Here is a 56,315-nt window from a genome sequence, read left to right on the forward strand (position 1 = left end):
CAGGTATACGCGCGGACGCTAGCTACCCCCGTCCAGCGCGGGCCACCATACTGATCCTCAAGAGGGAATGCACGCGTCGTCATGAGCCGCCTCGTGATGAAATTCGGCGGCACGTCCGTCGCAAATATCGAACGTATCCGCAACGTCGCACGCCATGTGAAGCGTGAGGTCGACGCCGGGCACGAGGTTGCCGTGGTGGTCTCGGCCATGTCGGGCAAGACCAACGAGCTGGTCGCCTGGTGCACCGATGCTTCCCCCATGCACGACGCGCGCGAATACGACGCCGTGGTCGCTTCCGGCGAGCAGGTGACGTCGGGATTGCTGGCCATCGTGCTCCAGAGCATGGGCATCCAGGCACGCTCCTGGCAGGGCTGGCAGATCCCGATCAAGACCAGCGACGCCCACGCCTCGGCCCGCATCGAGGACATCGACGGCACCGAGATCATCAACCGCTTCAAGGAGCGCAAGGAGGTCGCGGTCATCGCCGGCTTCCAGGGCATCAATCCCGAGACCGGCCGAATCACCACGCTCGGCCGCGGCGGCTCCGACACGTCGGCAGTCGCGATCGCCGCCGCCGTCAAGGCGGATCGCTGCGACATCTACACGGACGTCGATGGCGTCTACACCACCGACCCGCGCATCGTGCCGAAGGCGCGCCGGCTCGACAAGATCGCGTTCGAGGACATGCTGGAACTGGCGTCGCAGGGCGCCAAGGTGCTTCAGGTCCGCTCGGTGGAACTGGGCATGGTCCACAACATGCCGATCTTCGTCCGCTCGAGCTTCGACAAGCCCGAGGACATCGACCCGCATGCCAACCAGCCGCCCGGCACGCTGATCTGCAGCGAGGAGGAGATCATGGAAAACCACGTCGTCACCGGCATCGCCTTCTCCAAGGACGAGGCCCAGATCTCGGTGCGCCAGATCGAAGACAAGCCGGGTGTCGCCGCCTCGATCTTCGGCCCGCTTGCCGATGCCAACATCAACGTCGACATGATCGTGCAGAACGTCTCCGAGGACGGCAAGACCACCGACCTGACGTTCACGGTGCCGGCGACCGACTACGCCCGCGCCAGGGACACGATCGCCGCCGCCAAGGCCAAGATCGGCTACGCGCGGCTCGACAGCGCCACCGACGTTGCCAAAATCTCCGTGATCGGCAGCGGCATGCGCAGCCATGCGGGCGTCGCCGCCCAGGCGTTCTCGGCGCTGGCGGCCCGGAATATCAACATCCGCGCCATCACAACCTCCGAGATCAAATTCTCGGTTTTGATCGACACCGCCTATACTGAGCTTGCGGTGCGGACGCTGCACACGCTCTACGGTCTCGATCAGGTTTAGACGAATTTTCTGTTAGCGGTCGCAGCAAACGCGAAGGTGTACACACCTTCGCGTTTGGCAGGCGTTTTGCTTGGCAAAACAAGCCTCAATTCGCTATACGGCGAACAGGGTGGGCTGCCGCTGACTGTGCCCCAGTTAGGGCGGCGCCGATTCGGTGCAAGCGCTAAATCTGGGAAGATTTGGGTTCGTGCCGACGCCGGACGAGCAAATTTGTTGTTTTTCTGGAGTTTTGGGCCAGCCGCCGGCTACCCCGCCGGGTCAGGCAGATGGAGGAGATTGACGGCACATGCGGAGCGCGTCGGGAGGTCCCCGCGTCTTGTTGAGACGGCTCCGCGAAACCATGGCGGAGCAGGTCTCGGCCCAGGAGCGGCTGGACAAGATCGTGGTGCTGATCGCCGCCAACATGGTGGCCGAGGTGTGCTCGGTCTATGTGCTGCGCGTCGACAACACCCTCGAGCTCTACGCCACCGAAGGCCTCAACCGCGAAGCGGTGCACCATACCGTGCTGAGCGCCCATGAAGGTCTGGTCGGTCTCGTCGCCAGCGAGGCCACTCCGCTCAACCTCAGCGACGCCCAGAGCCATCCGGCCTTCTCGTTCCGTCCCGAGACCGGCGAAGAAATCTACCACTCCTTCCTCGGCGTGCCGATCCTGCGCGCCGGCAACACGCTCGGCGTGCTGGTGGTGCAGAACCGCGCCAAGCGCAATTATGTCGAGGAGGAGCTGGAGGCGCTCCAGACCACCGCCATGGTGCTGGCGGAGCTGATCGCCTCGGGCGAATTGTCCGCGCTGGCCCAGCCCGGCCTCGAGCCGGCCGCACGCCATTCCGCGCAGAAAGTCGGTGCGATCCTCTCCGAAGGCATCGCGCTCGGCCATGTCGTGCTGCACGAGCCGCGCGTCGTCATCAAGGACTACATCGCCGAGGACCTGCCGAAGGAAATCAAGCGGCTCGATACCGCGCTCGCCAAGCTGCGCTCCGACCTCGACCGCATGCTGGAGCGCGGCGACGTTGCCGAGGGCGGCGAGCACCGCGACGTGCTGGAAGCCTACCGCATGTTCGCCAACGACCAGGGCTGGTCGCACAAGCTGCACGAAGCGGTGGCGACCGGTCTCACCGCGGAAGCCGCGGTCGAGCGCGTGCAGTCCGACACCCGCGCGCGCATGCTGCGCTCCACCGATCCCTATTTGCGCGACCGCCTCCACGATCTGGAAGACCTCGGCTACCGCCTGATGCGGCAGCTCGTCGGCCAGGATCACGCGCCGTCACGCGAGCAACTGCCCGACAACGCCATCGTCATTGCGCGCGCGATGGGCCCGGCGGCGCTGCTCGACTACGACCGCAAGCGGCTGCGCGGCATCGTGCTGGAGGAAGGCACCGCCAACTCGCACGTCTCGATCGTCGCGCGCGCGCTCGGCATCCCCGCGGTCGGCGAGGTGCCGAACGCGCCGGGTATCGCCGATCCTGGCGACGCCATCATCGTCGACGGCACCTCCGGCTCGATCTATGTGCGGCCCTCGCAGGAGATCGAGGCGGCCTATGCGGAGCGCGTGCGTTTTCGTGCGCGGCGCCAAGCGCAGTATCTGGCACTGCGCGACCGCCCCTGCGTCACCAAGGACGGCGAGGCGGTCGAGCTTATGATCAACGCGGGTCTTGCGATCGACCTGCCGCATATCGACGACACCGGCAGCGCCGGCATCGGCCTGTTCCGCACCGAGCTGCAATTCATGGTCGGCCAGAGCCTGCCGCGCACCAGCGACCAGCTCGCGCTCTACCGCACCGTGCTCGACGCCGCCGGCACCAAGCCGGTCACCTTCCGCACCCTCGACATCGGCGGCGACAAGGCGCTGCCCTATATGGAGGCCGTGATCGAGGAAAATCCCGCGCTGGGCTGGCGTGCGATCCGGCTCGGCCTGGACCGCCCCGGCCTGCTGCGCGGCCAGATCCGCGCCCTCTTGCGCGCCGGCGGCGGCCGCGCGATCCGCGTGATGTTCCCGATGATCTCGGAGGTCGGCGAATTCGATTCGGCAAAGGCGTTGGTCGAGCGCGAGCTGACATATCTGCGCCAGCACGGCCACACGCTGCCGGAGCGCATCGACATCGGCACCATGGTCGAGGTGCCGGCGCTGCTCTACCAGCTCGACGAGCTCCTGAAGAAGGTCGACTTCATCTCGGTCGGCTCCAACGATCTGTTCCAGTTCCTGTTCGCGGTCGATCGCGGCAACGCCAAGGTCTCCGAGCGCTTCGACACCATGTCGGCGCCGATTCTGCGCGTGCTGCGCGAGATCGTGCGCAAGTCCAAGGCGGCGCAGAAATCCGTCTCGCTGTGCGGCGAGATGGCATCCAAGCCGATCGGCGCGCTGGCGCTGATCGCGATGGGCTACCGCTCGCTGTCACTGTCGGCGACCGCGCTCGGGCCGGTGAAGGCGATGATCCTCGAGCTCGATGCCAAGAAGGCCGCCGCGATGCTCGATCCGCTGCTGGACGCGCCGGCCGGCACCGTCTCGATCCGGCAGAAGCTGACGCAATTTGCCGAGGCCGAAGGGCTGTCATTGTAGCGGGCCGGTCCGAAGCCGCCCGCCTCGCCCCTTCCTGCACCTGAGACTTGATCGATGTCGTCACTCCCCGAAGCCAAACTGGACGTCCTCCTTGCGCATCACGCCTCGCTCGAGGCCGAGTCGCTCGGCCAGCTGTCCTCCGAGCGCTATGTCCAGGTCACGCGCGAGCTCGCCGAGATCAACCCGCTGATCGACGCGGTGAAGAGCTATCGGTCCGCGGTGAAGGAGCTCGCCGACACCGAGGCGCTGATCGCCGATCCCGCGACAGATGCAGAGATGCGCGACATGGCGGAAGCGGAGCGCGACGAGCTTTTGCCCAGGATCGAGGATCTCGTGCAGAAGATCCGCGTCGCGCTGTTGCCCAAGGACGCCATGGACGACCGCAACGTGATGCTGGAAATCCGCGCCGGCACGGGCGGCGACGAGGCCTCGCTGTTCGCCGGCGACCTGTTCCGGATGTACGAGCGCTTTGCCGGCTTGCAGGGCTGGAAGGTCGAGGTGATCTCGGCGAGCGAGGGCACCGTCGGCGGCTACAAGGAAATCATCGCCGAGGTGCAGGGCCGCGGCGCATTCTCCAAGCTGAAGTTCGAATCCGGCGTGCACCGCGTGCAGCGCGTACCCGATACCGAGACGCAAGGCCGCATCCATACCTCCGCCGCGACGGTCGCCGTGCTGCCGGAAGTCGAGGATGTCGACGTCGACATCAAGAACGAGGATCTGCGCATCGAGACCATGCGCGCGCAGGGAGCCGGCGGCCAGCACGTCAACAAGACGGAATCGGCGATCCGCATCACCCACATTCCGACCGGCATCGTCGTGATGATGCAGGACAGCCGCTCGCAGCACAAGAACCGCGCCTCGGCGATGAACATCCTGCGTTCGCGCATTTACGACGCCGAACGCCAGCGCGTCGAAGCGGCGCGCTCGGCCGACCGCAAGGAGAAGGTCGGCTCCGGCGATCGCAGCGAGCGCATCCGCACTTACAACTTTCCGCAAGGACGCGTCACCGACCACCGTATCAATCTGACGCTTTACAAGCTGCCGCAGGTGATCGCGGGCGAAGCGCTCGGCGAGCTGATCGACGCGCTGACCACCGAGCACCAGGCCGCCCAGCTCGCGGCGCAAGGTGCCGCGGCCTAAAGCCTCTTCGTGCGGAACGATCGCAGGATCTTGCTCAAGGCCGGGCTTGCCGCACGCAGCTCTTCGAGATGGATTTTTGAGAGCGCCCGCAGCTTCTGCTCGCCCTTGGCCGTCAGCTTGAGCCGGACCTTCCTGGCGTCCTGCGGATCGGCGCTCCGGCTGACGAGCTTCAGCTTCGTCATCCGGTCCATCAGCTCGACCGCGGTATGATGCCGGATCAGCAGGAAGCGCGCGATATCGCCGATGCTTGCGGCGTCGGGTCCGGCGAAGCCCTTGATCGCGAGCAGTGCCTGATGCTGTTGGGGCGTCAGCCCGGCGCGCTGGGCTGCAGCCTCGCTGAAGGCCAGGAAGGTTCGCACCTGGTAGCGGAATTGCGCCAATGCCTGATAATCGGCCTCGCGCATCGCCGCGCTCTCGCGTGGCGCCGGCGTCGTCTGCTTCGGTTGAACCATGCCGTGCCGCCCGCCTCGATCTCGCGATCCGCCGACAGGGGCGGATGGCTCGAAGCTAGCAAGCGGCCGGCCCCGGACCAACCGGCAGGGATCGCGGATGCACAGCTATCCGCCGGACTATTCGAAGTTGGAGAAGTTCGAGAGCAGGATCTTCACCAGGATGATCTGGAACGCGATCGGGATGCGCACGCTCCTTCGCCGGATCGACCGCTGCAATGCGCCCGCAATCTCGGTGCTGGTGAGAGCGCCGGAGGCGGCGTTGGCGATCAGCCGCGTCCACATCTCCGACAGTGATCCGCCGGGCCGGATCGTCGGCTTGATCGTGACGCCGCAGCCCTGCGCCCAGGCGATGATCTCGCGCGTCGTGTGCGGACCGCAATTGCGCGCGGTGGCAAGACGCTCGGCGGTCAGCGCAAGCAGCAGCTCGCGTGACGGCGACCAGTTGCCCTTCGGCGGCTGCTCACCGGTCAGCTCGACCGCAAGCTCCTTGAGCACGTTCTGGGCGCGCACGCTCAGCGTCTTCATCGGGCCGGGCGCCGGGTTCGACTGACCGGCAGACGAACTCCGCCAGCTGTCCGACCGGTTGCGCGTCTCCTGCGCCATGATCCGCTGGCTCTCGCCATCGGCCGCAGTCCGGCCGGACTCCCGCGGCCAGGATCGCCGCTTCCTGACCCTCGCCGTTCTCGTTTGCCGCGTCATCTCGCCTGCCGAACCCATCGCTCACGTACTCATAAAGACTAATATATATCGTTATGCGATATGTTTTTGCGAGATAATTTTCGTCGCCCTACGAAAGGCGAAATTGACAGCGCGCCATCACAAGCAATGCTTGCGGCAAGAGTTACACGGGGATGTGACACGACGCGTTTGGCCGGCGACACCGGGCGAGCGCGACAAAGGGTCGCGTCTTTCAAACAAGCATGCTTGGGAGGAACTTGATCATGACGGACAGCTTCATCGGCCGCGGGCTGCATTCCAGACTTTCACGCCGCCGCTTGTTGCAGGGCAGCGCCGGCATCATCGGCGGCTCGCTGCTGCCGGCGATGCCCGCTTTTGCCGACGACAAGCCCGCGCTCGGCACCTATCCGGCCGGCGCTTCGGGATCATCGGTCTTTATCGGCATCTCCGTGCCGCGCACCGGCACCTATGCGGTGCAGGGCGAGGACGAGCTCAAGGGCTATCAGCTCGCGATCGAGCACATCAACAGCGGACACGATCTGATCAAGAAGATCTCGCCCAAGACCAGCAAGGGCGTGCTGGGCAAGGAGCTGAAATTCGGCGTCGCGGATTCCGCCGCCAAGCCCAACGAGGCGGTGCAGGCACAGCAGCGCTTCATCAGCGAGAACAAGGCGATCATGATCACCGGCGGCACGTCGAGCGCGGTCGCGGTCGCGCTGAACAAGCTCGCGCAGCGCGAGAGGGTGATCTTCGTGTGCGGCATCTCCGGCTCCAACGATACCACCGGCAAGGATTGCGTCCGCTACGGCTTCCGCCAGGACTTCTTCGGCCAGACCGCGGCGGCCGCCATCGGGCCGGTGATGGTCAGGGAGTTCGGCAAGAACAAGAAGGCGGCCTATCTCACGCCCGACTATACCTATGGGCACACCGTGACCAAGTCGATGCAGGACTTCCTCGCGACCGCGGGCTGGACCACCGCGACGAACCAGGTCGCGCCGCTCGGTGCGCCCGACTATTCCTCATATCTGCTCAACGTCGCGAACTCCGGCGCCGACGTGCTCATCAACGTCAACTGGGGGCACGACGCCGTGCTGTCGACCCAGCAGGCCAAGCAGTTTGGCGTGCTCGACAAGATGAAGCTCGTGATTCCCTATCAGGTGCCCTTCATCGCGCGCGAGACCGGCGGATTGATGCAGGGCGTCTACGCAGCAACCGACTATTGGTGGACCATCGAGGACAAGTTCCCGCTCGCCAAGATGTTCAATGACGCCTTCGCGGCGAAGTACGGCTACAAGCCGGAATGGGGCGCCGAGAATGCCTATGTCAGCTTCGCGCATTGGGCCCGCATGTGCGAGGAAGCCGGCAGCTTCTATCCGCCTGACGTCATCAAGGCCTATGAGAAGGGCGAGACCATTCCCTCCTTCGTCGGCGACGTCCACTACCGCGCGGAAGATCATCAGTGCGTCCGTCCTGTCATCATCGTCAAGGGCAAGATGGAAAAGGACATGAAGAACAAGGAGGACTATTACGACGTCGTCGAGATCGTCCCCGGTGAGGAGTTGATGCAGAAGCCGGACGCGTTCGGCTGCCATCTCGGCGAATACACATGAACCTGGGTTGACCCCTGTGACGCCGCAGGCAACTGCCAGGCCTGCGGCGTCAGCCTTTTGCGGATCGGCGTGTCGATCCGCGCGTGCCGGAATCAAGACGCATTCATGATCAGTTGGCCCAATCTCATCTCCCAGCTCTTCAACGGGCTCGCGCTCGGCGCGCTGCTCGCGCTGATCAGCTCGGGTCTGACCATCATCTACGGCACGCTCGGCGTGCTGAACCTCGCGCATGGCGCGATGTTCATGATCGGGGGCTACGCCGGCTTCGTCGCCTTTGAATATACCCACTCGTTCATCCTGGCGGTGATCGCGGGCTCGCTGTTCGTGATGCTGCTCGGCGTCGCGATGGAGCGGGTGATCATCCGCCACTTCTACCAGCGTCCGCATGAAGACCAGCTTCTCGTCACCTTCGGCCTCGGCATCTGCTTCGTCGAGATCGTGCGGCTGATCTTTTCCAGCCAGTCGCAGATCGTGCCGCCCCCGCCGCTGTTCCAGGGCATCACCAATCTCGGCTTCATGTTCTATCCGACCTATCGCCTCGCCGTAGTCGGCATCGTCGCGATCGCGCTCGGCGCGCTGTTCCTCGTGCTCTACCGGACCCGCCTCGGCATGATCGTGCGCGCCGGCATCGAGGATTCCGTGATGGTGGATTCGCTCGGCATCGACGTCTACCGCGTCTTCATGGTCGTATTCGGCATCGGCGCGATGGCCGCCGGGTTTGCCGGCATCGTCAACGCACCGGTGGTGTCGCTGACGCCGGGCGTCGGCGACGACATTCTGGTCGAGACCTTCGTGGTGGTGGTGATCGGCGGCGTCGGCTCGTTCCCGGGCGCCATTCTGGGCGGCCTGATCGCCGGCGAGATCATCAGCGTCACCTCCATGTTCAACCCCGGCTATGCCTATGTGATGCTGTTTGCTGCGATGACGCTCGTGCTGGTGGTGCGACCGCATGGCTTGCTCGGCGTGCAGGGGCGCGAATGAGTAACGCTTCGATGCCCAAGCAAGCGAAGTCCAGGCAGCTTCCTCATCTGATCGAGATCCTGACGGCGGCCGGCCTGATCGCCGCGCCGTTCGTGCTGCCCCATCTCGGCTTTGCGCCGAACACGGTGAACCGGATCCTGGTCTGGGGCCTGTTCGGCCTCGGCTTCGACATCCTGTTCGGCTTCACCGGGCTGCTGTCGTTCGGCCAATCCGCCTTCTACGGCACCGGCGGCTTCGTCGCCGCCTGGCTCCTGACGCGCGCCGGCTTCGGCAACGTGCTGGGCGCGCTGATCATCGGCATGATCGCTGCGGCTGCGACCGGCTATTTGATCGGATTGATCGCCCTGCGGCGCACCGGCATCTACTTCGCCATGATCACGGTGGCGATCGCGGAAGTGTTCTACTTCGTCGAGTTCAATCCGCTCGCCGACTTCACCGGCGGCGAGAACGGCCTGCCGGGCGTGCCGACACCGAGCTTCGATATCGGCTTCACGACCCTTCACTTCTCCGACGGATGGTCGCTCTACCAGTTCATCGCGCTCTGCTATTTCATCGGCATCGTGATCGCGCTCAGGATCGTGCGCTCGCCGGTCGGCGCGGTCTTCAGCGCGATCCGCGACAATCCGCTGCGCGCAGCCGCGGTCGGTCACAACATCCACGGCTACAAGCTGACCGCCTTCGTGATCGCAGCCGCCTATGCCGGCTTTGCCGGTGGCCTGCTCGGCGTGCTGCAAGCTTTCATGCCGCCGGACGCCTTCACCTTCGATACCTCCGGCCAGCTCGTGATGCAGACTGCGATCGGCGGCAGGGGTACGCTGTTCGGCCCACTGGTCGGCGCCGCCGTCTGGCTGTTCCTGCAGGATTTCTTGCAGGCTGCGATGGGATTGGGCGCCGCCTGGAAGCTCGTGCTCGGCGTCGTCTTCGTGGCTTTGGTCTGCTTCCTGCGCGGCGGTATCGTCGGCGGCATCATCAATCTCTACGGCGTTGTCACGGGCAAGCGGGCCGCGGCTCCGGCCGAGGAAGCGCCGGCTCTGACAGACCGGCAGGCCGCGGAGGCCGAAACAGCGGAACGAGCGCCTCTCGTCCCTGCACCGGCGGACACCAGACGCGACCACCGCCCGGGTCCGATCCTGCAAGCCACCGGCCTGACCAAGCGCTATGGCGGCCTCGTCGCCAACAGCGACATCGATTTCACTGTCAATCATGGCGAGCTGCGCGGGATCATCGGTCCCAACGGGGCCGGCAAGTCGACCTTCTTCAAGATGCTGACCTGCGAGGTCGCGCCGACCTCGGGGCGTATCGTCTTCGAGGGCCGCGACATCACGGGACAGCGCGTCACCGATGTCTGCCAGCTCGGACTGACCAAGAGCTATCAGGTCAACCAGCTCTTCGCCGGCCTGACGGTGCGGCAGAACCTGACGATCGCTGCGCTCGCCAAATTGCGCGGCAAGTTCCGCCTCGATCTGTTCCGCAAGCTCTCCGGCGTGAAGGGCCTTCCGCAGCAGGTGGAGCATACGCTTCATCTCGTCAACCTGGCCGCACGGGCCGACACGCCGGTCGCCGAGCTTGCCTATGGCGAGAAGCGCCGGCTGGAGATCGGGCTCGCGCTCGCCACCTCGCCTCGCCTCTTGCTGCTCGACGAGCCGCTCGCCGGCATGAGTCCGCGCGAGAGGGTCGAGACCGTCCGCCTGCTCAAGGCCATCGCGCGCGATCGCACCATGATCATCATCGACCACGACATGGATTCGCTGTTCGAACTGGTCGAGCGCGTCACGGTGCTCCAGGAGGGCCGCGTGCTGCTCGAGGGCACACCGGAGGAAATCAGGACCAACGCCGCGGTGCAGGAAGCCTATCTCGGCGGCGTGCACGGAGAGATCGCCGCATGAGCCTGATCGAGGTCAACGGCCTGAACAGCTATTACGGGGACTCCCACATCCTGTTCGACGTCGCCATGCGCGTCGAGCGGCACGAGGTGGTGGCGCTGCTCGGCCGCAACGGCGCCGGCAAGAGCACGACGCTCAAGAGCCTGATGGGCGTGGTGACGCCACGCAGCGGCACCGTGATCTTCGACGGCACCGACATCGCCGGGCGTCGCAGCCACAGAATCGCGCGGGCCGGCATGCAGCTCGTCCACGAGGAACGCCGCATCTTCGGCAGTCTCAGCGTCGAGGAAAACATCGTCATTGCTGGCTTCACCGCCGAGAATCGCTGGCCGCTCGATCGCATCTACGAGATGTTCCCGCGGCTGAAGGAGCGGCGCGGCAATCGCGGCAACGAGCTCTCCGGCGGCGAGCAGCAGATGCTGGCAATCGCGCGCGCGCTGGTGCGCGATCCCAAGATCATCCTGCTGGACGAACCGTTCGAAGGGCTTGCCCCCGTGATCGTCCGCGATCTCGTCAGGGCATGCGGCGATCTCGCCGCGGCGGGCCAGACCATCGTGCTGGTCGAGCAGAATCTGGCTGCGACGCTGGCGCTGGCAAAACGCATCTACATCATCAACAACGGCCATATCGTGCACGAGGGCCCGGCGCAGGAGCTGAAGGCGCAGCCACAGCTCCTGCAGCGCTGGCTCGGCGTTTGATCCGCCGGATCATGCGCCGAGCGCGGCAATCAACCGCCTGGCGTGATCGGCGAGCACTGCGGGATCTTCCCGTCGCGTCTGCGGTGGCAGCAATTCAACGCCCGCTCTGACGGGCATGACATGCATGTGCAGGTGCATGACTACCTGCCCACTCGCGGGCTCGCTGAATTGCTGGATGATGATGCCCTCGGCGCCGAACGCCTTCATCGCTGCAACAGCGATCCGTTTGGCCGCACGTGCCACCGCGGCAAGATCGTCCTCGGAGACATCCAGGATGCCGCGCGCGGGCGCCTTGGGAATCACCAGGGTATGGCCGGGCGAGCGCGGCATGAGGTCGAGAAAGGCCAGCACACGCTCGTTCTCGTAGACCTTGAGGCAGGGGATTTCGTCGCGCAAAATCTTTGCGAAGACATTCTGATCGTCATAGGTCGTCATGGCTGTCACCGTGCATTTTCGCCGATCAAACGCGCCCCCTTCCGTTGACGCAAGCATGGGCATCGTCCTATCCACGTGGCCAGGCAGGATGGATCCAGCGGTGGCAGATTTCGTTCCCGGAGACAGCATCGAGAGCACGCGGCGCATTCTGGCGGCGCGGCTGAGATCGGCCGCGATCGACGAGGCCGAAATCGAGGCGCGTCTGCTCGTCGGAGCTGTGCTGGACCTCGACCTCACCGGGCTGATCACGCAGGCGAGCCGGCCGCTCACGGCGACCGAGACCTCGCAGCTCGAACGATACGCGCGGCGGCGCCTCGTGGGCGAACCGGTCGCGCGTATTCTCGGCACCAGGGAATTTTGGGGCCTTCCCTTTCAGCTCTCGGACGCAACACTGGTGCCGCGGCCCGACACCGAGACCGTCGTCGAGCTGGCGCTGGAGATTTTTCGTGAAGGTCCCGCCTCCGGCAGGCCGCCGCGGATCGCCGATATCGGCGTGGGTTCGGGCGCGATCCTGCTGGCGCTGTTGCATGAGATTCCGGAAGCGTTCGGTGTCGGGACCGATGTCAGCCTGACCGCGCTCGGCACCGCGAAGAGTAACGCCGCAGCGCTTGGCCTTGCCGACCGTTCCGCCTTCATCGCCTGCTACTACGCGGCCGCGCTCGCGGGTCCCTTCGACGTGATCGTGTCGAACCCTCCCTACATTCCCTCGGGCGACATCGCGAATTTAAGCGTCGAGGTCCGCGATTATGATCCGCGGCTTGCGCTCGACGGCGGCAATGACGGCTTCGACGCCTACCGCGCCCTGATCCCGCAGGCGGCCCAGCTTCTGGCTCCCGGTGGATCCCTGGTGGTGGAGGCCGGACAAGGTCAGGCGCGTGGCATTGAAACCTTGATGGCGGCTGCGGCGTTAGAGGTGGAGAGGCCACCCAAGGCTGATCTGGCGGGCGTGTTGAGGGCCGTGTCGGCCCGAAAAATGCCCCCATAAAAGCCCGATTGGGTTGCAAAAACCTCTTGGAATATCCCGTGGGAACGACTACGTTCCGGTCAAACATCGGTGCCGGCCCCGTAGACCTACGGGCGAAAGCCGGGCTCTCGAGGCGAGAGCTGCACTGGATTGAAGGTTCCAAGCCGCAGGTCCTGTTAAGCGCGATGGCCCGTGGAGCTGCGCTGCTTTCCGACCGCAAAGTGAACGAAAGCCTGATATTGCGCTTGAAGATTTACGCAAGAAACCAGGGCTTGTTTCGGCAGGCAAAATGAATGGGTTCGCCGGCGATAGGCGCTGGCGATGGGGAACGCGTGTTGGTTGAACGCGACGGTCAACGACATCGGCAGGGACCTTGGTCGGGATTTGGGCAGGGATTCGAGCTGCGCGCGGCGCGCGCGCCAAACCTGCGCCGCAGCAATTTAGGTCACTCTCAACAGCACTAACGCGTACGAACTTTTCAAGGGCTGGAATTAAAGGCAGGACATGAGAAACGGTCAGAACAAGCAGCGGATGCGCAACCGGAATAACAACAACAATAACCGGCGCGGCCAAAACCCGATGACCCGGGTTTACGAGTCCAACGGACCCGACATCAAGATCCGCGGCACCGCCTCGCACATCGCCGAGAAATATCTCCAGCTCGCGCGCGACGCGCGTTCCTCCGGCGACCCGGTCGCGGCCGAGAACTACTACCAGCACGCCGAACATTATTTCCGGCTGATTGCCGCGGCCCAGGAACAGTTCCGCCAGAACCAGCAGCAGCCGCGCGGCGGTGAAGAAGTCGTCGTCAGCAGCGACGACAGCGAAGACGACGGCGAGAGCTTTTCGAACTTCGGCCAGGAGCCGGGGTTCGTCCCGCAGCCTCAGCAGCAACCCTATATGCGCGAGCGCGATCATCAGCGCGACCACCAGCAGCGTGGCGAGGGCCAGCCCTATCAGCGCGACCAGCAGCAGCCGCGCGAACATCGCGAGCGCGACCACCGTCCGCAGCCGCAATATCAGGCCCAGCCGCAACCGCAGAACCAGCCGCAGCCGGTGATTGCGGATGCCGGCAGCGTCGATCGCCTGCCCTCCTTCATCACCGGCGCGCAGCCGCAGGCCAATGGCGGCCAGGGCGGCTTCGAAGGCGGCGGTGGCGGCGAGCGCTATCCGCGGCGGCGCCGCCGGCCGCATGGCCCGCGCCCCGACCGCGAGGCAGCACCGGCCGCCTCGAGCGACGATCTTGCGCCCGGCGAGTAAGCCGCAAAACCTGCTTCGATTTATCCGATACGAAAAAACGCTCCGGCTCGCCGGGGCGTTTTGCTGTCAGCCATTTTGCCGTCAGTTTCACGTCACCGTCGTCGAGGACGGCACCAGCACGGGCTTCAGCGAAGGAATCAGCCGCGCGCGTTCGCGCTTCGCCGGGATCACGCGGTAGACCTGCTTGGTCGCTTCCACGATGTGCACGCCGGCGAACGGCAGCGATAACGCGGCGCCCGCACGCTCCCACATCAGCGCCGACTTCAGCAGCCAGCGGCCGGCATAAGGCGGCATGAACAGCGCCTCGCCCCAGGCGGTCGGCGTGAACCAGGTCTGGCGCAACAGATCGGTGATCTGTGCGCGCGAATAAGGCCGGCCATGGCCGAACGGCGTGTTCTCGGTGCGCGTCCACACCCCTCGCCGATTCGGAATCACGGCAATGACGCGGCCCGAGGGCGCCAGCACCCGCCACACCTCGCGCAGCAGCGCCGCCGGGTCGTCGCAGATCTCCAGCGCGTGGACCAGGAGGATGCGGTCGACCGCAGCATCCGGCAGCGGCAGCGAGAACTCATCCACCAGCGAGGCGAGCGCAGGCCGGCCCGTCGGCCATTTCAACACGCCCTGGGCCGCGGGCATGAAGGCGATGCAGCGCTCGGCGTCCTCGCGGAACAGGCCGAGATAGGGGGTGGGATAGCCGATGCCGAGCACCCGCTGCCCCTCGGCACCCGGCCAGCGCTCCCTGATCCCGCGATTGATCAATTGCCGCGCCACGATCCCCAGGCGGCGCGAGTAGAAGTCACGCAGATCAATGACATCGATGCTCATGGGCGCAATGTAACATGCGCCCGGCGGGCTGGGCGCGCGGAATATTGCATTGCCTGCGCAACGTTAACGCCATATCTGTTTGCCGGGGCTGAGCGCGATGGAGATATCATGGCCGCCGAAATTCGTACTTTCACCTGTTTAAACGACAATTTCGGTTATCTGATCCACGATACGGAAACCAAGGCCACCGCCTCGATCGATGCGCCGGAAGCCGGGCCGATCCTGCAGGCGCTGGAGCACGAGGGCTGGACGCTCACCGACATCCTGATCACCCATCACCATGGCGATCATGTCGGCGGCGTCGCCGAGCTCAAGCAGAAATACAATTGCCGCGTCGTCGCGCCGCACGACAAGACGACGAAAATCGCCGATGTCGATCTGCGTGTCGTCAATGCCGACGTCATCAAGGTCGGCAGCCTGCTCGCGCGCGTGCTGGAAACGCCCGGTCATACGCTCGACCATATCTCCTACGTGTTCGACGCAGAGAAGGTGGTGTTCGCCGCCGACACGCTGTTCTCGATCGGCTGCGGCCGGGTGTTCGAGGGCAACTATCCGATGATGTGGGATTCGCTCCTGAAGCTGCGGGCGCTGCCCGACGACTTCAAGCTCTATTGCGGCCACGAATACACCGCCTCCAACGTCAAGTTCGCACTCACCATCGAGCCCGACAATCCGGCGCTGCAGGCCCGCGCGGCGGAGGTGACCAGGCTCCGCGCGGAGAACAAGCCCACGATCCCCTCACTGCTTGGTGATGAGAAGCGAGCAAATGTGTTCCTGCGCGCCGATGACCCGTCGGTTGCAGCCAAGCTACACATGAAGGGTGCCGACGGCGCCATCGTGTTCGGCGAATTGCGCGAACGCAAGAACAAGTCCTGACGGGGGAGTAATGTCGACCGCTGCCGAGATCATCGCGCGTCTTGAACTGCGACCCCATCCCGAAGGCGGACATTATCGCGAGACGTTTCGCGACCAGAGCACGGACTCCAACGGGCGGTCGCGCTCGACCTTGATCTATTTCCTGCTCGCACGCGGCGAACGCTCGCACTGGCATCGCATCGATGCGGTCGAGACCTGGCACTACTATGCCGGAAGTCCGTTGACGCTGCGCATCGCGCATGAGGGCTGCACGCAGCACGAGGTGCGTCTCGGCACGGATCTCCTGGGCGGTGAACGACCGCAGGCGATCGTACCGGCGCATGCCTGGCAGATGGCCGAGACATCGGGCGAATGGACCCTGGTCGGCTGCACCGTGGCGCCGGCCTTCGAGTTCGCAAAGTTCGAGCTCGCGCCGAAGGGCTGGGAGCCCTGACTCGTTGTCAATCCGGGCGATGCGCAGCATCGAACCCGGCATCTCGCGCAGCATTCGCTCATCGCTGGCTTCCGCGTTCGCGCTTCGCGCGCCGGGGAATGACGTCACCGCTTCAACAACAGTAGGTCCCTCGCCGCGATCAGGCCGCCGCCGGCGATCAGGACCGCGGCGATCGCGATGTTGGCGCTGACCTTCGCAAAGCCGGCCGCGATGAGGAAGGCCGTCGAGAGCAGTGGCGTCGCGTAGGACGCCGCGCCAAGCACGCGGATGTCGCCGCGCTTCATGCCGACGTCCCAGGCGTAGAACGCCGCACCCACAGGGCCGACGCCGAGGCCGATCACCGAGAGCCATTGCAGCGTCGTCTCCGGCCACACCGTGGTCTCGAGTGCCGCATGCATCACTGCAGCGAGCAACGCGGTGGCAAGGCAGAAACCGGCGACCGCGTCGGTCGGCACCGCTTTCAACCGGCGCGACAGCACCGAATAGCTGGCCCAGACGAACGCCGCGATGAAGGCAGCGATCAGCCCCGGCAACTGGCCTTGCGCAAAACCAGACGAGTTGCCGGCGAACAGCAACACGGTGCCGACGAGACCGAGCACGGCGCCGACGACATGATGCACGGCGAGACGCTCGCCCGGCAGGAAGGACGAGAACAGCACGATCAGCAGGGGCCAGAGATAATTGAGCAGGCCCGCTTCTGCCGGTGGCGCGAATCGCAGCGCGAGAAAGTAGAGCGCGTGATAGCCGAACAGCCCGCCGACGCCGACGGCCCACACGATGGGCGGCTGGCGCAAGCTTGCTGCCACTCCACTGCGGCCGATCCAGGTCAGGAGACCGACCAAACCGCCAATCGCGAACGTCATCGCAGCGAGTTGGAAGGCGGGAATCTTGCCGGTCGCGACGGTCATCACTGCAAGCAGGGACCACATCAGGATTGCGGTCAATCCGATCAGCGTCGCGGTGCGGGGAGTCATCAGAGAGGATACCTCGTCATTCCGGGTTCGGCTCTGAGCCTGTCATCGGGCCGGCCAAAGGCCGGACCCGTTGGAGTCCCCCGGAATGACAGTGCATGCGCCGATGCCCGGGACAAGCCCGGGCATGCCGACTTTACTGATATCGGCGCGCGTGATGCTTGCGCATCACACCATGTACTGGCCGCCATTGACCGAGAGCGTCGAGCCGGTGATCGCGCCGGCCTCGTCCGCCGCGAGGAACACGACCGCGCGGGCGATCTCCTCGGGCTCGCCGAGGCGGCCGATCGGAATCAGCGGCAGGATCGCTTTCTCCAGCACGTCCTTCGGCACCGCCTGCACCATCTCGGTGTTGATGTAGCCCGGGCAGATCGCATTCACGGTTACGCCGCCCTTGGCATTCTCCAGCGCGAGCGCCTTGGTGAAGCCGATCTCGCCGGCCTTTGCGGCGGAATAGTTCACCTGGCCGAACTGGCCCTTCTGGCCGTTGATGGAGGAAATGTTGATGATGCGGCCGAACTTGCGCGCGCGCATGCCCTCGATCACCTGGCGCGACATGTTGAACAGCGAGCCGAGATTGGTGCCGATCACGGCATTCCATTGCTCGAGGCTCATCTTGTGGAAGGCGCCGTCCTTGGTGATGCCGGCATTGTTGACGAGCACGTCGACCGGGCCGACCTCGGCCTCGACCTTCTTCACGCCCTCGGCGCAGCCGTCGAAGGAACTGACGTCCCATTTGTAGACGTTGATGCCGGTCTCGGCCTTGAACTTCTCCGCCGCTGCGTCATTGCCGGCATAGCTCGCCGCGACCTTGTAGCCGGCCGCCTTCAGCGCCTTGCTGATCGCGGCACCGATGCCTCGCGTACCACCCGTGACCAATGCAACACGTGCCATATTGTATTCCTTCCCTCGACGTTTCCTTGGGGCGCTTCTAGAGATTTGAGTGATCGTTTTTACCGACGGATTATGCGGGTGGATTGACGGACATCAAGAACAAAACGCCCGGCGGTGTGCCGGGCGCTTGTCTTTAATCGAGGCTTACGCGGTTGCGAAGAATATTTGAGTTGCAACCGCCGCCTTTTTTAGTCGCGTGCGACGCACCCGTTCTCAGTCACGTGCTACGCACATGGCGATGCCCATGCCGCCGCCGATGCACAGGGTTGCAAGGCCCTTCTTGGCGTCGCGCTTCTGCATCTCGTGCAGCAGCGTCACCAGCACGCGCGCGCCGGAGGCGCCGACCGGATGGCCGATCGCGATCGCGCCGCCGTTGACGTTGACCTTCGAGGTATCCCAGCCGAGATCCTTGTTGACGGCGCAGGCCTGCGCCGCGAAGGCCTCGTTGGCCTCGATCAGGTCGAGATCGCCGATGTTCCAGCCGGCCTTCTTCAGCGCGGCGCGCGAAGCCGGGATCGGGCCCGAGCCCATGATCTTCGGATCGACGCCGGCCTGTGCCCAGGACACGATGCGCGCGAGCGGCTTCTTGCCTTCCTTGGCCGCCTGCTTCGCGGTCATCAGCACGACGGCCGCGGCGCCGTCATTGATGCCGGAGGCCGAGCCTGCGGTGACCGTGCCTTCCTTCTCGAAGGCCGGACGAAGCTTCGCCATCGCTTCGATCGTTGCGCCATGGCGCGGATATTCGTCGGCGCTGACGACCACGTCACCCTTGCGGGTCTTGATGGTGACCGGAACGATCTCGTCGTTGAACTTGCCGGCCTTCTGGGCGGCTTCCGCCTTCTGCTGGGAGGCGACTGCGAACTCGTCCTGTTGCGCACGGGTGATCTGCCACTGCCGCGCGACGTTCTCGGCGGTGTTGCCCATGTGGTAGCCGTTGAAGGCATCCCACAGGCCGTCCTTGATCATCGTGTCGACGAATTCGAGCGCGCCCATCTTGACGCCGCCGCGAAGGTACTGGGCATGCGGGGCCATGCTCATGGATTCCTGGCCGCCGGCGACGACGATCTCGGAGTCGCCGTTGAGCAGCGCCTGATAGCCGAGCGCGACGGTACGCAGACCCGAGCCGCAAAGCTGGTTGACGCCCCAGGCCGGGCTCTCGACCGGAATACCGGCAGCGATCGAGGCCTGGCGAGCCGGGTTCTGACCCTGCGCTGCGGTCAGGATCTGGCCCATGATGACTTCGGAGACCCGGCCGGGCTCGATGCCACCGCGCTCCAGCGCGGCCTTGATGGCAATGGCGCCGAGGTCGTGGGCGGGAAGGGTTGCGAAGGCTCCGTTGAAGCTTCCAACCGGGGTGCGGGCGGCGCTGACGATGACGACATCGTCTGACATGGGCATCTCCTGGGGCTTGAGGTTCTTTGAATTGGGGGCAGGCGGGCGATCAGAAACGGCTCACCAGTCTCACCCGGCATCCTGTTAACGTCGTTGCGACATGTCAATCGGCTGGGGGGCAGATTCATACCGCAGCGCACTCACAATAGCGCATCTGTCGCTTTCGCAAGCAAGTTTTTGCTCTGCGATTAACCGTGGCGCACAAAACGGTAGCGTGAGCCCTTTGAAAATGCTTATTTTGTTGCGTTGCGTACTCTTCCCGCCCTGCGGCATGGCCCGGAGGGTTCCCGTTCTCAGCGTTTGCAAGTGAGAGCCCATGGCGAAATCAGACCAACCCACCACAATCAAAAAATACGCGAACCGCCGGCTCTACAATACCGGAACAAGCACCTATGTGACGCTGGAAGACCTCGCCGCCATGGTGAAGGAAGGCGAGGATTTCCTGGTCTATGATGCCAAGACCGGCGACGACATCACCCGCTCGGTGCTCGCCCAGATCATCTTCGAGCAGGAGAACAAGGCCGGCCAGAACCTCCTCCCCACCACCTTCCTGCGCCAGCTGATCCGCTTCTACGGCGACAGCATGCAGATGGTGGTGCCGAAATATCTGGAGCAGTCGCTGGCGACGCTGACCCAGGAGCAGGAGAAATTCCGCAAACAGCTCGCGAACACCCTGTCCGGCACGCCCTTCGCGCCGCTGGAGGAGCAGGTCCGCCGCAACATGGAGCTGTTCCAGCAGACCTTCTCGATGTTCAAGCCGTTCGCGACCCCGCAGCGCTCGGCAACGCCGGAGCCCGAGCCCGACGCCAACAGCGAAGCGCCGAAGAGCGACAACATTGACGAGCTCCGCCAGCAGATGAAGGACATGCAGGAGCGCCTCGAGCGGATGTCGAAGAAGGAGGAGTAGGCTCCTCCTCGCCTGCCAGCGCATGGGCTGGCCCTGCGCCTTTACTGTATCGAACATTTCAACACACACCGCCGTCATGCCCCGCGAAGGCGGGGCTGCCGGCACGCCGCGGCTTGTCCGTATTCCGCGCCGCTTCTGGGAATACTGGATCGCCCGCTCCAGTGCGCAATTGCGCACAAGGCGGGCGATCACGCCGCGTATGTGGCTACGTCTCGATCTCGTCATGGCGAGCCACAGGGCATAGCCACCCCGTCCCAACTCAAGTTTGAAAACGCGCCCCTGTCTCCGGCACCCCGCCGTTGGCGCGCAGTCATTTACCCGACGATCCGTTGCAGCTTCTTCCCGAACGGTCACGGTCCGTAAACTAAGGCGTTTAAGACAATATTCCCGGATGGCGGCTTAGGCTCCGGGTCCCGATTACGCCCGTTCATTGTCCCGCTCCCGACGAAGCGCCCTTGCCGATGACGACGCCCAGCACGACAGAGCCGCGCACGAGCGTCCAGCACGGGCCCGAAGCCTTGCTCGCACTGAGCCAGCTTGCGCTCGACCGCATGGAGCAGGGTGTCTGCGTCTACGATTCCGACAACCGGATCGTGCTGTTCAACCGCCGCTATCTCGATCTCTTCAATCTGTCGCCCGACGTCGTGCGGGTCGGCGCAAGCTATCGCGAGGTGCTCGCACACAGCGCCTGGCTCGGCAATTTCCCGACCAGTGAGGTCGACAGTCTCTACAACGAACGCATCTCCCGGATCGAGGCTGGCCAGGCCTTCAGCACGGAGCAGCGGCTCTCCAACGGCCTCGTCCTGGCGCTCGATCTGAAGCCGCTCCCCGAGGGCGGCTGGATGACGATCTGCGACGACGTCACCCGCCTCGACCGGCTCGAGGCGGAGCTGCGTGTGCAGACGGAGCGCAGCCAGCATGCGCTCACCAACATGTCGCACGGACTCATCATGTACGACGCGCAAGGCAGCGTCGTCGTCTGCAATGAGCGGTTTCTGCGCCTCTACGACCTCGATGCCGATGTCGTGAAGCCCGGCGCGTCGCACAGCGCCGTGATCGCGCACTGGGTCTCGCGCGGCAATCTGCCCGGAATGTCCGCGGAGGAATTCCACGACAGGCGAATGAATGATGTGCGCACCAGGACCTCGGACGCCGTGCTCGTGATGCGCGACGACGGTCGAATGGTGCAGGCGATATCGCGCTTCCTGCCCGACGGCGGCTGGGTGACCGTGCATGAAGACGTCACCGAGCGGCTGCGATACGAGGAGGCGTTGAAGCAGCAGAACCTCATGCTCGACGCGGCGCTCGAGAACATGGCGCATGGGCTCGCCTTCTATGACGGCGACATGCGGCTCAAGGTCTGCAACAACCGCTACCGCGAAATCTACCGGCTGTCGGCCGAGGAAGCGCGGCCAGGCACGCATCTCGCCGAGCTGATCGAACGGTCGATGGCGAACGGCGCCTTCGCATCCGAGTACAGTCCGCAGCAGATCCTGGAGGCCGCCCGCGCGCGCATCGCGAGCCGCGACGACTCGTCGATGCGGCGGAGCATGGCCAACGACACCGTCGTGTCGGTGCGCTACTGCGCGCTGCCGGAGGGCGGCTTCGTCGCGACCTACGAGGACATCACCGAGCGCGAGCGCGCAGTCGAGGAGCTCAGCGAGCAGTACCGCCGGTTCGACGCGGCGCTGAACAACATGAGCCAGGGGCTGTGCATGCTCGACAGCCAGTTGCGCGTGATCGTATTCAACAGACGCTACCTCGAGATATACGGGACGTCGCCCGATGTCGTGAAGCCCGGCGCCTCCATGCGCGAAATCATGGAGCACGGCTGCGCGCTCGGGAATCATCCGAATACGACGGCGGCTGAACTTTATGCCGACTATGTCGAGCGGTTGCGCGAGGGCGCGCACACGATGCATCGCCACCTCAGCGACGGCCGCATCATCAAGCTCAACCACACCCCGATGGAGCATGGTGGCTGGGTCATCACTTATGAGGACGTCACCGAGCGCCACAAGACGCAGGCCCGCGTCGCGCACATGGCGCGCCACGATTCGCTGACAGACCTGCCCAATCGCGTGCTGTTCCGTGAGCAGATGAGCGAGGGCCTGACCGAGGTGGCGACCGCCGGCCGCGCGATGGCGGTGCTGTGCCTCGACCTCGACAACTTCAAGACCGTCAACGACCGCCTCGGCCACGCTGCCGGCGATCGGTTGTTGCGCTGGGTTGCGGCGCAGCTGAAAGAGCAGGCGGGTGAGCACGCCACCGTGGCGCGGCTCGGCGGCGACGAATTCGCGCTCATCCAGCGCGGGACGCAGCCGGAAGCGGCAGAAAAGCTCGCACGCCGCCTGATCGAGATCATCGGCAGCCCGCCGCAGCTCGAAAACCAATCGATCCACGTCGGCGTCAGCATCGGCATCGCTGTCGCGCCCGATCACGGGCTGGATCCGGACGAGCTGATGAAGTGCGCCGACCTCGCGCTCTATGGCGCGAAGGCCAAGGGACGCGGCGCCTATCAGGTCTTCGAGCCGGCGATGGAGGAAGAGGCCCGCGCGCGGCATGCGCTGGAGGCCGATTTGCGCGGCGCGATCGAGAGGCACCAATTTCATCTGATGTTCCAGCCTCAGGTTCGCCTCGACACATCCGAACTGACCGGTTTCGAAGCCCTGCTGCGCTGGAAGCATCCATCGCGCGGCATGGTCTCACCGGCGGAGTTCATTCCGATCGCGGAGGAAACCGGGCTGATCGTGCCGATCGGCGAGTGGGTGCTGCGCACGGCGTGCGCGACGGCGGCGAGCTGGCCGGACATGACCATCGCGGTGAACCTGTCGCCGGTGCAGTTTCGCGCGCGCGGTCTGGTTGCCATGGTCACGAGCGCGCTCGCCGAGGCCGGTCTGGCGCCACATCGGCTCGAGCTCGAGGTCACCGAGACGGCGTTGCTCGACGACAACGAAACAACGGTCGAGATCCTGCATCAGCTCCGCGCGCTCGGCGTGCGCGTCAGCCTCGATGATTTCGGCGTGGGCTATTCCTCGCTCAGCTATCTGCGCAAATTTCCCTTCGACCGCATCAAGATCGACCGTTCCTTCGTTGGCACGCTCGGCGAATGCCCGGAAAGCGTCGCCATCGTCCGCACCATCGCCAGCCTCGGCGCGGTGCTCGGCGTCGAGACTACGGCCGAAGGCGTCGAGACCGAAGAACAGCTCGACTTCGTCCGCGCTTGCGGCTGCACAGCCGTGCAAGGATTTTACTTCGGCAAGCCATGCCCGGCCGCGGAAGTCGGCCGCACCATCGAACGGCTGAGCACAATCAGGCGCGTGGCGTGAAGGTTCGCTAACCGCCCCACGAAACTATCACCCCGCCACGGGCACCACGCCGTCCTGCGGCGTGCCCCACGGCCGCTCGGCTGAGGCGAGGCCAATCAGCCTTCCCTGAATGTATTCGCAGCCCCAGTCGCGCAGCATGTTTGCGGCTTCCTCGTCCTGCACCCATTCGGCGACCGTCTTGATGTCGAGGCGGCGGGCGAGGTCGATCAGGGTCTGCACGAAGGCGCGGTCGTCGGCGGAACGGGTGATGTTCTGCACGAAGGCGCCATCGATCTTGACGATGTCGACGCCAAGCTTGCGCAGATTGCGGAACGAGGTGTAGCCGGCGCCGAAATCGTCGATGGCGATGCGGCTGCCGAAATGCTTGAGACGGCCGACGAAGGCGCGGACTTCGTCGATGTCCTGGATCGCCACCGTCTCGGTGATCTCGACGATCAGCCGCTCGGCAACCCCGGGATGAGCCTGCATCAGCGATTCGATCGAGGCCCACCAGTCGGCATCCATGGTGGTGTCTGGCGAGATGTTGAGGCTGAGCCTGACCTCGGGCGAGGCGGCAAGCTCGGCGACGACAAGTTCGAGCACGCGGTGGTCGACGAGGCGGATGAGGCCGAGCCGCTCGGCCACCGGCACGATGTCGGGCGCGAGCAGCGTCCGCCCGTCGCCCTGCTCCATCCGCACCAGGCATTCATAGAACGCGCCGTCGCGCGTCGCGGCCGAGACCACCGGCTCATAGGCGAGCACGATGCGGCGGTCGTTCAGCGCAGTGACGATCTCGTCGGTGACACGGATGTTGACCCGGCGTTGCGCGTCACGCTCGGCATTCGGCCGCCAGGTGCCGAACGAGCCGGCACGGCGGCGCTTTGCGGCATCGAGCGTCTCATGCGCGCGGTTGATCGCCTCGTCGGTGTTGCGGGCATAGCGGGGAACGCTGACCGCGCCGATCGAGGCGGTGACAGAGACCGGGCCCGACTTGGTCGGCACCACCTCGTCGCGGATACCGGCGAGGAAGCGCTCGGCGGCGACGTTCATGTCGTCCACGGTGCAGTTCTTCAAGATGAGGCCGAACTTGTTGCCCGAGAAGCGCCCGAGCACGTCGCCGCCGCGAAGCCGCGCGCGGATGCGCTTTGCCACGTCGAGGATCACGGCGTCCGCAACGTCGAAGCCGAAAGCGTCGTTGACGCGGGCGAGATGATCGATGCCGACCAGCATGAAGGCGGAGGCCGAACGGAAACGCACAGACTCTTCGATCGCCTCGGCGAGCGCCGCGATCAGATGGGTGCGGTTGAACTCGCCGGTGAGGGGATCAAGCCGGGCGAGCTTTGCCAGCTCTTCGTCGCGGGCGTGGCGCTCATTGTTGATGCGGATGGTGCCGATCGCGCGGACGGGCCGGCCATCGGCACCTGCGAACCATCGGCCCGTCTCCTCGATCCAGACCACGGGATCGGAGGCGCTCATGCGCACGCCATATTCGGCCCGGTAGGGCGTGCCGTCGGCGCCGTGTACGGCGGGTGACTGGGCCAGGGCGGCCGTGCGCAGCGACTGCGACGGCTCGATCAGCCGGGCAAATCCGGCGCCGGTCGCCAGCCGCTCGGCGGGGATGCCGGGGAAGACGGAGCCGACCTGCTCGCCCCATTGAATGGCATCGCTCGCGATATCCCAGATGAAGACGGCCTCGCCGAGGGAGGCCAGGATGTCGGAGGCTTGCGGCAGGGCAGCGGTCAAAGGCGCCTCGTTTCGGGACAGCGAAGATGATCTCACGCTCCTGAGGATAGAGCGAGATTCGGCTTTGACCCTAGGCAAAGTTCATAAACAATTTGGAAACCACGTTTCGAAGCTGGTCGGGAACCAGAACGGCCCGGCCGGCATAGGCCTTGCGAGTACCTCACACGCACGGCGACCCGCGTCCCGAAACGCGACAGTCTCGCCGGATTTTGAACCGATTAACGGTGTTTGCGATGGTGAGTACGGATCGAGCAGGGAAAGCGGACGGCGGCACCGGGACCGGGACCGCGCTGGTCGTGCTGACCCCGACGCTCGAATGGGCCCACAAGGTGGTGGTGCTGCCGCGCCCCGACCCGAGCTTCGTCACCCAGCTCATCGCCAATGCCGAGCACCTGCCGCAGGCAAGCCGGCTGCGCCGGGCCAGTCCGGCCGATGCGAACATGGCCTATGGACTTAAGCACCCCCTGGGCACCGTGAGCGCCAGAACCCGCCAGTTGGCGTGAAGGACGTCAGTTAGCCTCACAATCTCGGCCGCCGGCATTCTTCACCTTTCCCGTAGGGAGAGGTGGACCGCTGACGCAGTGACGATCTCCGTCTCCGTAGGGCAGTCAGCGCTGCGGCGTATCCGGCGAGGTCGGCGTGCCGTTGCTCGGCTGGAGATGCGGCGAAGGGATTTCCGGGGAGGGCGCAGCTTGCGGTGCTTTTGGCGCTGGGGGGTCCATCAGCACGGATTCGGCGACGGATTGCGCGGACGGTGCGGGTGCAGGAGGCGCTACGGTTGCCGGCTGCGGCGCAGGCGCCACGCGTGGCTCGACGACCGGTTCATCCGCCGCCTCCTCGACCTGGCGGCGCGCCTTGCGCGGTACCGGTGCGGCCTCGGTGACATAGGCGCGGCGACGGGTGCGCTGGGCGACGCCGCCGATGAAATCGGCCATCGCGAGCAGCACCAGCAGGAAAAAGATGGAGTTGCCGAATTTGGGCCACATCACGAATTCGGCCACGGCCGCGCCGAACACGATCAGCGACAGCAGATGATCCATCAGGAATTTTGCACCGGGCCGGGCGCCCTTCACGACTTCGAGCAGCAGCAGCACGATTCCGAGCGCGAGCAGGAGATCGCCCAGCGTGACCGGCCACGGCTCGCCCGTGATCATCGGCACCTTGAACAGCACATCCGTGAAGGACACGGTGGGCATCAGGAAAACGATGATGTTGTAGACCGCGAGCGGAATGAGAAGCAGCGGGAAACCGACCATCGCTTGTGCGCCTTCCTGATCGAGACATCCGGGCAGGACAATGCGGCGGCGAAGCGTTTGCTCCGCCGCCGTCACCGTCTTAACTCACTGATTGGCCGAATCCAGGCGGACGAAACGCCCTGCCTGTCGATACGCCGGCCTCAGGACTCTTTCTTCTTCAGGACCTGCCGGCCCTTGTACATGCCGGTCTTGAGGTCGAGATGGTGCGGACGGCGGAGCTCGCCGGAGTCCTTGTCCTCGACATAGGTCGGCTTCTTCAGCGCGTCAGCCGAGCGGCGCATGCCACGGCGCGACGGCGAGGTTTTTCTTCTCGGAACGGCCATTATCAATATCCTCTAGGGATTGGTGTTCGGGGCATCGTCCGGCCTTCCGGACGGCTCAGCACCCGCAATACGGGGCGAGCTGAATGCCGATCAAGGCCGGGCTTATAGAGGAAGGCTGTTCGTAAAGCTAGGGTTTTGGACCGGAAAAAGCGCCTGAAATGGGCTCAAAATCCGCGATTTTCCCGCCAGCAGGTCGAAACGGCGTGCGCCCGCGCCATATAGGTCACCGCCAGCCGCCGCACCCCGGGTCCCGGGGTGCGGGCGCTGCGTTTGACCGGATTTGGCAGGATCGAGGCCAAAAGCCCGGCCTCCCGGGGCGAGAGACTGGCCGCGGACTTGCCGAAGGCATAGGCACTCCCCGCTTCGACCCCGAACTGCCCCTGCGGCCCGAGCTCGGCAATATTCAGGTAAATCTCCAGAATCCGCGGCTTGGGCAGGACGAAGTCGATCCACAGGGCCAGCGGAAACTCCAGCACCTTCCGGATCGGACCCCGCCCCTGCCAGAGGAACAGGTTCTTCGCCACCTGCTGGGTGATGGTGGAGGCGCCGCGGAACGGCGTTCCGTCCTCCTGCGCGTCATCGATCGCCTCGCGCAGCGCGCCCCAGTCGATGCCGTGATGCTTGCAGAAATGGGCATCTTCGGCGGCGACCACCGCACGCGGCAAATAGGGCGACATCGCCGAAAGATCGATCCATTGCCGCTGCATCGGCGCGCCGCGCAGGCTGCGCCAGGCCATCAGCGTCGAAACCGGGTGTCCGGTGCGGTAGAACGGCGCGATCAGATAGGGCAGGAGCACCGCGACGATCAGCACCAGAGCCAGGGTTTTGACGATGCGAAAAATCGACCTTGTCCTGCGCCAAAATGGAAGTGATGAACGGGCCCGGCGATTAAGCCTGTGATAATTCGGGCCTTTTCCAGCAGTTTTAAGGCGTTCCAAGTGATTGACGGAAGCGCCTGCATAAAGGATTGTCCGGCCGAATTTTAGTTCTGGAGCCTTTCTTGATGACCGGCACGACCCCGTCCGATTTCGCCAAACGCCTGGACAAGACCGCCGAAGATACCGAGGCCCTGCTGGCCAGGTTGTTGTCGGACGACATCCTGCCAGACGAGATCGCGCGCCCCAAGCGGCTGATGGACGCAATGCGCTATTCGAGCCTCGGCGGCGGCAAACGCCTGCGGCCGTTCCTGGTGGTCGAGAGCGCCACGGTGTTCGGCGTGCCGCGCGAGGCCGCCCTGCTCGTGGGTGCCGCGCTCGAATGCATCCACTGCTATTCGCTGATCCATGACGATCTGCCCTCGATGGACAATTCCGACCTGCGCCGCGGACGCCCGACGCTGCACAAGCAGACCGACGACGCCACCGCCGTCCTTGCCGGCGACGGGCTCTTGACGCTCGCCTTCGACATCGTGACCCGCGACGAGATCCATCGTGACGCCAATGTCCGGCTCCTGCTCACGCGCGCGCTGGCACGCTGCGCCGGCATCGGTGGCATGGTCGGCGGGCAGATGCTCGATCTCGCCGGTGAAGGACGCTTCGGCGACCGCGAGCCGGTCGACGTCGCGCGGATCCAGCAGATGAAGACCGGCGCGCTGCTGCGCTATGGCTGCATCGCCGGCGCGATCCTGGGACAAGCCTCGCCGAAGGAGTATCAGGCGCTCGACGATTACGGCCGCGCACTCGGCGAAGCCTTCCAGATCGCCGACGATTTGCTCGACGTCGAGGGCGATGCGGCGGCGCTCGGCAAGCCGTCCGGCCAGGACGCAGCCCTCGGCAAGACCACTTTCGTCACCCAGCTCGGCATCGAGGGCGCCAAGCAGCGCGTGCGCGACCTGCTCGCGCGGGCCGACAGCGCCGTCTCGATCTTCGGCGACCGCGCTGCGGTGCTGCAGGCAGCCGCGCGGTTCGTGGCGGAGCGGAAGAACTGATCGAACGATGACGGACGGCGGCAAAGAAGATCCGGTCCTCGTCCGCTTCCGGAAGATGTCGCGGCCGGTGCGCCTGGTTTATGCGCGGCCGCGGACCTTCATCGCGCTGGCTGCGGGCATTCTGGTCAGTCTGTTGCTGCCGGGGTCGTTGCGGCTGGTGACCCGGCTGCTGCTCGGCTGGGACGCGCTGATCACGGTCTATCTCGTGCTGGTCTACAGCATGATGCTGAACCAGGACCACAACCACATCCGCCGGGCCGCCGTCATGCAGGACGATGGCCGTTTCGTCATCCTGCTGGTGACAGCGGTCGGCGCATTCGCGAGCATCGCGGCCATCGTCGCCGAGCTCGGCACCCATCGCGGCATCGGCGAGCTGTCGCTCGCGATCAGCACCATCGCGCTGTCATGGGCTGCCGTGCACACCACTTTCGCGCTGCATTACGCCTACGACTATTACCGCCACGCCAAGCCGGGCGGCCTGCAATTTCCGAGCGGCGACGAGCACGACCATGCCGACTATTGGGACTTCGTCTATTTTTCCTTCGTGATCGGCATGACGGCGCAGGTCTCCGACGTCGGCATCACCGACAAGACGATCCGCCGGACCGCGACCGCGCACGGCATCATCTCGTTCATCTACAACACGGCGTTGCTGGCGCTGACGGTGAACATCGCGGCGAGCGCGATCGCGACATAAGTCAAGTCAGCCGGGCGCGCCGGTTCGCTCAGCCGGACCCGACGTGCCCGCGATGCTGCGGCAGATCGTCCGTGATCTCGTACCAGGGCGCCTTGGAGCCGACGAACATGTGCGCGGTCGGACGGATCGCGGGATCGTCGAGCAGGGTTCCCATGGTGACATGAACCCATTGGCCCTCGCGCACCACCGAATAGAGCAGCGAGCCGCAGCGTCCGCAATGCGCATCATGGGTCATGTCGTCGCCATAGATCAGCCGCGCATCCTCGCCCGCGACCACGCGGAACTTGTGCCGCTCGATTCCGGCGAACGGCTTGAACGCGGAGCCGGTGGTGCGGCGGCAGTTCGAGCAATGGCAATTCAGCGCGTAGACGAATTCATCCGCGACGTCGTACTGCACGGCGCCGCAATAACATTTTCCGGCAAGGCGGCGACGATCTGTCGTGCTTGTCACGATCTTTCTCCAGCGCGGACTGCGGCGTGACAATCTAGCGTGTCGGCTCGCCCGGGCCGATCAGCTTTTCGAGAGCAAAATGCTGGCGGTTTCGCAAGGCCCGCCTTACGCTGCCTTGTCGCGCCAACATGCCAGAGAAGGAGAGAAGCATGGGGTATGACCGTTCGAGCGTCGAGGCCGTGGTGCAGGGCTATTTCGATGCGCTCTATGAAGGCGACGCCGACAAGCTCGGCGCGGTGTTCCATCCTTCCGCCGATCTGCGCTGGGTGGAAAAAGGCGAGCTCAAGATCCTGACGGTGCCGGACTGGCTCGCCTGGGTGCGCAAGCGTGCCTCCGCAAAGTCGGAGGGCAAGCCGCGCGAGGATTTCATCGTCACCATCGACCGCTCGGATGACAAGACCGCCTTCATCAAGGTCAAATGCCAACTGCCGCCACGCTATTTCACCGACTATCTCGTCGCGATGAAGCTCGCCGACGGCTGGCAGATCGTGTCGAAATCGTATCGGTATGACCTGAAGGAGTGAGGGGACGGCGGCCGCACCGGACTCGGAGATGCTCCCCGTGTCGCCACCATGTGAGAGCGCGGACGAATCGCACGATGCGTTCCCCCCCCCCCTTGCGGGGGAGGGAGCACACCGTGATCCGCTACGCCATCGCGCGTCACAAATTTGTCTGAGCTGCGGAGAAAACCGAAGTGCGCGTCGGGTGGCGTGTCGCTCACCAACAAATACTACCGCTGCCAAGGATCCCCATGCCTCTCGATCGCCGCTCCCTGCTCGCTTCATTGTGCTGCCTCGCCACCGGGCCCGTATTTGCCGAGGGCGCACCGCCTGCACTGGAAACTTACGAGCGCGGGAGCGGCGGCAAGGTTGGCTTCTATGCTGAAAACCTCGGTTCCGGCAAAAAGCTCGGCTGGCGCGCCGACGAGCGGTTTGTCATGTGCTCGACGTTCAAGGCGTCGCTCGCCGCCTGCGTGCTGGCGCGGGTCGATCGCGGCGAGGACCAGCTTGCGGCGATGATCGGTTATGGCGAGGCCGACCTGCTCGACTATGCGCCAGTGGCGAAGGAGAACCTTCCGAAAGGCGCGATGTCGGTCGCCGACATGTGCAAGGCCAGCGTCGAGCTCAGCGACAACACCTGCGCCAACCTCCTGCTGGCGCGGATCGGGGGACCGGCCGCGCTCACCGCATTCTGGCGCTCGCTCGGCGACGCCACTTCGCGGCTCGACCACAATGAGCCCGAGCTCAACCGTTCGCCGCCGGGCGACCCGCACGACACGACCACGCCTGCGGCCATGGCCGGCAATTTCCGCCGCCTCGTGCTCGGCGAAGCCTTGTCCGCGGCCTCGCGCGCTGAGCTCACCGGCTGGATGGTGAACTGCAAGACCGGCGCAAAACGGCTGCGCGCCGGCCTGCCGGGAACCTGGAGGATCGGCGACAAGACCGGCAACAACGGCAAGGACGCCTCCGGCGACATCGCGGTGGCCTGGCCGAAGCCCGATACGCCGATCCTGATTGCGGCCTACACCCAAGGCGGCAAGCCGACCGGCGCGCAAATCGACACGGTGTTCGCGGCGATCGGCAAGATCGTCGCCGCGCAGCTCGGATGATCCAGCCGCATTGACCTGCGCGGCGCTTCCTGATCAAGAAAAGACATCATGGAAGCGAAATTTCAGATTTTTCTGATCCTGCTCGGTGTGCTCGCAGCCACCGCGCTGGCGGCGCGGCGCTTCAACATCGCGCCCGCCATCCTCCTGATGCTGGCGGGCGTGGGGCTGGCCTTCGTGCCGGGCATGCCGCGGATCGAGCTGCCGCCGGAAGTGGTGCTGCTGCTGGTGCTGCCGCCGCTGATCTATTCGGCGAGCGTCGCCATGAGCTGGCGCGAGTTCAAAAACAATTTGCGTCCCATCGTCCTGCTCGCGGTCGGCTGCGTGATCTTCACGGCGGCGATGGTGGCGACCGCTGCGCACTTCCTGATTGGCATCCCCTGGACCATCGGCTTCCTGTTGGGTGCCATCGTCGCGCCGCCCGACGTCGTGGCGCCGCTCGCGATTGCGCGAAAGCTGCACATGCCGCGCCGCATCCTGATCGTGCTCGAGGGCGAAGGGCTTGCCAATGACGCCACCGCGCTGATCCTCTACCGCTTCGCGCTCGCCGCGATCATGACCGGCAGCTTCTCGCTGCCGCTTGCGACCGGCGAATTTTTCCTGATCATTGCGGGCGAGGTCGCCTACGGCATCGGGATCGGCTGGCTCTCCTTGCGCGCCCGCAAATGGGCCCGCGACCCGCAGGTCGAGATCACGCTGTCGCTGATCACGCCCTACCTCGCCTACTGGCTGCCCGAGCATGTCGGCGGCAGCGGCGTGATCGCCACCGTCGCCTGCGGGCTCTATGTGAGCTGGAACGGACCCCTGTGGATTTCGTCGGCCACGCGCCTGCAGGGCATCTTCTTCTGGGACCTCGTGATCTACCTGATCGAGGGCATCCTGTTCCTGCTCACCGGTTTCCAGATGCGCGCGCTTTACGAGAAATCGAAGGCGTTTCCGCTCGACGAGATCCTGATCGCGACCGGCGTGGTCGTCGTCATCGTGGTGATCGCGCGCTTTGCCTGGCTCTATCCGGCGACCTATCTGCCGCGGATATTGAGCCCGAGCCTGCGCCGGCGCGATCCCTCACCGCCCTGGCAATGGGTATTCACGCTGGCCTTCACCGGCGTGCGCGGTGCCGTGTCGCTCGCCGCCGCGCTGGCACTGCCCTTCGTGCTGTCGGGTGGCGAGGCCTTTCCCTACCGCGACCTGATCCTGTTCGTCGCCTTCGGCGTCATCTTCGTCACGCTGGTCGGCGTCGGGCTCGGCCTGCCCAAGGTGGTGCGATGGCTCGGCGTGGCCGAGGCCGGCCGCTCCGAGCACGTCGCCGAGCATGAGGCCGAGATCGCCGCACGGCGCCAGGCGCTCGATGCAGCGCTGAGGTCGCTCGATACACTGGCCGAGGAGAAGGAGCTGTCCGACGAGCTGGTGCATCTCTTGCGCGCCCGGCACGAAATCCGCGCCAGCCAACTTCCCGAGTCACTCGATCCGAGCCGCCACGACGTCTCCGCCGCCGGCACCACGCTGACGCGCGAGCTGATCACCGCCGAACGCAGGTTCATCCACGAGCTCCTGCGCGAGGGCAAGATCACCGACGAAGCGAGGCGGCGGATCGAGCGCGATCTCGATCTGGAGGAGGCGAGTCTGGCGAACCGGGAGTTCCAGAGGGTGCCGCTGTAGCGACACTCTCCGTTGTCGTCCCGGACAAGCGCCGCGAAGCAATCCAGAGTCTTTCCGCGGCAACAGTCTGGATTGCTTCGCTGCGCTCGCAATGACGGCTGTTGGGCCAGATTAGTGCTTCGCGCAATACTCCCTCACCGCCGCCCCCACCGCCGCTGCAATCACCTGCTGCCGCTCCGGCGAGTTCATCGCCATCTCCTCGTCGCGGTTGATGATGGAGCCGGCCTCCAGCAACACCGCGGGGCTGCGCGTGCGCGAGAGCACGACGAGCTGGTCAAATCGATAGACGCCGACATCCTTGTCCAGCAGCTCGTGACGATAGCGGCCCATCAGCGGCAGCGTGTACTGGTGCGCGTAGGTCAAGTCCTGCGCCTTCAGCTCCCTGCCCAGAAGACGGGCGAAGGCGAGGCTCGCTGCATATCGCGGATTCTGCCGCGAGACGAACAGCGAATAACCGGCGAAGCGGTCGCTGAAATGGCTCCTGGCGCCTTCGAATTCCCACTCTTCCAGAAACTTGTCCGGCACAGCGTCGTGATGGATCGAAAGGAAGAAATCCGCCCGCCAGTCGTTGGCGGCGTTGACGCGCTTGAACAGGCTCGGCCTCGCCCTGCCCTCAGTCACGAGCAGACGCGTCGCGGCAAACCCTTCCGACTTCAGTTTCTCTGCGATGAGCCTTGCAAGCCGCAGGTTGAACGCGAACTCGGGATCGTTGCGTGCGCTGTCTGCGCCGAGCGCTTCCGCGGTATGGCCGGCGTCCACGATGATCCGGAAGCTGGCGGGCTGGCACTTGACCGGCGCGGGCTTGGGCCTGGGCTTTGCGCGCACGATCTTCCGCGCGACCACGGCGTGGGTCATATCGATCGACGCGAGCAGGAGCAGCGAGGCGACGACGGCTGCAACGATGCTCCGCGCGGATGGCAAGCGCTACTCCGCGGCTGCGATCGGGCAGGACTGATCGATGACGCCGACGATCCCGGAACCGGATTCGGTCAGGAGCGTGTTGTCCTCGGCGCGGAGCATGGAGGCCCTCCCGATGAGATCCTGCTTTCGAAGATTGGTGCGGGAGCGATGGGGCGTCAATGCCATGCATGACGCGACAGGACGAGAGCACGCGACGCGATAGACCATTCCGGCGCCCGGCTCTGTCGCGATTTTCCTATCGATCACGAGACACTGTGGCTGCTCCGTTACTGGCACGGTGCCCCTAAGCGCCTAGTGTGAAACCCGAAATCGATATTCCCTATGTAGAGGCCACACATGAAGATTGCCCTGATGACCGCGGCGGCTATTGCTCTGTTCACCGGTGCTGCGGCCGCAGCAGACTTGGCTCCGCAGACTTACACCAAGGCGCCGGTTGCGGCGGTTTACAACTGGACGGGCTTCTACATTGGTGCCGACATTGGCGGCGACTGGACGCAGGGCGACGCCTATACCTCGTTCATCGAGCCTAGCGGCGGTGCCGTCGGCATTGGCGCCTTCAATCAACGCCGCGGCCTGAGCTCCAGTGGCTTCATCGGCGGCGTCTATGCCGGTTACAACTGGCAGGCTTCAAATTGGGTGTTCGGCGTCGAAGCCGACATTTCGGGCCTCGCAAATTCCAGCGCCAGCGCGACCGCGCCGAACGTTGGGTTCCCGAGCGGTGCGCTTCTTGCCGGCGGCTTCGTGTTCAACCGCAGCCAGGATTGGCTTTCCACGGTCCGCGGCCGCGTCGGCTTCCTCGCGACACCCAGCCTTCTGCTCTATGCAACCGGCGGCGCGGCGTTTTCCGAGAACCGTTACTCCGCAACATATACGGAGTCCGGCGGCGGCGTCTGGGCAGCCAACTTCAACAGCACGAAGGTCGGCTGGACTGTCGGTGCCGGCGCCGAATGGATGGCATCCCAGAACTGGATCCTGCGCGCTGAATACCTGTATGTGAGCTTGCCCGGCGCGTCGATCGCCACAACCAGCACGACTTTCGCTCCGAGCTACGTCGTTCCCTTCAACTGGAACAGGACCGACGAGCATATCGCCCGCGTGGGTATCGCCTACAAGTTCGGCGGCCCGGTCGTCGCGAAATACTGAGCGGCAACCTTCCGAGAGATCAAAAGCCCCGGCATCGTCCGGGGCTTTTCATTTGCACGGACCGGATCGGTCGCTCACACCGGCCGCTCACCCTTCACCGTGACCCGCGTCCCTGACCGCGTGTGCGGCCAGTAGTCCCACATCGCGCGGTGCTGGGTACAGCGATTGTCCCAGAAGGCCACGGCGTTCTCGGTCCAGCGGAAGCGGCACTGGAACAGCGGATTTTCGGCGTGCTGGTAGAGATAGGCGAGCATCGCATCGCTTTCGTCGCGAGGGATGCCGTTGATGTTGCGGGTAAAGCCGCGGTTGACGTAGAGCGCCTTCTTGCCCGTCACCGGATGCGTGCGCACCACGGGGTGCTCGGCATGCGGGTAGCTTGGCCTGTCGGCGACGCCGTAATTGGCGTAGAGCCCGCGATAGATCGGCTCGCCGTCATGCAGCGCGGTGAGGCCGTCCAGATAGGCCTTCATGCGATCCGACAGCGCCTCATAGGCGGCATACATGTTGGCGAACAGCGTGTCGCCGCCGCGCGGCGGGCATTGCTTGATGTAGAGGATCGAGCCCATCGGCGGCTCGAGATCGCAGGACACGTCGGAGTGCCAGCCCTCGCCGTTCGCCCGCGGCGAGTTCTTGTCGGCATAGATCTTCATCAGCGCCGGATCTTCGTCCTCATGCGGAGCGGCGGGATGAAAGTGCAGCTCGCCGAACTTGCGGCCGAAGGCGAGATGCTGCTTTGGGGTGATGTGCTGGTCACGGAAGAAGATGACGAGGTTTTCGGCGAGCGCGCGATGAATCTCGTCCATCTGCCGGTTGGAGCGCGCATCGTCGGAGACGAGCTCGCCGATGTCGGCGCCCGAAATTTCCGCGCCGATGATCGGCGTGAGTTTTTCGACGATGATGCTCTCATAAGGCGCGCCGTCCTCCACCATGTGGCGATAGCGTGGGCCTTGCTTGCCGGCGAGCGAGCTCATGGGTGTTGCTCCCAATCGTTTTGATTGCGAGCATCGTAGCGCGCGGCGATGGAAGCGCAATGCGCGGCCGCTAACTCAACTCGTCGTCCTGGGGCGCGCGCAGCGCGAGCCCGGGACGACGGCGGAGAATGAGGCGACGACGGAGCAAAACTACTCCGCCGCAGTCTCCGGCACCTTGGCGCCCTGGCCGTAACGCTGGTCGATGTAGTCGATCACCAGCGCCTTGAAGTCGGCCGCGATACCGGGGCCGCGCAGGGTGCGGAACTTCTTGCCGTCGACGAAGACAGGCGCTGCCGGCGCCTCTCCGGTGCCGGGCAGGGAGATGCCGATATTGGCGTGCTTGGACTCGCCGGGGCCGTTGACGATGCAGCCCATGACCGCGACGTTGAGCTCTTCGACGCCGGGATATTTCGTCTTCCAGGTCGGCATCTCGTCGCGAATGAAATCCTGGATCGAGCGCGCCAGCTCCTGGAACGTGGTCGAGGTGGTGCGGCCGCAACCCGGGCAGGCCGCAACCAGCGGCACGAAGGTGCGGAAGCCCATGGTCTGCAACAGCTCCTGCGCAACCTGCACCTCCCGGGTGCGGTCGCCGCCGGGCTCCGGCGTCAGCGAGATGCGGATGGTGTCGCCGATGCCCTGCTGCAGCAGGATGCCGAGCGCGGCGGATGAGGCGACGATGCCCTTGGTGCCCATGCCGGCCTCAGTGAGGCCGAGATGGATGGCATAGTCGGAACGGCTCGCCAGGACTTCATAGACCGCGATCAGATCCTGCACCGCCGACACCTTCGCCGACAGGATGATGCGGTTCTTGGGCATGCCGAGCTCTTCGGCGCGCGCCGCCGAGAGCAGCGCGGACTGCACCATGGCTTCGCGCATCACGGCGCGGGCATCGCGCGGATTGGCCGAGGCCGCGTTCTCGTCCATCAGCTTGGACAGGAGTTCCTGGTCGAGCGAGCCCCAATTGGCGCCGATACGCACCGGCTTGTCGTGCTTGTTGGCGATCTCGATGATGTCGGCGAACTGGGTATCGCGCTTGTCCTTGAAGCCGACATTGCCGGGATTGATGCGGTACTTGTCGAGCGCTTCCGCGCAGGCCGGATAGTCGGCGAGCAGCTTGTGGCCGATATAGTGGAAGTCGCCGATCAAAGGCGTGGTGAGGCCCAGCTTGCGCAGGCCGTCGCGGATGTGCGGAACGGCGGCAGCGGCCTCCTCGCGGTCAACGGTGATGCGGACCATCTCGGAACCGGCGCGCGACAGCGCTGCGACCTGGGCGATGGTGCCGTCGATATCGGCCGTATCGGTGTTGGTCATCGACTGCACGACGATCGGCGCGCCGCCGCCGACGGCGACGTCGCCGACCTTGACCTGGGTGGTGTTGTGGCGCGGCGCGGGCCCCGCGATGTCGGAATCGATGGTGTTTTCAGGCTTGTTCATGGGGTCCAAATATCAGGTTTTGGTGACATTCAGCAATGCATCACGCGGGGCGACAGCGTCTTGGCTGGGACGGTTAACGAGAAAAAGTCCAGCAATTACAAGGACTGCCGCTGCCCCAAACGTGAGGCTGAGGGTGTCATGCAGGATGAAATAGCTAGCGACGACGCCAAACAAAGGGGTGATGAAGGTAAAAGAGGACAATTTGCTGGCCGAGTAGGCCTTCACCAGCGCGAACCAAAGCGTGAACGTGGTTCCTACCACCCAGACCGCCTGGAACACCATCAGCATGATCGAGAGCGGGCTCGGGGCACGGGGAATGGTCTCGCCCAGAAGGTACGCAACCAGGCCCAGAATCGGGATCGACATCGCGACCTGGTACCCGATGGCCTTTTCCGGCGGGGCGAAGCGCAGCCGCGTCGACTTGGCAATCAGGGTGGTCCCGGCCCATAGCGCAGCGCCGCCGACAATCATGAGGTCGCCGAGCAGGACCTGTGAATCCACGTTGGGCTGCGGCACGCCGATCGCAAGCGCCACGCCGGCAAAGCTGACGGCGAGCCCGAGCCACTGCGTGCCGCTGAGCCGCTCGCCCAGCACCTGGTAGGAGCCGAGCGCGACGAAGAACGGCGCGGTGTAGAGGAAGACCACGGCGCGGGAGGCCGGGGTGAAGCGCAGGCCCTCATAGATCAGCGCGAACTCGCCGCCGAACATCAGCCCGGCAATGAGGCCGGCAGCAAGCGTGCCGTCGCGCTCAAAGAATTTTGCGCCACGCAAGGTGCCGATGATGAACACCACCGGCAGCGCGCCGATCGAGCGGATGGTCGCCTGCAGCATCGGCGGGATGTCCGGGATGACCAGCTTCACCGCGATCTGGTTGAAACCCCAGGTCAGGCACAGCATGAGCATCAGGGCGATGGCGCCGCCGCTCAAGGGGCGGCCGGCGGACGAGCTTGTTGGTTCTATCGACATGTCTTCCCGGGACCGGCTTTGCGCCGTTGTTATCAAGAAGCTTTCTGGCAGTGGGTGCAGGTGCCCGTGATCTCGACCACAGACAGTTTGGGGGCAAAACCTGACGCACGCGCAGCCTGGTTGAGGCCTTGCGCGACGGACGCAGCCGGTATCTCGCCAACGAGACCGCAGCGCTCGCAGATCAGGAACGCGACCGCCGAGGTCGCGTCATGGTCGTGGGCGCAGGCGAGGTAGGCATTGCGACTTTCGATCCGGTGCACGAGGCTATTGGCCATCAGGAACTCAAGCGCGCGATAGACCGTGATCGGCGCCGGCCGCGGCATCGATTTGGCCAGTTCGTCGATCACCTCATAGGCGCCCAGCGGTCGATGGCTGGAGAGCAGCGCCTTGAGCACCTCGCGGCGGATCGGCGTGAATTTCTGCGCGCGCTGCTCGCAGACGGTTTCCGCATGCGTCAAGGCCTCCGCGGTGCAGCGGCCGTGATCGTGGTCAGGCGCGGGAAAGGCCGGCTTTGCAAGGCTCATGGCGCAGACCTTTAGCATTTCCGGAACGGGAACCCAAAGGGTGCGGCCTCGAATGGCTGCCAGCCATGCTTTTCCGGCGGAGCAGCGCCGCGTCAACTCGCCATGAAATAATCATAAGCTTGCTTATTATATGCCAAGCTTATTGGAGACCAAGCTTATGAGCCGCACGTCGGTCGATCAGAACTTCCTGTTCACGCTCGGCGAACTGTATCGCCTGCTCCGGGTCTATGCCGACAAGGAGGCATCCGGCTACGGCATCACCCGCGCACAATGGGCGGTGCTGGCCAAGGTCGAGCGCAGCGAAGGCATGAAGCAGTCCGAGCTCGCCGAGCTTCTGGAGATGCAGCCGATCACCCTGACGCGGCTGATCGACAAGCTCTGCGACAATGACTGGATCGAGCGCCGCAGCGATGCCTCCGACCGCCGCGTCAACCGCCTCTATCTGAAGAAGGCTGGGCGGGCGCTGCTCGGCAAGATGAGCGGCCTGAAATCAGAGCTCACGGCCAACGCTCTCGACGGCATCAACCCGGCGGATGCCCACCGTCTCCTCACCCAACTCGAAACAATCAAGGAAAACGTGCGCAACGTCATCCAGACCAGCGGAGCGGAACAAGCACGTAAGGAGCAGCGCTATGGCTGATCAGGTCCTGAAATTCGCGCCCGAGCAGAAGGGCAGCCCAAGCGGCAAGCCCACCAAGAAGCTCGCGGCCGAGCCGCATCGCCGGCTGCTGGCGGGCCTGCGCCGTTATCGCCGCTTCCTGCTGATGGTGGTGCTGCCTGCGGCGGCCGCGATCGGCGGCATCGCCTTCTATCTGCATGGCGGCCGCTATGTCGGCACCGATGATGCCTATGTCGGCGCGCAGAAAGTGCTGGTCACGCCCGACATCTCCGGCAAGATCGCCAAGGTCGTCGTCCGGGAAGGCCAGCTCGTCAAGCAGGGCGACGAGCTGTTCGAGATCGATCCGGTCCCGTTCCGCCTCGCGGTGGAGGAGGCCAAGGCGCAGCTCGCGCAGGCCAAGACCACCTACGACAACCTCGTCGCCAACGTCAAAATCTACGGCCAGATGCTCGATCTCGCCCAGCAGGGCATGGACCTCAAGCAGCGCGACGTCGAGCGCAAGCAGGCGCTGGTGAAGAACAATTATGGCTCGCAGCTCGACCTCGACAACGCCTCGAACGCGATGGTCACGGCCGGCGCGCAGGCACAGTTCGTCAAGCAGCAGCTCTCCAATGCGAAGACGCAGCTGCTCGGCAATCCCGACCTGCCGCTGGAGGAGTTCCCCCCCTATGTGCAGGCCAAGGCAAAGCTGGATGACGCCCAGCGCAATCTCGACCATGCCGTGCTGCGCGCGCCGATGAGCGGCGTGGCGACGCAGGTCGACCAGATCCAGCTCGGCCGCTTCGTCGCCGCTGGCACGCCGGTGTTCTCCATCGTCGACATCGCCCACCCCTGGGTCGACGCCAACCCGAAGGAGAGCGATCTCACCTATGTCACGGTCGGGCAATCGGTCACGCTCGAGGTCGATGCGTTCCCCAACCATGTGTTCAAGGGCAAGATCGGCTCGCTGTCGCCGGGCACCGGCGCGCAGTTCGCGATCCTGCCGCCGCAGAACGCGACCGGTAATTTCGTCAAGGTCGTGCAGCGCGTGCCGGTGCGGATCTATTTCGACGAGAGCGACAAGTTCGTGAAGAAGCTGAAGGCCGGCATGAGCGTCTATGCCACCATCGACACCGGCCACCAGCGCTCGCTCGCCGGCCTGTTCGGCCTGTCGGCGACCGCCAACCAGGACAAGGAAGACTGATCTCCATGTCCGGTCCGGCCAACACAGCGATGGTCCCCGGCATGCGCCGGAACATGGTGACGATCTGCGCCATGACCGCGACCATCATGCAGGCGCTGGACACGACCATCGCCAACGTCGCTCTGCCATACATGCAGGGCACGCTGTCGGCCTCGCAGGACCAGATCAACTGGGTTCTGACCTCCTACATCGTCGCCGCCGCGATCATGACCGCGCCGGTGGGATGGATCGCCAACCGCTACGGCCGCAAGCGCATCTTCATCATCTGCTCGGCCGGCTTCACCCTCGCCTCCGTGCTGTGCGGGCTCGCGCAGGACATCAACCAGATGGTGCTGTTCCGCCTGCTTCAGGGCGTGTTCGGCGCCGCGCTGGTGCCGCTGTCGCAGGCCGTGATGCTGGATTCCTACACGCTCCAGGAACGCGCCAAGGCGATGTCGATCTGGGGCATGGGCGTGATGATGGGCCCGATCATGGGCCCCTCGCTCGGGGCCTGGCTGACCGAGACCTATTCCTGGCACTGGGTGTTCTTCGTCAATTTGCCGTTCGGCGCGATCACCGTGCTCGGCCTTGCCGTCTTCATGGACGAGACCAGGAAGGACCTCAGCCTCAAATTCGACTGGTTCGGCTTCACGGCGCTGGCCATTGCGATCGGCGCGCTGCAGCTTGCGCTCGACCGCGGCGAGCAGCTTGACTGGTTCGAGTCCGCCGAGATCGTGACCGAGTTCGTGGTCTCGGCCGTCGCCTTCTATTATTTCTTCGCCCACTCCTTCACGACCTCGCGGCCGTTCATCCGCTTCGCGCTGTTCAAGGACCGCAACTTCCTCACCGGCTGCATCTTCATGACGGTGATGGGGCTCGTGCTGTACTCGACCATGGCGCTGGCCTCGCCATACCTGCAGAACGTCATCGGCTATCCCATCATCACCGCGGGTGAACTGCTCGCAACGCGCGGCTTCGGCACCTTCCTCGCCATGATGGCGGTCGGGCGCATGATGCGCTATTTCGAGGCGCGCACGCTGATCATTGCGGGACTGACGCTGACCGCCGGCTCGCTGTTCCAGATGACCGGATGGACCGACCAGACCCAGGCGCTGGAGATCATCACCGTCAGCATCTTCCAGGGCTTTGGCTTCGGCCTGGTGTTCGTGCCGCTCTCGACCGTGTCGTTCCTGACGCTGCCGAACGATCTGCGCACCGACGGCACCTCGATGCTGACCCTGCTCCGCAACGTCGCCAGCTCGGTCGGCATCTCCATCGTCATCGCCGAGCTGACCCAGGGCTCGCGCAGGACCTATGCGATCCTCTCCGAGCACATCAACCCGTTCAACCACGCGCTGCAGATGCCGGACGTGGCCGGCATGATCAACCTCTCGACCGACGCCGGCCGCGCCATGGCCGACAAGCTCGTCGCCATCCAGGCGCAGATCATCGCCTTCGCGCATGACTACCAGCTCGTGATGATCTTCATCCTCTGCACCATCCCGCTGGCCCTGATGATCGGCTCAACCAAGGCCGCGCTGCGCAAGCAGACGGCGGGGCCGGAACATGCGGTGATGGAGTAGCGGCCGCTCGTGCCCCGGACGCAGCGCAGCACGCAGTGATGCGCTGCTGAGCCGGGGCCCAGGCCGAGTGGCAACATAGGTCCCGGTTCTGCGGCGCATCGCTACGCGCTGCACCACGCCCGGGACACGAGCAAATCACTCCAAAAACTCCTCGCAGCCGAGATCGGCGACGGCGAGCAGCACGCGCTGGAGGTTATTCCACCAGATCACCGACGGAATGTTGGCGCTCCATTGCCAGACCGGGTTGGTGATTTGCCAGAGCACCGACAGGCGATAGTCCTTATCGAGCGCGCCGCGTGTGTAGCCGGTGACGCCGCGTTCGATCAGCGTGTCGTGATAATGGTTGAGTAGCGGCCGTTCGAGTGCCTGCCGGGTCTCGGGATACCATTGCAACGCCATCATGTAAGCGAGGTCGCTGGTGGGCGTGCTGATGCGCCACTGGTCGAAGTCGAAAATGCGCACGGTGTCGGTGACCGCGGCGCGCGGCAGCAGGAAATTCCAGGTATGGGCGTCGCCATGGATGATGGTGACGTTGCGCCGCGAATGGTAGCGCTGGAACAGTCGGCCCGACTGCTCGATGAAGCGGTGGTAGAGCAATCGCCGCTCCTCGCTGAGGCGATCGCCAAGCAGATCGGCAAAGCGGTCGTAGTGCCCGGCGAAGGTTTCCATCAGCCTCGCGGCGTCGTCGGTGCTCATCCAGCTTCCCACGGCTTCGCCGAGGCTGGGGTGGTCCCACCAAGCCGCATGCATGTGCGCCAGCGACGTGACGATCGCCACCGCCTGCTCGCGTGAGGGCGGCAGCGGCCAGGCGGATGCAATTTCGTGGCTATCGGTCAGGTCCTCGAGCAGAAGATGCCAGGCGAGGCTGTCTTCGTCGAAATGTCCGTCGAAGCAGCGCGGCACGAGCCGCAAGGGCATCTTGGGCGCGAGCTTGGTGTAAAAGGCCACTTCGTGCCGGCCGGCATTCGGCAGCGACTTGGCGAACGCCGCATGGGCCGTCTTGAGGATCAGGGATTGCGGCGCGCCATTGGACTCCCCGACATAGCGCAGGCCGAGGCGGATGATGTGCGACAGGATCGTGTCGCGCGACGACAGCACCCTGACCTCGCGCACCGCACCGCGGTCGAGCGCGCCGGTCTTGCGTAGCGCAGCGGTGAGATTCGCGGCCTCAGCGACCGCCGGCAGTTGTGGAGTTGTCATGAAGCGCGCCCCGGGTGCCGCGCTCATCCTGCACGATCAAACCGGAAAGCGCCAGCCGCACTGAGCCGCCGGAAAGCCGGCAGCCCAGGTCTCACACGTCGAAGAACACCGTTTCCTCATCGCCCTGGAGCCGCAGGTCGAGGCGATAGACCGGCTTGCCGGCCTCGCGCTTGGCAATCAGCGTCGCGCGGCGATCGGCGGGCACCAGCGCCAGCACCGGATCGGAGGCGAGGCCTGCGTCATCGCTGAAATAGATGCGGGTGTAGAGATGCCTGAGCATCCCGCGGGCGAACACCGCGACCAGGAGATGCGGCGCCTGCGGCTTGCCGTCCGGATCCGGCACCACGCCGGGCTTGATGGTGTCGAAGGAATAGTTGCCGTCCTTGTCGGTGCCGCAGCGGGCAAAACCGCGAAAGCTAGCGTTCGGCAGCGCGCGCTTGTCCTGCGGATCGGCAAAGCGTCCCTGCGCGTCCGCCTGCCAGATCTCCAGCATGCAATCCGGCACGGCGACGCCGTCGCCATCGAACACCTTGCCCTCGATGCGGAGGCGATCGCCGGAGGCGTCGGGCGTGAGCGTCGAGTTGGTGAAGGCGTCGTTCCACTCATAATCGCCGGCCGGCGTCAGGCCGTATTTGAAGAACGGACCGACGGTTTGCGACGGCGTGATCCCGTTGGGTTTCACAGAATCCTGCACTTAGGTGTTCTCCATTGGCGTGGCGTTCTTGCCGCGCAGCACGATGTCAAAGCGATAGCACAGCGCCCATTCGGGCTTGGTGTTCTCGAGATCGAAGGAGGAAACCATCCGCATGCGCGCCTTCTCGTCCGGCACCGAGTTGAAGATGGGGTCGAACGGGAACAAGGGATCGCCGGGGAAGTACATCTGCGTCACCAGGCGCGTGACGAAGGAATGGCCGAACACCGAGAGGTGGATGTGCGCGGGCCGCCAGGCATTGTGATGATTGCCCCAGGGATAGGCGCCGGGCTTGATGGTGACGAAGCGGTAGTAGCCTGACGCATCGCTCTGGGTACGGCCGGCGCCGGTGAAGTTCGGATCGAGCGGCGCGGGATGCTGGTCGCGCACATGCACGTAGCGGCCGCAGGCATTGGCCTGCCAGATCTCGACCAGCGAATTGGGCACGCCGCGACCATCCTCGTCGAGCACATGGCCGTGCACGATGATGCGCTCGCCGAGCGGCTCGCCCTTGTGCATGCAGGTGAGATCGTTGTCGCCCTCGCGCACGGTCTCGTGGCCGTACACCGGGCCGGTCAGCTCCGACAGCGTGTGGCGCATCGGGATCAGCGGCTTGTTCGGCGCCCGCTTGATCGAGCTCTTGTAGTCGGGCGACAGCGGCAGGGGATGCGCCTTGTTGCTGTCGACGGGATAGATGAATGTCATTGGCGAACTCCTCCCCGGCCGTTTTCGTCCAGCCGGTCAACGCTTCTGCCAATCATTATAGGATATAACTAATTTGGGGAAGCGGTTTGGAGGCCTCCATATGCTGTCGTTCCGGGGCAGCCCGGTAGGGCTGAACCCCAATGCGCAATTGCACGTTGGGGTTCGGTGCAAGTGCACCGCCCTGGGATGACGAGACGCTACGCGTCTCGTCAGTTCAGCTTCTCGATCGCGACCGCGACGCCCTGGCCGACGCCGACGCACATGGTGGCGAGCGCGAGCTTGCCGCCGCGCTTCTCCATGCCGTGCACGGCGGTGAGCACGAGGCGCGCGCCGCTCATGCCGAGGGGATGGCCGAGCGCGATGGCGCCGCCATGCGGATTGACGAAGTCGGCATCGTCGACGACGCCAAGCTGGCGCATGCAGGCAATGCCTTGGGAGGCGAAGGCTTCGTTCAGCTCGATCAGGTCGAAATCGCTAATCTTCTTGCCCAGACGCTCCATCAGCTTGCGGGTCGCCGGCACGGGCCCAATGCCCATGATGCGCGGCGGCACGCCGGCCGAAGCGAGGCCAAGGATGCGCGCGCGGGGCGTCAGGCCATGCTTCTTCACGGCAGCTTCGGACGCAAGGATCATCGCGGCAGCGCCGTCATTAACGCCGGAGGCATTGCCGGCCGTCACCGTGCCGGGATTGCGCACGATGGGCTTGAGCTTGGCGAGGCCTTCAAGCGTGGTCTCGGGGCGAGGATGCTCGTCCTTGTCGACCGTGATCGGGCCGGCCTTGCCGCCCGGAATGGTGATCGGCGTGATCTCCTCGGCGAAATAACCGGCGGCGATCGCCGCGCCCGCGCGCTGCTGCGAGCGGATCGCGAAAGCGTCCTGATCGGCGCGCGAGACCTGGAATTCCTCGGCGACGTTCTCGCCGGTCTCAGGCATGGCGTCGACGCCGTATTGCGCCTTGAGCAGCGGATTGATGAAGCGCCAGCCGATGGTGGTGTCAAAGATCTCGGCCGAGCGTGAGAAGGCTTCCTGCGCCTTGCCCATCACGAAGGGCGCGCGGGTCATGGATTCGACGCCGCCCGCGATCGCGAACTCGATCTCGCCCGAGCGGATCGCGCGGCCCGCCGCGCCGACGGCATCGAGGCCGGAGGCGCAGAGCCGGTTCAGCGTCTGTCCCGGAACCGAATCCGGCAAACCTGCAAGCAGGAGCGCCATGCGCGCAACGTTGCGGTTGTCCTCGCCGGCCTGGTTGGCGCAGCCGAAGAACACTTCGTCCACCTGCGACCAGTCGAGCTTGGGATGCTTGGCGATCAGCGCCTTGATCGGGGCCGCGGCGAGGTCATCGGCGCGCACCTTGGCGAGCGAGCCGCCGAAACGGCCGATCGGGGTCCGGACGGCATCGCAGATAAACACATCACGCATCGTTGTTCTCCCTGAGCGCCGCGGTTCGGCCAAAATTCTTCAATGTCGGCGGAGTTTTAGGAGGGCGCTCGCGGCAGGTCAATTGACGGTTTCGCGCGCGATTCGCAGGGGGCCGACGCCGGCAACGCATGCCGCGCTGCGGACAACGTGGAAAACCCGCCTCGCCCGGCCAAAGCGATAGGACCACGGGACGAAATTTTGTAGGTTGCGCCGCCCATGACGATGCAACAGCCCATTCCCCCACCAGAACCTGAATCCGCGCCCGCGCCGCAAGCAGAAGCTGCGGCGCGCGTCACGCCGATGATGGAACAGTATCTGGAGATCAAGGCGGCGCATCAGGGCCTGTTGCTGTTCTACCGGATGGGCGACTTCTACGAGCTGTTCTTCGAGGACGCCGAGATCGCCTCGAAAACGCTCGGCATCGTGCTGACCAAGCGCGGCAAACACCAAGGCGCCGACATCCCGATGTGCGGCGTGCCGGTCGAGCGTTCCGAGGATTACCTGCACCGCCTGATCAGCGCCGGCCACCGGGTTGCGGTGTGCGAGCAGACCGAGGATCCCGCCGCCGCCAAGGCGCGCGGCAACAAGAGCGTCGTGCGCCGCGGCGTGGTGCGGCTGGTCACGCCGGGCACGCTGACCGAGGACACGCTGCTCGATGCGCGCGCCAACAATTATCTGCTCGCGATTGCGCGCGCCCGTTCCTCATCCGGCGGCGACCGTTTCGGACTCGCCTGGATCGACATCTCGACCGCCGAGTTCATGGTGACGGAATGCGCCGGTGGTGAACTTGCGGCGACGCTCGCGCGCATCAATCCGAATGAAGCGGTCGTCACCGACGCGCTCTATAACGACAGCGAGCTCGGACAGACCTTGCGCGAGCTGCCGGCGGTGACGCCGCTGACCCGCGACGTCTTCGACGGCGCGACCGCCGAGAAACGCCTGTGCGATTACTTCGCCGTCGCGACCATGGATGGGCTCGCCCAGCTCACACGCCTCGAGGCCACAGCGGCGGCCGCAGCCGTCACCTATGTCGACCGCACCCAGGTCGGCAAGCATCCACCACTGTCGCCGCCCGCGCGCGAGGCCTCGGGCGCGACGATGGCGATCGATCCGGCCACCCGCGCCAATCTCGAGCTGACGCGGACGCTGGCCGGCGAACGGCGCGGCTCGCTGCTCGACGCCATCGATTGCACGGTCACCTCGGCCGGTTCGCGGCTGCTCGCGCAGCGGCTCGCAGCACCATTGACAGACGCGGCCGGCATCGCACGGCGGCTCGATGCAGTCAGCGCCTTCGTAGCTGATTCCGCTGCACGCGAGGATGTCCGCAGCATCCTGCGCGGCGCGCCCGACATATCGCGTGCACTGGCGCGGCTCTCGGTCGGCCGCGGCGGACCGCGCGATCTCGCAGGAATCCGCGACGGCATTTTGGCCGCTGACCAGGCACTTGCGCGGCTCTCCGAGCTCGAGCAGCCGCCGCAGGAAATCGCGGCCGTCATGGCGGCTTTGCAGCGGCCGTCGCGCGAGCTGGCATCCGAGTTTGCCACGGCGCTCGCCGAACAATTGCCGCTGATCAAGCGCGACGGCGGCTTCGTCCGCGAAGGCTACGAGCCGGCGCTCGACGAGGCGAGAAACCTGCGTGATGCCTCGCGCCTGGTGGTTGCCTCGATGCAGGCGCGCTACGCCGACGATACTGGCGTGAAGGGCTTGAAGATCCGGCACAACAACGTGCTCGGCTATTTCGTCGAGGTGACCGCGCAGCATGGCGACAAGCTGATGTCGGCGCCGCTGAACGCAACCTTCATCCACCGCCAGACGCTGGCGGGACAGGTACGCTTCACGACATCCGAACTCGGCGCGATCGAAGCCAAGATCGCCAATGCCGGCGACCGCGCGCTCGGGCTCGAGCTCGAAATCTTCGAGCGGCTCTGCGCCAAGGCGCTCGAGATCAGCGAGGATCTGCGCGCCGCCGCGCATGCTTTCGCGCTGCTCGATGTCGCGACGTCGCTGGCCAAGCTCGCGGTCGACGAGAGTTATGTGCGGCCCGAGGTCGACAGGTCCCTTGGCTTTGCCATCGAGGCCGGCCGCCATCCGGTGGTCGAGCAGGCCCTGAAGCGCAATGGCGAGCCGTTCATTGCCAACGCCTGCGACCTGTCGCCGGCGCCCGCGCAAAAATCCGGCCAGCTCTGGCTGCTCACCGGCCCCAACATGGCCGGCAAATCGACCTTCCTGCGCCAGAACGCGCTGATTGCGCTGATGGCGCAGATCGGCAGCTTCGTGCCGGCTTCGCGCGCCCGGATCGGCATCATCGACCGCCTGTTCTCGCGCGTCGGCGCCGCCGACGATCTCGCCCGCGGCCGTTCCACCTTCATGGTCGAGATGGTCGAGACAGCGGCGATCCTCAACCAGGCCGGCGAGCGCTCGCTCGTCATCCTCGATGAGATCGGGCGCGGCACGGCCACCTTCGACGGTCTCTCGATCGCCTGGGCCGCAATCGAGCACCTGCACGAGAGCAACCGCTGCCGCACGCTGTTCGCCACGCACTACCACGAGCTGACCGCGCTCTCGGCCAAGCTGCCGCGGATGTTCAATGCCACGGTGCGGGTCAAGGAGTGGCAGGGCAACGTCGTGTTCCTGCACGAGGTGCTGCCGGGCTCGGCCGACCGCTCCTACGGCATCCAGGTCGCAAAGCTCGCCGGCCTGCCGCCGGCCGTGATCACACGCGCGAAATCGGTGCTGGCGAAACTGGAAGCCCAAGACCGCGGCCAGACCGCCCGTGCCCTCGCCGACGATCTGCCGCTGTTCGCAGTGCCCTCGCGCGCCGCCGCCGAAGCCGCGCCGCCGAGCGAGGCCGAGCTGCTGATGGAAGCGGTAAAGGCGCTGCACCCCGACGAGATGACGCCGCGCGAGGCGCTCGACGCGCTCTATGCACTGAAGGCCAAGCTGCCGAAGCAGTGACGGCGCCGTATGGTGGGTTACACCTACGGCTAACCTACCCTACGAATTCGGTGCGTGAATTACGCCCTCGCCGCGATCGCCGCTGCCTCTGCCGCGGCGCGTTGCATGCTGGTCGACATCTCGTTCGTCACGGTGCTCTGCTCCTCGATCGCGGCCGCCGTCGAGGTCACATATTCGCTGACATTGCTGATCGCCTGCTTGATCGAGCCGAGCGCGCTGACGACGTCGCTGGAGATGCCGTTGAGACTACCGATCTCCTGGCCGATCTTGTCGGTCGCCTGCTTGGCCTGGTTGGCAAGGCTCTTCACCTCAGAGGCGACCACGGCGAAGCCGCGCCCGGCTTCGCCCGCACGCGCCGATTCAATCGTGGCATTGAGCGCGAGCAGGTTGATCTGCCCGGTGATGCTGTTGATCATCTCGACGATACCGCTCATCGCCTGCGCGGCTTCGGTCAGGCGCTGGGCCTGCGCGTCGGCGGAAGCGACCTGCTCCACCGCGCCCATCGCGGTCTCGCGTGACTTCGTCATGGCTTCCGAAATCTCTCGCACCGAGGCGTTGAGCTCCTCGGAGCCGGCAGCAACCGACTCCATCATGCCTCGAACGCGCTCATTGCCCATGCGAACCAGCACCTGCCTTGTGGTGTCGGTCGCATATTTCACCACCTTGAACGGCTTGCCGTTGAGGTCGAGGATCGGATTGTAGGAGGCCTGGATATAGACCTCCTTGCCGCCCTTGCCGATGCGCTTGTACTCGCCCGCCCGGTACTGGCCGCGGTTGAGCGCAGCCCAGAACTCGCGATACGCCGTGCTGTCGCGCTCCGTCGGCTCGACGAACATGCCGTGATGCTTGCCCTTGATCTCGGGCAGCGAATAGCCGAGCGTTCCGAGAAAATTGCCGTTGGCGGTGATGATCGTGCCGTCCATGTTGAACTCGATCACCGCCTGCGCCTTGTCGATCGCAGCGATCTGGCCGGCGAGATCGGCGTTCTTCAGCTTGTCCGCAGTGACGTCGGTTGCGAACTTGACGACGCCGAACGGTTTGCCGCTCTCGTCGAGCAGCGGATTGTACGAGGCGAGGATCCAGACCTCGCGGCCGCCCTTGCCGATGCGCTTGAATTCACCGGACTGGTATTCGCCGCGATTGAGCTTTGCCCAGAACTCGCGATAGGCCGCGCTGTCGCGCTCGGCCGCCGGCATGAACATGCCGTGGTGCCTGCCCTGGATCTCGGCGAGCGAATAGCCGAGCGCGTTGCAGAAATTCTCGTTGGCCGTGACGATGGTGCCGTCGAGCTTGAATTCGATCATCGCCTGGGCGCGGCCGATCGCAGCGATCTCCGAAGCGTCGGTCATGTTTCTGATCTTCTTGCCGGTGATGTCGGTCGCGACCTTGACGACCTTGACCGGCTTGCCGTCGCCGCCAAGCACGGGATTGTAGGATGCCTCGATCCAGATCTCGCGGCCGCCCTTGGCGACTCGCTTGAACTCGGCCGCCTGGAACTCGCCCCGGTTCAGCGCCGCCCAGAATGCCTTGTAGGCCGCACTGCCACGCTGGTCGGGCGGCACGAACATCGCATGCGACTTGCCCTTGATCTCTTCCAGGGCATAGTCGACCGCGTTGAGGAAATTCTGGTTCGCGGTCAGGACCGTTCCGTCCATGGCAAATTCGATCACAGCCTGCGAACGGCTGAAGGCAGCAAGTTGCGCCTGCGCATCACTTTGGAACTTACGACCAAACATCAATGCTATCTCCGTGTGAAATTTCGCACCAATAAAGTTCGTGTCGCGGAACCGCGCTGTTGCAGCGTGCGGCAACGCCGCCGGTCTTCCGATCGACCATCCGCCAGCGGATCGCAAAAGCGAGAAAAGTGAGCCGGGCGAATGCGCTATCTTCCAGGAGAAAGTCGAAGAAAGTTCTAATAAATGTGTCGGAAATCGGCAGTCGCGACTCGCGCAAAAATATAGGCAGATATGCTGACCAATGCGACGGAATTAGCCGCTGGCATTTGAAATGATAACGGTCATTCAACGCGTTGGGACAACGCCAGCTAATTTTTCGTCGCATGATCGATGCGCGGCATGGTTGTGCGCCGTGCAGCCGCTATGGCGGGCTTCCGCAAGTGCTATTGCCGCGACGGCGATCTGACTGCGCGCCGCCCGGTCCACCAGAGCGTCAGGTTCCAGCTCACGCAGGTGGCAAGCGCGAGGCTGAGGCCGATCGCCGAGCCGAACTGCACGACCGCCACATGCAGCACCGCGATCGCCATGCCAAACCCAAGCAGGCCCCAGGCGGAGTTGGCCAGGACGGCCGCGGTCGGCGGGCCGCCGATGCGCGGGTGCAGGATGATCATCATGCTGGTGAAGACGATCGGATAGAGGGCGATGACGCCGGAGACCCTCGGCCCGACCCAGCCAGACGTCGAGACCACGATGGCAACGAGGGTCGCAACCAGCGATGCGCGAAAGGGAATGTCATACCAGCGGCGCGTCACCAGCGGCATCTTCACATAGCGGTAGCGTGCCAGCAGCGGAATGCAGATGCCGAACGCGACCAGATTGACCGCCAGCCCTGCCGTCAGCGTCCAGTCGAACAGGCGGATGATGGACGCCAGCACGATCCAGACCGCGACCGCGCTGCCGACGCTCACGGCAAAGCTATGCCGCTGCGCCAGCACCACATAGGTGAGCCCGAGGAAGATCGTCGCGGCGTTGACGGGAAGGCTCGCCAGGGCACCCTGCGCGATGAAGGCAGCATCATGGTCGATCGCAAGGAAGACGTAGGAGGGCCCCGCGGAGATCGGCAGCGTCGCGACCAGCGCGCCGATCACCGGGCCCGAGCGCTCGGTGATAACAGACGCCGTTACGACGAACGCCGCAGCGACCGCCATGCGCAGGAGGAGGAACAGGATGAAGGTGAGCTCTGGGGGCATTTTTGCGCGGGATGATTTTTTTGAAGTGAATTATCCGCGGGCTCGTTCACCTCTCCCGCAGGGAGAGGTCGATTTGCGCAGCAAACCGGGTGAGGGCTTTCGGTCCCACGAGAGAGCGCAGCCTCTCACCCGCGCCGAAGCCTGTCATCGGGCGCGACCTCTCCCCATGGGAGAGGTGAACGGCTACATCCTCTGCATCGACACCGAAACCTTCGGGCCGTTCTTGATGGTCTGATAGACCACGCAATAGCGCTCGGTGAGCTTGAGCAGCAGATCGAGCTTGTCCTGCGGGGCATCGGTGTCGACCTCGAAGCGCAGGCGGATCTCGGCGAAGCCGACGGGCGTCTCCTTGTCGACGCCGAGCGTACCGCGGAAGTCGAGATCGCCTTCAGCGTAGACATTCCCGGTTTTCAGCGGCACGTCGATCGCGGTCGCGACCGATTTCAGCGTAACGCCGGCGCAGGCAACCAGCGCCTCGAGCAGCATGTCGCCCGAACAAAGCTCAAGCCCGGAGCCGCCGGTCGCCGGATGGAGGCCTGCGACCGCAAGCGCGCGGCCCGTCTCGACCTTGCAGGCGATGCCGTCGCTGTCGGTCGAGCCTTTGGCCTTCAGCGTGATCAGCGCAGCCTTAGGATCGGTCTTGTAGCGTTCCTTGATCGGGGCCTGCATCTGGCGGAGCTGTGCGGCGTCCATTTTTGTTCTCTCCCGGAAGATCGCCCCTCGATGTACCGGCTGGGAGCAAGATTGTCACCACCACATTGCCTGGCCGGGACCCTGGGTTGCGTCACGGTCAGGCACGTTGCGATCGAGCGAGCGGTCGAGCGAAGTCAGGACGTTGCGCTTGAAGCTGTCGAACAACGGCGAGCTGCGGTCGCGCGGGCGCGCAAGATTGATCTCGATCTGGTCGAACAGCCGGCCCGGCCGCGGCCGCATCACGAGCACGCGATCGGCCAGCACCACGGCCTCGTCGACGTCATGGGTGACGAGGATCAGCGTCGGGCGCGTATCGGCCCAGAGGTCGAGCAGATGATCCTGGAGGTCCCTGCGGGTGAAGGCATCGAGCGCCGAAAACGGCTCGTCGAGCAGCAGCACCTCGGGCTGCGGCACCAGTGCACGCGCGATCGCGACGCGCTGCGCCTGTCCGCCCGAAAGCTCGCGCGGCCAGGCATCGGCCTTGTCGGCAAGTCCGACACGCTCAAGCGCCCGTGCGACCCTTTCGCGCCGCTCGCCTGCGGGAAGGTCGGCGATGCCAAAGCCGATATTGTCGGCCACGCTGAGCCAGGGCAGCAGCCGCGGCTCCTGGAAGATGATGCCGATCTTGGCATGTGGCGAGGATATCGCCTCATCATCGAGCGTCACCGTGCCTGAGCTGGCGCGATCGAGGCCGGCGATGGCGCGCAGCAGCGTGGACTTGCCGCAGCCGGAACCTCCGATGATGGCGACGATCTCGCCCTGCCTGATCGCGGCCGAGAAGCGCGCCAGCGCCTCGACCCCATTGGGATAGGTCTTGCTCACCCGTTCGAGCGCCAGCATCACAACCCTCCGCGCTCGCGCCCGAAGGCATCCTGCCAGCGCAGCATCGGCGCCGCCGCAATCTCGATCAGCCAGTCCGTGAGCTTGCCGAGGATGGCGAAGATGACGATCGCGGCCACGATCTGCGCGGGCTTGCCGAGCTGCTGGCCATCGATCAGTAGATAGCCGAGGCCTTCCGAGGCACCCATGAATTCGGCGGCAACGACGAACATCCAGCCAAGGCCAAGCCCGACACGCAGCGACACGACGTAGGCCGGGAGCACCGCGGGCAGCAGGATACGGCGGATCATGGCCGGGCCGGACAGGCGGAAGATGCGGCCAACCTCGACGATCTTGCGATCGACGGAAAGGATCGCGCCCATCACGCCGAGATAGACCGGGAAGAACACGCCGACCGCGATCAACGCGATCTTGGATGTTTCGAAGATGCCGAGCCAAAGGATGAACAGCGGCACCCAGGCGATCGAAGGAATCGCACGCAGCGCCTGCACGGTCGGATCGAGCAGCCGGCGCGCCAACGACCAGTAGCCCGCGATGGCGCCAAGCAGCGTGCCCGCAACGACGCCGAGCACGAAGCCGAGCCCGACGCGCGACAAGGTCGCGGCGATGTGCCGTGTCAGCTCGCCCGAGCGGGCGAGCTCGAGGATGGTGGCAAAGACGCGCGAGGGCGGCGGCACCAGCCGGCCGTTGGAATAACCGAGCCAGACCACGAGCTCCCAGCCCAGCGCGAGCGCCAGCGGCAACGCGAGCCCGAGCAGCGGCCGCGCATAGCGCGCAATGCGCGGCGCACGCGCCACGGCGCTATCGGCCTGTTCCACCGCTGGAGCTTCGAAGGTCATAGCCATAGCAAGCGCGTCTTGTAAGGGATTGCAACCGTGTTGCCGCGCTCTCCGCTGTCGTCCCGGGCAAGCGAGCGGAGTGAGCGCTGATCCGGGACCTATACCCCCAAGGAGAAGTTGTGGCGCGAGCTAGTGGTTGTCAGCCTCCGACCAACCACTCCCGGGGGTTATGGGTCCCGGGCTCGCTTCGCGCCCCGGAACGACGGCGGAATTTGTTGCGAAGGCGCGCCTCTTCCCGCCGTCAATTCGTCGGCAGCGGCACCTGGTCGTCGATCAGGGCATCGAGCGTGGCCTTCACATCCACCTTGGCGTCGACGACGCCGGCCTGCTGGAGGGCGAGGCCGGCGGCGAGGATCGACTCGCGCTGCGGGGCGCCGATGCGGCTGTGGGTCAGCTCGGTGCGCTCCTTGAGCTGCTTGTCGACGACGACGTCGGGCAGCTTCGTCACCGCGATGAAGGTCTTCTTCAGCTCGTCGTAGTTCGCCAGCGAATATTTTCGCGCGTCCTCATACACGGCGAGCACGCGACGCACGATGTCCGGATAATCCTTCAAAAACTGCTCGCGCACATTGAGGATGCCCCAGGTGTTGGCGTCGGCCTTGCGGTAGAACAGCTTTGCGCCCTCCTCGACCTCAGCCTGCGCCATCATCGGATCGAGGCCGGCCCAGGCGTCAACGTCGCCGCGGATCAGCGCGGTCTTGCCGTCGGCATGCTGGAGCAGCACCGGCGTGATGTCCTTCTCCGAGAGGCCTGCCCCCAACAGGGCGCGCACCAGGAAGATGTGCGGATCGGTGCCACGCGTCACCGCGACGCGCTTGCCTTTCAGATCGGCAACGCTTGCGATCTTGGAATCCTTCGTCGTGACCAGCGCCGTCCATTCGGGGCGCGAATAGACGTAGATCGACTTGATCGGGTTGCCGTTGATCCTGGCGACCAGCGCCGCCGAACCGGCAGTCGAGCCGAAGTCGATCGAGCCGGCATTGAGGAATTCGAGCGCCTTGTTGGAGCCGGCCGATTGCACCCAGGTGATGCTGATGCCGTCCTTGGCAAACTCCTTCTCCAGCAGGCCCTTCTGCTTCAGGACCATCGACACCGGATTATAGGTTGCCCAGTCGATGCGCAGCTCCCTCAGCGGCTCGGCCGCGAACGCTGAACCGGGCGCCAATATGAGCGCCGCAGCGCCCGCCAACAGAAGACGTCGCGAAAATCTGATCATGTCCGGCCTCCTCTAAAACTTCATTGTTTTTCAATGAGTTACATCTAGAGGTCAACGAGAAAATCCCTGTCTTGAAACCGCGCCGGCCGAGAACAAGTTTGTCGAATGCCGGCCTTTCCAAGCATGGAACGACTATTGCGAGAGAATGGCGGGTGACAGCGCCTGTCACCTCTTATATCCGGTGAAGCATGGACAGTGTCGCGACCCAGCACAAGCAGGAGATGGATGATCGTTTCGACAGCGCACGG

General features: G+C 65.0%; 52 protein-coding genes (1 of these 52 running past the window's edge). 25 read left to right on the plus strand and 27 right to left on the minus strand.

Annotated elements, in window-relative coordinates; genetic code table 11:
- Window positions 1-81: 81 nt before the first annotated feature.
- From ACV1FX_RS23065 to prfA, 3 genes are all read left to right on the plus strand, one after another.
- Window positions 82-1,338, plus strand: coding sequence for an aspartate kinase (locus tag ACV1FX_RS23065; protein WP_473119860.1), 1,257 nt, complete (start codon window positions 82-84; stop codon window positions 1,336-1,338).
- A 286-nt stretch (window positions 1,339-1,624) separates the two neighbouring features.
- Complete coding sequence (gene ptsP / locus ACV1FX_RS23070) at window positions 1,625-3,892, plus strand: phosphoenolpyruvate--protein phosphotransferase (protein WP_473119861.1); 2,268 nt, start codon at window positions 1,625-1,627, stop codon at window positions 3,890-3,892.
- Between the two features lie 54 nt (window positions 3,893-3,946).
- Entirely contained in the window at window positions 3,947-5,032 is a 1,086-nt protein-coding gene (gene prfA / locus ACV1FX_RS23075; RefSeq protein ID WP_473119862.1) for a peptide chain release factor 1, read from the plus strand.
- Here prfA and ACV1FX_RS23080 read toward each other — a convergent pair.
- Together ACV1FX_RS23080 and ACV1FX_RS23085 are read right to left on the minus strand one after the other, a co-directional pair.
- On the minus strand, window positions 5,029-5,484 hold the full coding sequence (locus ACV1FX_RS23080; RefSeq protein WP_473119863.1) for a MarR family winged helix-turn-helix transcriptional regulator: 456 nt from the start codon (window positions 5,482-5,484) through the stop codon (window positions 5,029-5,031). The genes prfA and ACV1FX_RS23080 overlap by 4 nt on opposite strands.
- A 117-nt stretch (window positions 5,485-5,601) precedes the next feature.
- Window positions 5,602-6,201 carry a hypothetical protein gene (locus tag ACV1FX_RS23085; protein WP_473119864.1) on the minus strand — a complete coding sequence of 200 codons (600 nt, stop codon included), beginning with the start codon at window positions 6,199-6,201 and terminating at the stop codon, window positions 5,602-5,604.
- Between the two features lie 224 nt (window positions 6,202-6,425).
- On the opposite strand from ACV1FX_RS23085, the gene ACV1FX_RS23090 reads away from it, so the two are divergent.
- From ACV1FX_RS23090 to ACV1FX_RS23105, 4 genes are all read left to right on the plus strand, one after another.
- Window positions 6,426-7,772, plus strand: coding sequence for a substrate-binding protein (locus tag ACV1FX_RS23090; RefSeq protein ID WP_473119865.1), 1,347 nt, complete (start codon window positions 6,426-6,428; stop codon window positions 7,770-7,772).
- A gap of 105 nt (window positions 7,773-7,877) precedes the next feature.
- Entirely contained in the window at window positions 7,878-8,753 is an 876-nt protein-coding gene (locus tag ACV1FX_RS23095; protein ID WP_473119866.1) for a branched-chain amino acid ABC transporter permease, read from the plus strand.
- Window positions 8,754-8,764: 11 nt separating this feature from the next.
- Window positions 8,765-10,639: a branched-chain amino acid ABC transporter ATP-binding protein/permease gene (locus tag ACV1FX_RS23100; RefSeq protein ID WP_473119867.1), complete on the plus strand. Its 1,875-nt coding sequence runs from the start codon at window positions 8,765-8,767 to the stop codon at window positions 10,637-10,639.
- Window positions 10,636-11,334 (plus strand): ABC transporter ATP-binding protein, encoded by a 699-nt coding sequence (locus ACV1FX_RS23105; protein ID WP_473119868.1) that lies wholly within the window; start codon window positions 10,636-10,638, stop codon window positions 11,332-11,334. Before ACV1FX_RS23100 ends, ACV1FX_RS23105 begins: the two co-directional genes overlap by 4 nt.
- Window positions 11,335-11,343: 9 nt before the next feature.
- On the opposite strand, the gene ACV1FX_RS23110 is transcribed toward ACV1FX_RS23105, so the two are convergent.
- Window positions 11,344-11,769, minus strand: a complete 426-nt coding sequence (locus ACV1FX_RS23110) for an HIT family protein (protein WP_473119869.1) — start codon at window positions 11,767-11,769, stop codon at window positions 11,344-11,346.
- A gap of 88 nt (window positions 11,770-11,857) precedes the next feature.
- Here ACV1FX_RS23110 and prmC point away from each other — a divergent pair, with 88 nt between their 5' ends.
- Together prmC and ACV1FX_RS23120 are read left to right on the plus strand one after the other, a co-directional pair.
- Entirely contained in the window at window positions 11,858-12,754 is an 897-nt protein-coding gene (gene prmC, locus ACV1FX_RS23115) for a peptide chain release factor N(5)-glutamine methyltransferase (protein ID WP_473119870.1), read from the plus strand.
- A gap of 483 nt (window positions 12,755-13,237) precedes the next feature.
- Window positions 13,238-13,993 carry a DUF4167 domain-containing protein gene (locus ACV1FX_RS23120; RefSeq protein WP_473119871.1) on the plus strand — a complete coding sequence of 252 codons (756 nt, stop codon included), beginning with the start codon at window positions 13,238-13,240 and terminating at the stop codon, window positions 13,991-13,993.
- A gap of 87 nt (window positions 13,994-14,080) precedes the next feature.
- Here ACV1FX_RS23120 and ACV1FX_RS23125 read toward each other — a convergent pair whose 3' ends face one another.
- A complete protein-coding gene (locus tag ACV1FX_RS23125; RefSeq protein WP_473119872.1) occupies window positions 14,081-14,818 on the minus strand; it encodes a methyltransferase domain-containing protein in 738 nt (245 codons plus the stop codon).
- Between the two features lie 108 nt (window positions 14,819-14,926).
- On the opposite strand from ACV1FX_RS23125, the gene gloB reads away from it, so the two are divergent.
- Together gloB and ACV1FX_RS23135 are read left to right on the plus strand one after the other, a co-directional pair.
- The gene (gloB, locus tag ACV1FX_RS23130) at window positions 14,927-15,694 is read left to right on the plus strand and encodes a hydroxyacylglutathione hydrolase (protein ID WP_473119873.1); all 768 of its coding nucleotides are present in this window, start codon (window positions 14,927-14,929) and stop codon (window positions 15,692-15,694) included.
- Window positions 15,695-15,704: 10 nt separating this feature from the next.
- Window positions 15,705-16,127, plus strand: coding sequence for a cupin domain-containing protein (locus tag ACV1FX_RS23135; protein ID WP_473119874.1), 423 nt, complete (start codon window positions 15,705-15,707; stop codon window positions 16,125-16,127).
- Window positions 16,128-16,231: 104 nt separating this feature from the next.
- Here ACV1FX_RS23135 and yddG read toward each other — a convergent pair whose 3' ends face one another.
- The 3 genes from yddG to ACV1FX_RS23150 all read right to left on the minus strand — a co-directional run bounded on the left by yddG (window position 16,232) and on the right by ACV1FX_RS23150 (window position 19,384).
- Window positions 16,232-17,101, minus strand: coding sequence for an aromatic amino acid exporter YddG (yddG, locus tag ACV1FX_RS23140; protein WP_473119875.1), 870 nt, complete (start codon window positions 17,099-17,101; stop codon window positions 16,232-16,234).
- A 165-nt stretch (window positions 17,102-17,266) separates the two neighbouring features.
- Complete coding sequence (gene phbB, locus ACV1FX_RS23145; RefSeq protein ID WP_473119876.1) at window positions 17,267-17,992, minus strand: acetoacetyl-CoA reductase; 726 nt, start codon at window positions 17,990-17,992, stop codon at window positions 17,267-17,269.
- Between the two features lie 213 nt (window positions 17,993-18,205).
- Complete coding sequence (locus ACV1FX_RS23150; protein WP_473119877.1) at window positions 18,206-19,384, minus strand: acetyl-CoA C-acetyltransferase; 1,179 nt, start codon at window positions 19,382-19,384, stop codon at window positions 18,206-18,208.
- A 316-nt stretch (window positions 19,385-19,700) separates the two neighbouring features.
- On the opposite strand from ACV1FX_RS23150, the gene phaR reads away from it, so the two are divergent.
- Both phaR and ACV1FX_RS23160 read left to right on the plus strand, forming a co-directional pair.
- A complete protein-coding gene (gene phaR / locus ACV1FX_RS23155; RefSeq protein ID WP_473119878.1) occupies window positions 19,701-20,291 on the plus strand; it encodes a polyhydroxyalkanoate synthesis repressor PhaR in 591 nt (196 codons plus the stop codon).
- Window positions 20,292-20,752: 461 nt separating this feature from the next.
- On the plus strand, window positions 20,753-23,620 hold the full coding sequence (locus tag ACV1FX_RS23160) for a PAS-domain containing protein (RefSeq protein ID WP_473119879.1): 2,868 nt from the start codon (window positions 20,753-20,755) through the stop codon (window positions 23,618-23,620).
- Window positions 23,621-23,647: 27 nt separating this feature from the next.
- On the opposite strand, the gene ACV1FX_RS23165 is transcribed toward ACV1FX_RS23160, so the two are convergent.
- Window positions 23,648-25,342 carry a putative bifunctional diguanylate cyclase/phosphodiesterase gene (locus ACV1FX_RS23165; RefSeq protein ID WP_473119880.1) on the minus strand — a complete coding sequence of 565 codons (1,695 nt, stop codon included), beginning with the start codon at window positions 25,340-25,342 and terminating at the stop codon, window positions 23,648-23,650.
- A gap of 233 nt (window positions 25,343-25,575) precedes the next feature.
- Between ACV1FX_RS23165 and ACV1FX_RS23170 the strand changes: the two genes are divergently transcribed.
- Entirely contained in the window at window positions 25,576-25,845 is a 270-nt protein-coding gene (locus tag ACV1FX_RS23170) for a hypothetical protein (RefSeq protein ID WP_473119881.1), read from the plus strand.
- A gap of 105 nt (window positions 25,846-25,950) precedes the next feature.
- On the opposite strand, the gene ACV1FX_RS23175 is transcribed toward ACV1FX_RS23170, so the two are convergent.
- From ACV1FX_RS23175 to mtgA, 3 genes are all read right to left on the minus strand, one after another.
- A complete protein-coding gene (locus ACV1FX_RS23175; protein WP_473119882.1) occupies window positions 25,951-26,598 on the minus strand; it encodes a hypothetical protein in 648 nt (215 codons plus the stop codon).
- A gap of 140 nt (window positions 26,599-26,738) precedes the next feature.
- A complete protein-coding gene (gene rpmF, locus ACV1FX_RS23180; RefSeq protein WP_024509484.1) occupies window positions 26,739-26,921 on the minus strand; it encodes a 50S ribosomal protein L32 in 183 nt (60 codons plus the stop codon).
- A gap of 164 nt (window positions 26,922-27,085) precedes the next feature.
- A complete protein-coding gene (gene mtgA / locus ACV1FX_RS23185) occupies window positions 27,086-27,763 on the minus strand; it encodes a monofunctional biosynthetic peptidoglycan transglycosylase (protein WP_473119994.1) in 678 nt (225 codons plus the stop codon).
- A gap of 161 nt (window positions 27,764-27,924) precedes the next feature.
- Here mtgA and ACV1FX_RS23190 point away from each other — a divergent pair, with 161 nt between their 5' ends.
- A complete protein-coding gene (locus ACV1FX_RS23190; protein ID WP_473119883.1) occupies window positions 27,925-28,848 on the plus strand; it encodes a polyprenyl synthetase family protein in 924 nt (307 codons plus the stop codon).
- A gap of 7 nt (window positions 28,849-28,855) precedes the next feature.
- Window positions 28,856-29,545: a DUF1345 domain-containing protein gene (locus tag ACV1FX_RS23195; RefSeq protein ID WP_473119884.1), complete on the plus strand. Its 690-nt coding sequence runs from the start codon at window positions 28,856-28,858 to the stop codon at window positions 29,543-29,545.
- A gap of 28 nt (window positions 29,546-29,573) precedes the next feature.
- Here ACV1FX_RS23195 and ACV1FX_RS23200 read toward each other — a convergent pair whose 3' ends face one another.
- The gene (locus tag ACV1FX_RS23200; RefSeq protein WP_473119885.1) at window positions 29,574-29,996 is read right to left on the minus strand and encodes a GFA family protein; all 423 of its coding nucleotides are present in this window, start codon (window positions 29,994-29,996) and stop codon (window positions 29,574-29,576) included.
- 149 nt (window positions 29,997-30,145) lie between these two features.
- Here ACV1FX_RS23200 and ACV1FX_RS23205 point away from each other — a divergent pair, with 149 nt between their 5' ends.
- From ACV1FX_RS23205 to ACV1FX_RS23215, 3 genes are all read left to right on the plus strand, one after another.
- Entirely contained in the window at window positions 30,146-30,520 is a 375-nt protein-coding gene (locus ACV1FX_RS23205; protein ID WP_473119886.1) for a nuclear transport factor 2 family protein, read from the plus strand.
- Window positions 30,521-30,747: 227 nt separating this feature from the next.
- Complete coding sequence (gene bla / locus ACV1FX_RS23210; protein WP_473119887.1) at window positions 30,748-31,605, plus strand: class A beta-lactamase; 858 nt, start codon at window positions 30,748-30,750, stop codon at window positions 31,603-31,605.
- A gap of 48 nt (window positions 31,606-31,653) precedes the next feature.
- Window positions 31,654-33,261: a Na+/H+ antiporter gene (locus ACV1FX_RS23215; RefSeq protein WP_473119888.1), complete on the plus strand. Its 1,608-nt coding sequence runs from the start codon at window positions 31,654-31,656 to the stop codon at window positions 33,259-33,261.
- Window positions 33,262-33,372: 111 nt separating this feature from the next.
- Here the strand turns inward: ACV1FX_RS23215 and ACV1FX_RS23220 are convergent, their stop codons facing one another.
- Entirely contained in the window at window positions 33,373-34,182 is an 810-nt protein-coding gene (locus tag ACV1FX_RS23220) for an N-acetylmuramoyl-L-alanine amidase (RefSeq protein ID WP_473119889.1), read from the minus strand.
- A gap of 336 nt (window positions 34,183-34,518) precedes the next feature.
- Here ACV1FX_RS23220 and ACV1FX_RS23225 point away from each other — a divergent pair, with 336 nt between their 5' ends.
- A complete protein-coding gene (locus ACV1FX_RS23225; RefSeq protein ID WP_473119890.1) occupies window positions 34,519-35,325 on the plus strand; it encodes an outer membrane protein in 807 nt (268 codons plus the stop codon).
- Between the two features lie 74 nt (window positions 35,326-35,399).
- Here the strand turns inward: ACV1FX_RS23225 and ACV1FX_RS23230 are convergent, their stop codons facing one another.
- From ACV1FX_RS23230 to ACV1FX_RS23245, 4 genes are all read right to left on the minus strand, one after another.
- A complete protein-coding gene (locus tag ACV1FX_RS23230) occupies window positions 35,400-36,296 on the minus strand; it encodes a TauD/TfdA dioxygenase family protein (protein ID WP_473119891.1) in 897 nt (298 codons plus the stop codon).
- A gap of 150 nt (window positions 36,297-36,446) precedes the next feature.
- A complete protein-coding gene (gene ispG, locus ACV1FX_RS23235; protein ID WP_473119892.1) occupies window positions 36,447-37,730 on the minus strand; it encodes a flavodoxin-dependent (E)-4-hydroxy-3-methylbut-2-enyl-diphosphate synthase in 1,284 nt (427 codons plus the stop codon).
- A gap of 12 nt (window positions 37,731-37,742) precedes the next feature.
- On the minus strand, window positions 37,743-38,696 hold the full coding sequence (locus ACV1FX_RS23240; RefSeq protein WP_473119893.1) for a DMT family transporter: 954 nt from the start codon (window positions 38,694-38,696) through the stop codon (window positions 37,743-37,745).
- A gap of 32 nt (window positions 38,697-38,728) precedes the next feature.
- Window positions 38,729-39,220, minus strand: coding sequence for a transcriptional repressor (locus ACV1FX_RS23245; protein ID WP_473119894.1), 492 nt, complete (start codon window positions 39,218-39,220; stop codon window positions 38,729-38,731).
- A 157-nt stretch (window positions 39,221-39,377) separates the two neighbouring features.
- On the opposite strand from ACV1FX_RS23245, the gene ACV1FX_RS23250 reads away from it, so the two are divergent.
- From ACV1FX_RS23250 to ACV1FX_RS23260, 3 genes are read left to right on the plus strand one after another with little or no spacing between them, the layout of a single operon-like run.
- Window positions 39,378-39,860 (plus strand): MarR family winged helix-turn-helix transcriptional regulator, encoded by a 483-nt coding sequence (locus tag ACV1FX_RS23250; protein WP_473119895.1) that lies wholly within the window; start codon window positions 39,378-39,380, stop codon window positions 39,858-39,860.
- Window positions 39,853-41,022, plus strand: a complete 1,170-nt coding sequence (locus ACV1FX_RS23255) for an HlyD family secretion protein (protein WP_473119896.1) — start codon at window positions 39,853-39,855, stop codon at window positions 41,020-41,022. The genes ACV1FX_RS23250 and ACV1FX_RS23255 overlap by 8 nt, the downstream gene beginning before the upstream one ends.
- A gap of 5 nt (window positions 41,023-41,027) precedes the next feature.
- Complete coding sequence (locus ACV1FX_RS23260; protein WP_473119897.1) at window positions 41,028-42,584, plus strand: MDR family MFS transporter; 1,557 nt, start codon at window positions 41,028-41,030, stop codon at window positions 42,582-42,584.
- A 135-nt stretch (window positions 42,585-42,719) separates the two neighbouring features.
- On the opposite strand, the gene ACV1FX_RS23265 is transcribed toward ACV1FX_RS23260, so the two are convergent.
- From ACV1FX_RS23265 to pcaF, 4 genes are all read right to left on the minus strand, one after another.
- Window positions 42,720-43,784, minus strand: coding sequence for a phosphotransferase (locus ACV1FX_RS23265; protein ID WP_473119898.1), 1,065 nt, complete (start codon window positions 43,782-43,784; stop codon window positions 42,720-42,722).
- 91 nt (window positions 43,785-43,875) lie between these two features.
- Complete coding sequence (pcaG, locus tag ACV1FX_RS23270; protein ID WP_473119899.1) at window positions 43,876-44,478, minus strand: protocatechuate 3,4-dioxygenase subunit alpha; 603 nt, start codon at window positions 44,476-44,478, stop codon at window positions 43,876-43,878.
- Window positions 44,479-45,180, minus strand: a complete 702-nt coding sequence (pcaH, locus tag ACV1FX_RS23275) for a protocatechuate 3,4-dioxygenase subunit beta (RefSeq protein ID WP_473119900.1) — start codon at window positions 45,178-45,180, stop codon at window positions 44,479-44,481.
- A 209-nt stretch (window positions 45,181-45,389) separates the two neighbouring features.
- Window positions 45,390-46,598, minus strand: a complete 1,209-nt coding sequence (gene pcaF, locus ACV1FX_RS23280; protein ID WP_473119901.1) for a 3-oxoadipyl-CoA thiolase — start codon at window positions 46,596-46,598, stop codon at window positions 45,390-45,392.
- A 216-nt stretch (window positions 46,599-46,814) separates the two neighbouring features.
- Here pcaF and mutS point away from each other — a divergent pair, with 216 nt between their 5' ends.
- Window positions 46,815-49,553 carry a DNA mismatch repair protein MutS gene (gene mutS, locus ACV1FX_RS23285; RefSeq protein WP_473119902.1) on the plus strand — a complete coding sequence of 913 codons (2,739 nt, stop codon included), beginning with the start codon at window positions 46,815-46,817 and terminating at the stop codon, window positions 49,551-49,553.
- Between the two features lie 59 nt (window positions 49,554-49,612).
- On the opposite strand, the gene ACV1FX_RS23290 is transcribed toward mutS, so the two are convergent.
- The 6 genes from ACV1FX_RS23290 to ACV1FX_RS23315 form a co-directional block, all read right to left on the minus strand.
- Window positions 49,613-51,289: a methyl-accepting chemotaxis protein gene (locus ACV1FX_RS23290; RefSeq protein WP_473119903.1), complete on the minus strand. Its 1,677-nt coding sequence runs from the start codon at window positions 51,287-51,289 to the stop codon at window positions 49,613-49,615.
- A 383-nt stretch (window positions 51,290-51,672) separates the two neighbouring features.
- Entirely contained in the window at window positions 51,673-52,479 is an 807-nt protein-coding gene (locus ACV1FX_RS23295; protein ID WP_473119904.1) for a hypothetical protein, read from the minus strand.
- 183 nt (window positions 52,480-52,662) lie between these two features.
- The gene (locus ACV1FX_RS23300; protein ID WP_284261045.1) at window positions 52,663-53,172 is read right to left on the minus strand and encodes an OsmC family protein; all 510 of its coding nucleotides are present in this window, start codon (window positions 53,170-53,172) and stop codon (window positions 52,663-52,665) included.
- 54 nt (window positions 53,173-53,226) lie between these two features.
- Entirely contained in the window at window positions 53,227-54,012 is a 786-nt protein-coding gene (locus ACV1FX_RS23305) for an ABC transporter ATP-binding protein (RefSeq protein ID WP_473119905.1), read from the minus strand.
- On the minus strand, window positions 54,012-54,857 hold the full coding sequence (locus ACV1FX_RS23310; RefSeq protein ID WP_473119906.1) for an ABC transporter permease: 846 nt from the start codon (window positions 54,855-54,857) through the stop codon (window positions 54,012-54,014). The genes ACV1FX_RS23305 and ACV1FX_RS23310 overlap by 1 nt, the downstream gene beginning before the upstream one ends.
- 235 nt (window positions 54,858-55,092) lie before the next feature.
- Window positions 55,093-56,067, minus strand: a complete 975-nt coding sequence (locus ACV1FX_RS23315) for an aliphatic sulfonate ABC transporter substrate-binding protein (protein WP_473119907.1) — start codon at window positions 56,065-56,067, stop codon at window positions 55,093-55,095.
- A 188-nt stretch (window positions 56,068-56,255) separates the two neighbouring features.
- Here ACV1FX_RS23315 and ACV1FX_RS23320 point away from each other — a divergent pair, with 188 nt between their 5' ends.
- Window positions 56,256-56,315, plus strand: partial view of a [protein-PII] uridylyltransferase gene (locus tag ACV1FX_RS23320; RefSeq protein WP_473119908.1) — the 5' portion only. 2,730 nt of this gene lie beyond the right edge of the window; the window shows 60 of its 2,790 coding nt (coding positions 1-60); the start codon lies at window positions 56,256-56,258; its stop codon lies off the right edge, out of view.

Source organism: Bradyrhizobium ingae (assembly GCF_055791185.1).

Coding starts and splice junctions, on each gene's coding strand:
- ACV1FX_RS23295 (WP_473119904.1), bottom strand. CDS start 52,479: ATGCCCCCAGAGCTCACCTTCATCCTGTTCCTCCTCCTGCGCATGGCG.
- bla (WP_473119887.1), top strand. CDS start 30,748: ATGCCTCTCGATCGCCGCTCCCTGCTCGCTTCATTGTGCTGCCTCGCC.
- ACV1FX_RS23150 (WP_473119877.1), bottom strand. CDS start 19,384: ATGTCAGACGATGTCGTCATCGTCAGCGCCGCCCGCACCCCGGTTGGA.
- phaR (WP_473119878.1), top strand. CDS start 19,701: ATGGCGAAATCAGACCAACCCACCACAATCAAAAAATACGCGAACCGC.
- ACV1FX_RS23300 (WP_284261045.1), bottom strand. CDS start 53,172: ATGGACGCCGCACAGCTCCGCCAGATGCAGGCCCCGATCAAGGAACGC.
- gloB (WP_473119873.1), top strand. CDS start 14,927: ATGGCCGCCGAAATTCGTACTTTCACCTGTTTAAACGACAATTTCGGT.
- ACV1FX_RS23260 (WP_473119897.1), top strand. CDS start 41,028: ATGTCCGGTCCGGCCAACACAGCGATGGTCCCCGGCATGCGCCGGAAC.
- ACV1FX_RS23195 (WP_473119884.1), top strand. CDS start 28,856: ATGACGGACGGCGGCAAAGAAGATCCGGTCCTCGTCCGCTTCCGGAAG.
- ACV1FX_RS23085 (WP_473119864.1), bottom strand. CDS start 6,201: ATGGGTTCGGCAGGCGAGATGACGCGGCAAACGAGAACGGCGAGGGTC.
- rpmF (WP_024509484.1), bottom strand. CDS start 26,921: ATGGCCGTTCCGAGAAGAAAAACCTCGCCGTCGCGCCGTGGCATGCGC.
- prmC (WP_473119870.1), top strand. CDS start 11,858: ATGGATCCAGCGGTGGCAGATTTCGTTCCCGGAGACAGCATCGAGAGC.
- mutS (WP_473119902.1), top strand. CDS start 46,815: ATGACGATGCAACAGCCCATTCCCCCACCAGAACCTGAATCCGCGCCC.
- ACV1FX_RS23120 (WP_473119871.1), top strand. CDS start 13,238: ATGAGAAACGGTCAGAACAAGCAGCGGATGCGCAACCGGAATAACAAC.
- ACV1FX_RS23095 (WP_473119866.1), top strand. CDS start 7,878: ATGATCAGTTGGCCCAATCTCATCTCCCAGCTCTTCAACGGGCTCGCG.
- ACV1FX_RS23110 (WP_473119869.1), bottom strand. CDS start 11,769: ATGACGACCTATGACGATCAGAATGTCTTCGCAAAGATTTTGCGCGAC.
- ACV1FX_RS23265 (WP_473119898.1), bottom strand. CDS start 43,784: ATGACAACTCCACAACTGCCGGCGGTCGCTGAGGCCGCGAATCTCACC.
- ptsP (WP_473119861.1), top strand. CDS start 1,625: ATGCGGAGCGCGTCGGGAGGTCCCCGCGTCTTGTTGAGACGGCTCCGC.
- ACV1FX_RS23080 (WP_473119863.1), bottom strand. CDS start 5,484: ATGGTTCAACCGAAGCAGACGACGCCGGCGCCACGCGAGAGCGCGGCG.
- ACV1FX_RS23215 (WP_473119888.1), top strand. CDS start 31,654: ATGGAAGCGAAATTTCAGATTTTTCTGATCCTGCTCGGTGTGCTCGCA.
- pcaF (WP_473119901.1), bottom strand. CDS start 46,598: ATGCGTGATGTGTTTATCTGCGATGCCGTCCGGACCCCGATCGGCCGT.
- ACV1FX_RS23160 (WP_473119879.1), top strand. CDS start 20,753: ATGACGACGCCCAGCACGACAGAGCCGCGCACGAGCGTCCAGCACGGG.
- ACV1FX_RS23305 (WP_473119905.1), bottom strand. CDS start 54,012: ATGCTGGCGCTCGAACGGGTGAGCAAGACCTATCCCAATGGGGTCGAG.
- ACV1FX_RS23255 (WP_473119896.1), top strand. CDS start 39,853: ATGGCTGATCAGGTCCTGAAATTCGCGCCCGAGCAGAAGGGCAGCCCA.
- ACV1FX_RS23315 (WP_473119907.1), bottom strand. CDS start 56,067: ATGATCAGATTTTCGCGACGTCTTCTGTTGGCGGGCGCTGCGGCGCTC.
- ACV1FX_RS23310 (WP_473119906.1), bottom strand. CDS start 54,857: ATGGCTATGACCTTCGAAGCTCCAGCGGTGGAACAGGCCGATAGCGCC.
- phbB (WP_473119876.1), bottom strand. CDS start 17,992: ATGGCACGTGTTGCATTGGTCACGGGTGGTACGCGAGGCATCGGTGCC.
- ACV1FX_RS23230 (WP_473119891.1), bottom strand. CDS start 36,296: ATGAGCTCGCTCGCCGGCAAGCAAGGCCCACGCTATCGCCACATGGTG.
- ACV1FX_RS23090 (WP_473119865.1), top strand. CDS start 6,426: ATGACGGACAGCTTCATCGGCCGCGGGCTGCATTCCAGACTTTCACGC.
- ACV1FX_RS23065 (WP_473119860.1), top strand. CDS start 82: ATGAGCCGCCTCGTGATGAAATTCGGCGGCACGTCCGTCGCAAATATC.
- yddG (WP_473119875.1), bottom strand. CDS start 17,101: ATGACTCCCCGCACCGCGACGCTGATCGGATTGACCGCAATCCTGATG.
- ACV1FX_RS23205 (WP_473119886.1), top strand. CDS start 30,146: ATGGGGTATGACCGTTCGAGCGTCGAGGCCGTGGTGCAGGGCTATTTC.
- pcaH (WP_473119900.1), bottom strand. CDS start 45,180: ATGACATTCATCTATCCCGTCGACAGCAACAAGGCGCATCCCCTGCCG.
- ACV1FX_RS23105 (WP_473119868.1), top strand. CDS start 10,636: ATGAGCCTGATCGAGGTCAACGGCCTGAACAGCTATTACGGGGACTCC.
- ACV1FX_RS23125 (WP_473119872.1), bottom strand. CDS start 14,818: ATGAGCATCGATGTCATTGATCTGCGTGACTTCTACTCGCGCCGCCTG.
- ACV1FX_RS23290 (WP_473119903.1), bottom strand. CDS start 51,289: ATGTTTGGTCGTAAGTTCCAAAGTGATGCGCAGGCGCAACTTGCTGCC.
- ACV1FX_RS23175 (WP_473119882.1), bottom strand. CDS start 26,598: ATGGTCGGTTTCCCGCTGCTTCTCATTCCGCTCGCGGTCTACAACATC.
- ACV1FX_RS23240 (WP_473119893.1), bottom strand. CDS start 38,696: ATGTCGATAGAACCAACAAGCTCGTCCGCCGGCCGCCCCTTGAGCGGC.
- ispG (WP_473119892.1), bottom strand. CDS start 37,730: ATGAACAAGCCTGAAAACACCATCGATTCCGACATCGCGGGGCCCGCG.
- ACV1FX_RS23190 (WP_473119883.1), top strand. CDS start 27,925: ATGACCGGCACGACCCCGTCCGATTTCGCCAAACGCCTGGACAAGACC.
- prfA (WP_473119862.1), top strand. CDS start 3,947: ATGTCGTCACTCCCCGAAGCCAAACTGGACGTCCTCCTTGCGCATCAC.
- ACV1FX_RS23250 (WP_473119895.1), top strand. CDS start 39,378: ATGAGCCGCACGTCGGTCGATCAGAACTTCCTGTTCACGCTCGGCGAA.
- ACV1FX_RS23245 (WP_473119894.1), bottom strand. CDS start 39,220: ATGAGCCTTGCAAAGCCGGCCTTTCCCGCGCCTGACCACGATCACGGC.
- ACV1FX_RS23170 (WP_473119881.1), top strand. CDS start 25,576: ATGGTGAGTACGGATCGAGCAGGGAAAGCGGACGGCGGCACCGGGACC.
- ACV1FX_RS23100 (WP_473119867.1), top strand. CDS start 8,765: ATGCCCAAGCAAGCGAAGTCCAGGCAGCTTCCTCATCTGATCGAGATC.
- ACV1FX_RS23135 (WP_473119874.1), top strand. CDS start 15,705: ATGTCGACCGCTGCCGAGATCATCGCGCGTCTTGAACTGCGACCCCAT.
- ACV1FX_RS23225 (WP_473119890.1), top strand. CDS start 34,519: ATGAAGATTGCCCTGATGACCGCGGCGGCTATTGCTCTGTTCACCGGT.